Consider the following 57,671-nt stretch of genomic DNA (forward strand, 5'->3'; position numbering starts at 1 on the left):
AAGTAAAATCAAGAGTCTTCCGGATGATCAGCAGGAATTAATTAAGATAAAAAGAAAATATGATTTGAATGATAATATCTATAGTACTTTTTTACAAAAAAGAAGTGAAGCAGATATTGTTAAAGCTGCGAATTTATCAGACATTCATTTTATCGATCCTGCAAAAGATGTTGGAGGAGGACTAATAGGTCCAAAAACAGGAGTGAATTACATTTTGGCATTATTTATGGGATTACTGTTGCCGTTACTGGTAATTACAATTCTTTTTTTTGTCAATAATACTATTTATAATCCTGAGGATGTAAGTAAATTGACATCTATTCCGTTAATTGGTATTGTTGGGGTTGATCCGGATAAAAATAATTTAGCTGTTTTTGACAAACCAAAATCACCATTATCGGAATCCTTTAGGGCCATTCGGTCATCTCTTCAGTTTTTGTACAAAAAAAATAATGTAGAAGGAGCAAAAACTCTCATGATTACATCATCAATTAGTGGTGAAGGAAAAACTTTTTGTTCTATAAATATTGCAACAGTATTTGCTTTAAGTGAAAAAAAGACTGTAATTGTTGGGATGGATTTGAGAAAACCAAAGCTGTTTGATGAATTTAGTTTAGATAATTCTGTGGGTGTTGTGAATTATTTAATTAAAGATAAAACTTTGAGTGAAATTATATATCCAACTTCAGTTCCATTTCTAGATGTGATATTGTCTGGGCCAATTCCTCCTAATCCGTCTGAGTTAATTTTGAATGATGGGATGAAAGAATTAATGGACGAGCTTAAAAGCAAGTATGATTACATTATTCTTGATACACCTCCAATTGGTTTGGTGGCCGATTCACTTGAGCTGACACAGTATTGTGATGTTACCTTGTATATTGTAAGGCAGAATTTCACAAAAAAAGAGATGATAACATTACTGAATAATAGAATAAGCCGTGGAGAACTCCATAATACGAGCATCATTTTGAATGGATTTGAAAATAAAGCTAAGTATGGAGGAGGGTATGGTTACGGCTATGGCTACGGCAATAGTAGCTATTCAAGTGGATATCATGAAGTTGAGAAGAAAAAAAGTTTAATGGAGAAAATTGTAATTAAGAAAAAGAAATAGCCTACAATTAAAATATTATGTGATGACTGGAAATAGTAGAAAAACAATTCTAATTACTGGAGGAGCAGGATTTATTGGGTCTAATCTATGCGAATATTTTTTGGACAAAAAATATAATGTAGTCTGTTTAGATAATTTTGCTACAGGTCATCAATATAATTTGACAGCTTTTCTTAATAATGAAAACTTCTCTTTAATAGAAGGAGATATACGGAATTTAGATACATGCCATAAAGCAGTGCAAGGGGCTGATTATGTATTGCATCAGGCGGCTTTAGGCTCCGTTCCAAGATCAATAAATGATCCGATAACAACAAATGATGTTAATGTTTCTGGTTTTTTGAATATGTTAGTTGCCGCAAGAGATGCAAATGTTAAACGATTTGTTTATGCAGCAAGTTCTTCAACATATGGAGATTCTATAGGTTTGCCAAAAGTAGAAGAGGTAATAGGGAAGCCTCTTTCTCCATACGCTATAACAAAATATGTAAACGAGCTGTATGCTGAAATTTTTAGCAGAACTTATGGATTAGAAACTATTGGCTTGCGTTATTTTAATGTATTTGGAAGAAAACAAGATCCTAATGGGGCTTATGCAGCAGTAATTCCAAAATTTGTTATGCAATTGATGAATCATGAAAGTCCCAAAATAAATGGTGACGGAAATTATTCACGGGATTTTACTTATATTGATAATGTGATTCAAATGAATGAGCTGGCTATGACTACAGAGAATCCAGAAGCGATAAATACTGTCTATAATACGGCTTATGGTGATCGCAATACTTTGAATGATTTGGTTGGTTATTTAAAATTTTTTTTAGCGGAGTATGATTCTGAGATTGCAAAAATAGAAATTGAATACGGTCCTAATAGAGCTGGAGACATTCCGCATTCATTAGCAAGTATTGATAAAGCTAAATCAATTTTAGGATATAATCCTAAATTTTCTCTGCAGGAAGGATTGAAGGAATCGGTAAGCTGGTATTGGGAGAATCTTAGTAGAAATAAAGAATAGAAGATAAAGATTGACAATATGAAAATTACAAAAATTTGCTGCATTGGAGCTGGATATGTTGGTGGTCCAACTATGGCTGTTATTGCGCAAAAATGTCCTCACATCCAAGTGACAGTGGTGGATTTGAATTTGGAAAGGATTGCTGCATGGAATGATGAAAACACAGATAATATTCCGATTTATGAACCTGGTTTGGATGCTATTGTTGCTGAAGCCAGAGGAAGAAATCTGTTTTTTTCAACGGAAGTTGATAAAGCAATAGATGAAGCTCAAATCATTTTTATATCCGTGAATACACCTACAAAAACGTATGGTAAAGGAAAAGGAATGGCGGCTGATTTGAAATATATTGAATTGTGCGCAAGACAAATTGCAAAAGTAGCTAAAGACAATAAAATAGTAGTTGAAAAATCAACTTTGCCAGTACGCACTGCCGAGGCTATTAAAAGTATTCTTGATACAACAGGCAATGGAGTTCAGTTTCAAATACTTTCTAATCCTGAGTTTTTGGCAGAGGGAACAGCTGTTGAGGATTTGTTGAATCCTGACAGGATATTAATAGGTGGAGATGTTTCGGCTGAGGGAGAAGAAGCGATTCAAGCTTTGGTTGATGTTTATTTGAATTGGGTAGATCCTGAAAAAATATTGACTACAAATGTTTGGTCTTCAGAATTGTCAAAATTGACAGCTAATGCTTTTTTAGCTCAAAGAATATCGTCTATTAATGCAATGTCAGAGCTATGTGAAAAAACTGGAGCCGATGTTAATGAAGTTGCTAAAGCAATTGGAATGGATAGCCGTATTGGTCCTAAATTCTTGAAAGCCTCTGTTGGATTTGGTGGTTCTTGTTTTCAGAAAGACATATTGAATTTAGTTTATATAGCAAAATCATACGGATTAAATGAAGTAGCTGATTATTGGGAGCAGGTCATTATTATAAATGATCATCAAAAGCGTCGTTTTTCAAATAATATAGTACAGACGCTTTATAATACAGTTGCTGATAAAAAAATCACATTTTTAGGCTGGGCGTTTAAAAAGGATACTAATGATACTAGAGAATCTGCGGCAATATACATAGCTGATGATTTGATTAATGAAAAAGCCAAAATCACTGTTTATGATCCTAAGGTCAAAATAGATAAGGTATTAGCTGATTTAAATTATTTGGAAACTAGGAGTTCAGAAGAAAATATAAGGAGTGTTGTTACTTATGATAACCCGTATGAATCTTGTGAAAATGCTCATGCTATTGCTGTACTTACAGAATGGGATGAATTTATTAAGTACGACTGGCAAAAAATTTATGACAATATGCAAAAGCCAGCTTTCATTTTCGATGGGAGAAATATATTGGATAAAGTGTTATTAGAAAAAATTGGGTTCGTGTATCAAACTATCGGTTCATAATTTTTTATCATTTGTAGTATAAAGCATCTAAAAAAAATCAATATTACTATAATTTAAGTCACTAAAAACAGTGATTTTTTACTTTTATTTATAATTTTAAAAAATAGATTTTTGCTGATTATTAGATGCTTATGCTTTTAGTCGGTGGAAATCCTTATTTTGGTTTTAAAGCTGTTTTTTTGGCAAAATTGCTTGTTTATTTTTAGTATCTTTGCCGACCCGATATAGAGTAGGATTGCATTTTTATTGTTAAAAATGTTATTCTTTGAATTTTATAATTGGAATTTAAAAGCCAACAATATATTAAGAAGTTGAATAAAGACATAAAAATTGCAGTAATAGGTTTGGGTTATGTTGGTTTGCCTTTGGCTCGATTGTTTGCTACACAATTTTCAGTTGTAGGTTTTGATATTAACGTTTCAAGAGTTAAAGCATTACAATCGGGAGTAGATAATACTCTAGAGGTTGATAGTGAAACGTTACAAAGTGTGTTAGTTCACAATAGGGATCATAAAACTGGACTATTTTGTTCTTCTGAAGTAAAAGATATTGCTGACTGTAATTATTTTATTGTTACAGTGCCTACGCCAGTTGATAAAAATAATCGCCCTGATTTAACCCCTTTGTATAAGTCAAGTGAAACAGTTGGTTCTGTTTTAAAAAAAGGAGATATTGTTATTTATGAATCTACTGTATATCCGGGTGTTACTGAAGAGGAATGTGTTCCGGTTTTAGAGAAAATTTCAGGATTACAATTTAATGTTGATTTTTTTGCGGGATATTCTCCAGAGCGGATTAATCCAGGAGATAAAGAGCATACTGTTGATAAAATATTAAAAATTACTTCAGGTTCTACACCAGAAATTGGATTAAAAGTAGATCAATTATATAAATCAGTAATCATTGCCGGAACTCATCTTGCTCCTTCAATAAAAGTTGCAGAAGCCGCTAAGGTAATTGAGAATTCACAAAGAGACATTAACATCGCTTTTGTCAATGAATTGGCAAAAATATTCAATCTTTTGAATATCGATACTGCAGCTGTACTTAAAGCTGCTGGTACAAAATGGAATTTTTTACCTTTTAAACCAGGTTTAGTTGGAGGGCATTGTATTGGTGTAGATCCATATTATTTAGCACAAAAAGCCCAAGAAAAAGGGTATCATCCTGAAATTATATTGGCAGGCCGTCGTTTGAATGACAGTATGGGCGAATATGTTGCTTCGCAGGTTGTAAAACTAATGATTAAAAGTGGTATTTCAATCAATGGTGCCAGTTTACTGATGTTAGGTATTACATTCAAAGAAAATTGTCCAGATGTTAGGAATACTAAGATTGTAGATGTGATAAAAGCATTAGAAGATTATGGAATTCAAGTTACTATTTTTGATCCTTGGGCAAATCCAGATGAAGTGAATCACGAATATGGACTAAAGACTATAAATGAAAAGCCTGATGCAGTTTTTGATGCTATAGTTTTAGGTGTTGCTCATAAAGAGTTTCTCAATTTAGACATTAATTCATTTAGAAAAAAATGTAGTGTACTTTATGATGTTAAGGGGGTTTTGGCTGATGATGTTGATGGTAGATTATGATAAGCTAAAAAAGGAATAAATTATAAATTAAAAACATAAAATGATGAAAAAGATACTTATTACAGGAGGTGCTGGTTTTATTGGTTCACATGTCGTAAGACGTTTTGTGAATAACTATCCAAATTATCAAATTTTTAATTTGGACGCTTTAACCTATGCTGGAAATTTAGAAAATATCAAGGATATCGAAAATGAATCTAATTACACTTTTGTAAAAGGCGATATTACCGATGAAAATTTTATTTTTAATTTGTTTCAGGAACAATTGTTTGACGGAGTGATTCATCTGGCAGCAGAGTCACATGTTGATCGTTCTATAGAAGATCCTTTGGCTTTTGTAAAAACCAATGTGATTGGAACTATGAATTTATTAAATGCAGCCAAAAAAATATGGTTAGGAAATTCCGAAGGAAAACGTTTTTACCATGTAAGTACCGATGAAGTTTATGGCTCGCTTGGTGCTGAAGGATTGTTTACTGAAACTACTCCCTACGACCCTAATTCGCCTTATTCTGCATCTAAGGCAAGTTCAGATCATTTCGTCCGTGCCTACGGTGAGACTTATGGTTTACCTTATGTAATTACAAATTGTTCTAATAATTATGGACCTTATCATTTTCCAGAAAAATTAATTCCATTGTTTATTAATAATATTATCAATAATAAGCCATTACCTGTTTATGGAGATGGAAATTATACAAGAGACTGGCTGTTTGTAAAAGATCATGCTGTAGCCATCGATTTAGTGTTTCATGATGGAAAAAATCATGAAACTTATAATATTGGAGGGTTTAATGAATGGAAGAATATCGATTTAGTAAAAGTTTTGTGCCAGATTATGGATCAAAAATTAGGAAGAGCAGATGGGGAATCTGCTCAATTAATTACATATGTGAAAGACAGACCAGGACATGATTTACGTTACGCTATTGATGCTTCAAAAATAAACACTCAATTAGGATGGAAGCCATCTGTGACATTTGAACAAGGATTAGAAAATACAATTGACTGGTATTTGAATAACCAAGATTGGCTAAATAATGTAACCTCTGGAGCTTATGCTTCGTATTATGAAAAACAATATTCATAATAGTTTTAAATTTAAGGAACTTAATTTTTGTATTAAAATAGAAAAAAATGAACTGGTACGTAGTTTATACCAAACCCAAGTGGGAAAGAAAAGTTGCGGAACGTTTAAATGAAATTGGGATTACTGCCTATTGTCCTTTAATTACTAAAATAAGCCAATGGTCGGATCGTAAAAAGAAAATACAAGTACCACTGTTTAATTCGTATATTTTTGTACAAGTTGATGAAAAGAATCGGAATGTTATTTTTGAAATTTCAGGTGCTGTTCGGTATTTATTTTGGCTTGGGAAGCCAGCAGTCGTAAAGGAAAAAGAAATTCAAATTATTCAAGATTGGTTGAATGTGCCTGATACATTCGAATTAGTGGTTGATAAATGGCAAAAGGGAGATAGTATTGTATTAGAATCAGGTCCTTTTTTGGCACAATCAGCAATTGTTCAAGAGGTAAAACAGAATCATTATATACTTATTTTAGAATCTTTAGGATGTATTCTTAAAGTTGAAAAAAAATAGTTTATCTGTTTTTTTGTTTTAAAACACTTATTTAAAACAGATTGTAAATTATGTAATTTAATTTATTATTAATAAGATTAAAGTTTCAAAACAATAATTAAAAGATGAGATAAATCTTTTTTTTTACTATAAATTTGCAAAATTCTTCTGAAATGTTAATGTGGATCTATAAAATGGGATTCACAATGGCGAAGCCATAAAAAAAACGTTTGCGAATAAGATAAAATAATTTTTTGATAATTTTTTTTTGAAATTATAATAGATATTATAAAACTACAAGAAGTATAAATAATGTAATTTGAATGAGATTAATAATTTCATTTAATTAATTTAATAGCAGCAATGAAAAAACTAATTACCGTAATTCTCTTTCTTATAGCTCTTTTTCAGACTAACACTATATTAGCTCAGGATATTCTAAAAGGAAGCGACTTGAGTACAGTAAAGGTTGATTACTTATCGGATAGTGATATTGCAAAAATAAAATCACAATTGCAAACAAATAATCTAACTATAGATCAAGTAGAATCGATGGCTTTGTCCAAAGGAATGGATCCTGCAGAATTTGCCAAATTAAAAAAGCGTTTAGCTTTTCCCGAAACTTCTAAAAGTGCAGTTGATAAAAAAACAACGACTAAGAAAAAATCAAAAGATTCAGATCTGGAAGATGAAGAGGATAATAGCGAAGTTATTGAACGGAAACAAGAAAAAATTGAAAATAAAAAGGTTAAGGATAGTTTGAATTCGTTAGTGTTTGGATCTGAATTATTTGATAACCCTACATTGAATTTCCAGCCTAATTTGAAATTGGCCACACCTATCAATTATAGTTTAGGTCCTGGAGATGAACTGCAAATTAGCGTAAATGGAGTTCAGGAGTTTAACGATAATGTTCCAGTATCTGTTGAGGGTAAAGTTACTATTCAATACGTCGGCCAGATTTCGGTATCGGGAATGACTATTGAAGCCGCAACTCAAAAAATTAAAGGAGCTATTTCAAGAGTATATAGTACTGTTCGTTCTGGTCAATCGCAGGTAGAAGTGAGTTTAAGCCGTATCCGTACTATAAAAATTACTATTATTGGAAGCAAACAGCCAGGGAATTATTCGGTTTCATCTTTAGCAACGGTATATAATGCTTTATTTTTAGGCGGAGGTCCAGGTAAAAATGGAAGTTACAGAAATATTGAGCTGATCCGTAATAATAAAATTTTCAGAAACATCGATATTTATCGTTTTTTGGTAAATGGAAACCAATCGGATAATGTTGGTTTAAAAGATAATGATGTTATTCGTATTCCGGCTTATACTAATCGGGTTATTATTGAGGGAGAAGCAAAGCGTCCGGGTATTTTTGAAATGAAAAAGGGTGAGCATTTTTCAGATCTTTTGAATTTTGCATCCGGATTCAATGAATTTGCTTATACAGCTTCGGTAAATGTTTTGCAAAAAACCGGAAAAGAATTTAAAGTAGCTGATATACAAGCTGCTCAATATGGCAGTTATCTGCCTTTAAATGGAGATGTGTTTCGTATCTCCAAAATTTTAAATCGTTTTGAAAACCGTATCATTATTAATGGTGCAGTATTCAGACCAGATACCTATTCTTTTTATCAAGGAATGAGAGTTTCAGATTTGATTCGTCAGGCTGAAGGATTGAAAGAAGATGCTTATCTTAAAAGAGCTAGAATCATTCGTTTAAAAGAAGATTTGACGACTGAGATTGTTAATGTTGATTTATCTAAAGCAATTGTAGGGGATTTGAATGCTGATGTTGCTTTAAAAAAAGAAGATGTGGTAACTGTGTATTCTATTTTAGATTTTAAGGAAGAATATAAAGTGACGATTGATGGTGAAGTAAAGAAACCAGATGTTTATGATTATCAGGATAATTTAACTTTGAATGATTTAATTATTGTTGCGGGCGGTTTGACGGGTTCAGCATCCAAGCGTGTTGAAATAGCGAGAATGATTAAGGCTGAAGATATAGATGATTCTAATCCGAACAAAGTTGAATTGTTTAATATTGAAATCACTCCGAATTCGAATGAACAATCGATTAATTTTGTACTGGAACCTTTTGATGTCATTAATATCAGGCGAATGGCAGTTGTTGAGAAACCAGAGATGGTAACTATATCCGGGTCGGTTTCCTATCCTGGGAAATATGTTTTGGCTAATAAAAAAGAGAAGATTTATAATGTTATTCAAAGAGCAGGCGGTCTTACATCATTGGCAAGTTTGAATGGGGTAAAAATAAAAAGGCCTATTAAAAAAGCTCAAATTGAAGAATTGGAAAATGTAAATTTAAATTTGGGTAAAAAAGATAGTATTCAAAATAAATTGAAAAAGAAATTAAAAGAAGACTTGAAATATGCCACTATTCCTGTTGCTTGGGAAAAAGTTGTCAGAAATCAAAATGGAAATGCAAATATAACTTTACAGCCTGGAGATGAAATCGAGGTTTCGGCTTTCAACGAGACTGTAAAAGTTGCTGGAAATGTTCTTTTGACATCAGAGATTTCTTATAAAAAAGGCAGAGGATTTAATTATTACCTTGATGCTGTTGGAGGTTTGGATGCCAAAGGATGGAGAAATAAAGCATATGTTATTTATCCAAATGGAGAGGCCGCAGTAACTCGCAGGTTTTTATTGATTAGGTCTAGTCCAAAAGTTGAACCTGGTTCCCAAATTGTGGTTCCAGAAAAACCTGAGACAAAGAAAATGACTACTGGTGAATGGGTAAGTATTGGAAGTGTGATTACCAGTTTGGCATTGTTGATTGTTACTTCGTTTAAATAGTTTTTCGATTAAAATAAAATTTTAAAGAGATAAACGAATAGAAATTAAAAAGTAAAAGTTAGACAGTTATTCAGAAATGAAACTTATATAAAAAGTATGAACGAACAAAATCGTAACGACGAAATATCCTTAAAAGAGCTATTGGAAAAAGTAAAGGAGTGGTACAACTATTTACTGAGTCAATGGAAAATTATTGTATTGGCGGGAGTGATAGGGTCAGCATTGGGATTGACTTATTCCTTTATTAAAAAACCCGTGTATACAGCTACTTTAACATTCGCATTGGAAGATGAGAAGTCTGGAGGAGGATTAGGTGGTGCACTTGGATTAGCCAGTTCGTTTGGAATCGACCTTGGAGGCGGAGGAGGAAGCATATTTTCCGGTTCGAATTTGACCGAATTATTCAAGTCCCGTACGATGGTGGAACAAACTTTGTTGACACCGGTTACTCTAAACGGGAAAGTAATTTCGTTGGCAGAAATGTACATACAGAATAATGAATGGCGGGACAAATGGGATGAAAATCCTAAATTCAAGAACATACAGTTTTTGCCAGAGATCAAGCGCAAGTATTTTACAAGAGTTCATGATAGTATATTAGGCGAGATTTATAAAGGTTTGTCCAAAAGTTCTTTGTCTGTTGCGCAGAAAGATAAAAAAATAACGATAATATCCATGGATGTTTCTTCTAATAATGAATTATTTTCTCTTTGGTTTTGTGAAGCTTTAGCAAAACAAGTTGGTAAATTTTATGTAGATACCAAAAGTAAAAAAGCTCGTACAAATATGAATATCTTAGAACATCAGGTTGATTCGGTTCGAGCTGAATTGAACGGTGCAATTACTGGTGTGGCTGTTGCCAATGATAATACTTTTAATCTGAATCCAGCTTTGAATGTGCGTCGTACCCCATCTGCTCGCCGACAAGTAGATGTTCAGGCTAATACCGCAATACTTACTGAATTGGTTAAACAATGTGAATTAGCGAAAGTAACCCTGCGTAAAGAAACTCCTTTAATTCAGGTTATTGATCGACCGATTTTGCCTTTGTCTAAAGAACGTTTTGGTAAAGCTAAAGGACTAGTTTTAGGTGGTCTCTTGGCTGGTTTTTTAGGGGTATTCTTTTTGATTATAAGGAGATTGTTTAAAGAATTATTTAAATAATCTCATACAAAATGAATAGTTATACTATTAGGGTTGTGGAGGTTAGGAAAGAAACTGAAGACACGGTGACTTTATGTTTCAAGTAGCCTGGGTTGAAGAGAATTAAATATCTAGCAGGTCAGTATCTTACACTTCAATTTAGAATTAACGGAAGAAGATTGTGAGACCTTATTCTTTTTCTTCAACACCTTTGATAGATCCATATTGAATGTGACAATAAAGCGAGTTCCTGGTGGTATAGTTTCTAACGATATTAATGATTATGTTAAAGTTGACGATGTAATAGAAGTTCAGGAGCCTTTAGGTGATTTTATTTTCGAATCAGATGAATCAATTAAATCTGTTGTTTTTTGGGGAGTTGGAAGTGGTATTACGCCTCTTTTTTCAATGATAAAGTATTTATTAGCTTGAGAACCATTGCTAAATATACATTTGGTTTACGACAACAGATTTAAGAACTCTATAATTTTTCATGATGAATTAGAACAGCTTAAATTAACTCATACTGACCGTTTTAAAATCTATTATTTTTATTTGAAAGAGTATTTTTTGATAATGAGTCACATAATTTTAAAGAAAGAATTAATTCTAGTTTTGTTAATGATTTGCTACAAAAGATTAGCCATCCAATAAGACATTATGTATGTGGTCCTGTCGGACTTAAGAATGTAATTAAAGAATCATTGTTAGCTCATGAGGGGCATTTAGATAACTTTTTTTCAGAAGATTTTGAAATAGTTAAAAATTCTGAAGATTTTAAAGATATGTTAATCAGGGAATTGTATTGCGTTTTCAAGGTATTGGGAACAAAATTACTGTAAATAAAGGGAATTCTGTTCTTGAGGAAGCTTTAGAAATGGGTATAGAATTACCTTATTCATGTCAAACAGGAAATTGTAGTACTTGTAAAGGAATTGTAGTTTCAGGAGAAATGAAAATGATAGGATTGGATAAACCCAGGATGGATTTAGCTGAGAACGAATATTTACTTTGCTGCAGTTATCCTTTAACCGATAATGTTATTGTTAAAATATAATAACTCTAATAATCATAAAGAAAACAATGAAAGTAGTCATTTTTGCAGGTGGTTTTGGAACACGCCTGATGGAAGAAACAGAAGCTAGGCCGAAACCGATGGTGGAAATAGGTGGAAAACCAATTTTATGGCATATTTTAAAAATGTACGAACAACATGATTACAATGAGTTCGTTATTTGTTTGGGATATAAAGCTACTTATATTAAAGAATATTTTTATAATTATTATTTGCATAATTCAGATGTAACCATTGAATTAGCAAATAATAACATTAATGTTCATTATTCAGAGACTGAATCTTTCAAAGTAACTTTGATTGATACCGGTTTGCACACCAATACAGCAGGAAGATTAAAGCGCATCCAAAAATATGTAAAAGATGAAACTTTTATGTTAACTTATGGAGATGGTGTTGCAGATGTAAATTTATCAGAGTTGCTTAAATTTCATAAATTGCATGGAAGGTTGGCAACTTTAACAAGTGTTCAAGTACCTGGACGTTTTGGGAATTTAGAAATTAATCAACATGGTGAAGTAGATAATTTTGTTGAGAAACCTTTGGGAGACGGGATGTGGATTAATGGGGGGTTTTTTGTGTTAGAACCTGGTATTTTTGAATATCTTAAAGATGATGTTGAAGACGTTCAATGGGAAAAAGAGCCATTAGGAGCTATAGCTAGAGACCAACAATTAGCAGCATACAAGCATCATGGGTTTTGGAAATGTATGGATGCATTACGAGATAGACAAGAACTGGAAGAAATGTGGAATTCAGGAAATGCAAAATGGAAGACATGGTAGAATCATTATTTCAAAAATTGCAGCAAGCTTATAAAGGCAAAAAGATATTTTTAACAGGACATACTGGTTTTAAAGGGGCTTGGATGTTGAAAACATTATCGTTATTAGGGGCAGATGTTAAAGGTTATGCATTGGAGCCACAAACGAAAGATGATTTGTTTTATTTGATTAAAGGTGAACAAATTTGTGATTCGGTTATTGCTGACTTGCGTGATAAAAAAAGATTAGAAAAAGAAATAATTGATTTTCAACCTGATTTTATATTTCATCTAGCAGCACAGCCTTTAGTACGATTGTCTTACGAAATTCCTGCAGAAACTTTCGAAGTAAATGTTGTAGGAACGGCTAATGTTTTAGATGCAGTTCGTTTGTTGGATAAAAAATGTGATGTAGTATTAGTTACTACTGATAAAGTATACCATAATAATGAGTGGATTTATCCATATCGTGAAAATGACAGACTAGGGGGATATGATCCTTATAGTGCCAGCAAAGCTTGTACTGAATTGGTAATTGATTCCTATCGTAATTCTTTTTTTAATAGCAAGAAATACAATACGCACAAAAAAGGTATTGCAGTGGCAAGAGCGGGAAATGTTATAGGAGGAGGCGATTGGTCAAAAGATCGTTTAATTCCTGATATTGCCAAAGCATTTGCTAATGATAAAGCAGTAGTAATTAGAAATCCTAAATCAGTTAGGCCCTGGCAGCACGTTTTGGAGCCTCTAATGGGGTATTTATTATTAGGAGCTAATTTAGCTGAAGAACCATTACAATTTAATCAGGCCTATAATTTTGGTCCTCAATTATCGGATGCGCTTCCGGTAGAAGATATGCTTGAATTGGCTATTCAAAGTTGGAGTAAAGGGGAATATAAAGTAGAATCTGATGGACATCAGCCTCATGAGGCGGGATTATTGAAACTGGATATTAACAAGGCAATAGCAGAATTAAAGTGGTTCCCAAAAATGAATGCAGAACAAGCAGTATCCAAAACAATGGATTGGTATAGAGAATTTAGTAATGATGGAAGTGATATGAAAAAATTTACAACTAATCAAATATTATGTTTTTTAAATGTTGAAAATTTGATTGGAAAATATAATTAGGATTTGAAAAGATAAATAAAGTGGTTATATCTATTATAGGAACGAATGGTCTTTTGGCAACAGAACTAGGTCTTTTTTGCAATCAAAATCAGATTTCAATTAAAGCATTTGGAAGGAATAAACCGATTACGTATTCGTATAACGAATTTGAGATGGTAGATTTGCTACATGAACAAATCAATATTGATAAAATTTTAGATAGTAATATTATTTTTTATACAGCAGGTGCAGGTATACAATCTAATCTAGACGACTCTGAAGTATCAATTTATCAGTTAAATACTTTTATTCCCATACATTTATGTAAAGAATTAAGTAAAAAAGGCTTTAATGGTACTTTTGTAACTTTTGGGTCATGCTTTGAAATAGGTAATAATGATAAATCTGTTCTTTTTTCTGAAAAGGAAGTGGTTTGTGCATCGCTCGATGTTCCAAATGATTATTGTATCTCTAAACGTTTATTAACGCGATATGTTACATCTGATAAAAAAGTATTTAAACATCTTCATATAGTACTACCTACAATTTATGGTGAAAAAGAAGCACCTCATCGTTTAATACCTTATGTGGTCACATCTATAAAAAATAATAAGCCTATGCAGTTTACGCAAGGTTTGCAGGTGAGACAATATTTATATGTCGGTGATATTCCAGCAATAGTTTTTGATTTGATATCGCTTAGTAAAGAGGGTGTTTTTAATATATCCGGAACTGAAACTTTTTCTGTACGACAGATTATTGAGATGATATATAAATTTTATGGACTGGAAATTTCAGAGGAACTGTTTGGTAAAGCAGAAAGAGCTGATGTAGGGATGTTAAATTTGCAATTAGACGATTCTGAATTAAAAAAAATATTGCGAGAAGTAAAGTATACTAGATTCATTGATTCACTAAAAATATATGACAAATGTCTTTAAATGAAAAAATAAAAATAATTCCACGTAAACTTATTACAGATAATAGAGGGTGGTTCCTTAAAGTAATTGATGGATTAGAAGAAAATATACCTTCTCATACTGGTGAAGTTTATTTAACCAATGCTGTTCCAGGAGAGGCAAAAGGTGGGCATTATCATGAAAAAGCAAATGAATGGTTTACTTTAATTGTAGGTGAATGTAAATTAAAAACAGTGGATATTCTTACAGGTGAAAAGCAGTCATTGTGTTTGTCTTCAGCTAAATCCGAAACAATTTATATTCCCAATCATATTGCACACATTTTTATAAATAATTCTTCTGAAGATTTTATATTATTAGCTTATTCAGATCAATTATATTTGCCAGAAGATACAATATCATTTTCAAATTTTTAGGTATTATTTAAAATGATAAACAATATTTTTTAATCTAGTTTGGATTGACATTTTCTCGTTTGAGAATTATTAAAAAATAAAATAACATATGGGAATATCTGCATTTTTACCAGTTTACAATGAAGAAAATCGTATAAAATATGCGATTGAATCTCTTTTATGGTGTGATGAAATTATTTTGATAGATAAAAATAGTACAGATAAAACAGTAGAAATAGCATTAAGCTACGGAGAAAAAGTAAAAGTTCATTATATGCAAAATACTGAAGCATATCAGTCTTCTGAATGGGATTTTTTTTTAAATCATTGTTCAAATGAATGGATTATTCCTTTTACTGCAAGTAATGTAATACATCCAAAATTAGCTGAAAAAATTATTGAAATTATAAGAGACAAAGATTCAATTTACGACATTATAAATATTCCATTTAGGAGATATGTTTTAGGATTAGAGTCTAAAAGGTCTCCTTGGTATTCTAAACTTAGTCCAAAAATAGTAAGAAAAGGTGCTGTCGTTATTAATAAAAATGGAGTACATGATGCTGCTAATTTTATTGGGAATCAGTTAGATATGGAAAATGATGAAGTGTGCTGTATGTATCATTTGACACATGAAACTGTAGATAAAATGATGAGTAATCATATTAGATATTGGAAGGGAGAAATGAATTCACCTAATTTAACTCTAAATAAATCGATTCTTAATATTATAAAAGGAATTTTAAAAATTTTCTTTATAAGAAAAACTTTTTTAATGGGTAAAGATGGTCTTATGTTAATGTTTGCCTATTTAACATATTTTATGATGTCTTATGTTTATAAATGGGAGAAAGAAAAAGGAAATGCTGTTAATGAATATTTTGATATTAGAAATAATATTTTAAATTCTTGGAAAAAGACTAATGAAATATAATCATTTTAAAGAGAGGACTTTTAATATAAAATTTTAAAAAATTTTTACTTGAAACAAACTATTTTTAATCTTTTAGATAGATTTTTTAAGCTAGGTATGCTTTTTTTGTTGTCTATTTTTATAGGTAGATTTTTAGGTCCTGAAAGTCTTGGTAAATATTCGTTAATTACAAGTGTTATATTAGTGTTTTCAACTTTTATTACTGGAGGCTCAGATATCTTGATTTTTAGAGATTTTTCACTAAAGAATATTTTAACAAAGAGTATTATTTATTCTTTTTATGCAAGGATATTCTTTTTAGTATTATCAATTTTATTTTTATTGGTTTTTAGGCGATTTTACTTTCAAAATATAACTGATGAAATTTTTTATATAATATGTGGATTTCTATTGTTATTTTTATTTAATGCTAATGAACAGTATTTTATTTCGAGAGGTAATACGGACTTTTTTTTTAAGCTTACAGTTATTATATGTGTTCCTTTTTTTTTTATTAAAATATTTTTTATTCATTTCTATTCTGAAGTAATTTTTAAGTTTTATATTGATATTGTTGAGCAATTTTTTCTTGTCCTAGTTTTTATCTATTTTCTATGTAAATTTTTTGTATTTAAAAAAGAGAATTTTTCAATTTCTAAAAAATTTTTTTATAAGTGGGTATTGAATTTTATTCCTTTATGGTTAAATGCAATAATAGTAATTTTATATACTAAAGCTGATCAGTTTATTTTATCTGAATACTTGGGGATGTCTGAGCTTGGAAAATATATGGCATCAATACAAATTTCCTCAATAATACTTATACCTGTTTCAGCTTTACTATCTAGTAAATTGGGATTGCTTTTAAATCTAAAAATAAATAATCCTACTCTTTTTGAAGATAAAGTGAAACAATATACATTATTTGTTTTTCGAATTGCAATTTTATGGTGTGTGTTTTTGTATTTTTTTTCTGGAATTATTTTAAACTTAATATTTGGAGATAAATTTTCAGGTACAAGTATTTATATGGTTCTTTATTCTTTTGCGATGATTTTTAATTGTACTGGTATGGTTGCTGGACAGTGGATTATTGTTGAGAAATTGTATTGGATACCTACTTTTAGAAGTGTTATAGGTTTAATACTGAATGTCTTTTTAAATTTTATTTTAATTCCAAAATGTGGGGTTTTAGGAGCCTGCTATTCTGCAATATTTACTTCTTTTATCACTAATTTTATTCTGTACTTTTTTTCTAGTAACGGTAAGACTGTTTTTTTTTTACAATTAGCAGCTTTGGGACAAACTTTTAATTTGAAAAAGCTATTATGAATATTTTAAATACAACTTCTAGTGGTTATTTTTTTTCTAGAACCTTAAACCTTATTTTTTCTACTATATTTAATACTAAAAAGCCAATCAAGTTTGTCGTTTGGGATATTGGATTAAATAAAGTAGAGAGATTTTTGTTAAAATATTATGATGTTACTATAATAAAAGTTCCTGAATTTTGTGAATTTTGGAGAGATTGTTATACATGGAAAACATATATCTATAAAAAATCTAAGGAGAGATTTTTTTTGCATCTAGATTCCGGGAATACAGTTCTGTGTGATATTGATGTTATTTTTGAAAGGATAAAGGAAAAAGGTTATTTTTTTGTTGATCAGGGACAATTGTTGTCTCAAATTACCCCTGCAGATTATTATGAATACTATGGATTAAATAAAATTCAAGATCATAGTGTTTTTGCTGCTGGAAATATAGGTTTTGATAAAAATAATAAAGGCTTTTTGAAAATTATAGACACATCATATGATTCGGCTCTTAAAGGAATGTGTTTAGGATATTCTTATGGAGAAAGAAATAGAGTAATGAAATCTAATTTTATAATTCGAGATTGTGAAGTGTTTAGGCATGATCAAACTGTTTTGAATTGTTGTTTAAGAGCAACGGATGTAGATATTGATATTTTACCTTATTCAATATATTCTGCTGTACGCCGGACAGATGATGTTAAAATACTGAATCAAAGAAAAATATCGTATGAGTTTTTTTTTAAAAAAGTCAATGTCTTCATAATAATTACCTTTTTGTATTGTATATTCAATGACAGTTTTTTTTATTTAAAAATAATGTTTGATAAAATAGTAAAGAAAATTTTAAATTAATGATATCAATAATAATTGCCACTTATAATTCAGGCAAAACTATTCAAAGATGTTTAGATTCTATCTATAATCAAAATTTTGCTTCTTATGAGATTTTGGTAAAGGATGGTGCAAGCACAGATAATACTGTTGAAATATTAAATAGCAATGTTGAAAAGATTTATTATTTAAATACTAGTAATGACAATGGAGTTTATGATGCTTGGAATCATTGTTTAAAAAGGATTAATGGTGATTGGTTTTTATTTCTTGGTTCGGATGATTATTTTGAAGATTGCAATTTTTTATTTAAAATGAATGAATATTTCGTTAAAGCTGATGAATCAACAAGAATTATTTATGGTAAAAATAAAATAATAAATGATGAAGGGGATTTTATTAGCGTTGTCGGAGATGAATGGGATATTGCGAAACAGAAAATAAATTCTGTAATGACAATTAGACATCCAGGATGTTTTCATCATAAAAGTCTTTTGGAATTGGCTGGTCTTTTTGATGATAAATTTAAAATAGTTGGAGATCATCACTATATTTTGCGCTCTTTAAAATTTGGTGACCCAATTTTTTATCCTTTTGTAGGTGTAGTACACTCTTTAGGGGGGATTAGTACAAATCCGAATTTAGTTAATAGGGTTATTAAAGAAACTTATAAATTAAGACGGGATTTAAATCTAAAGCCATTTGTAAAAATTGATACACATTTTGTAAAAAGAGTTGTTATTTCAGGTATAATTTTTTTATTTGGAAAAAAATATGGATCTCAGGTCGTAAATTACATTGTGTTAAAAAAGAAATAATGACTGAAATAAGAGAAGCCATAAAATTTTCAAATGCCGCTTTATTATTTAATTCTGCAAAATATTTAACTATTTTTTTTTATTTTGTATACTCAGTTCTACCATCCATATATGTTTTGATTTCAATTAAATTAGAAGAACCAGTTTTTTTTTGGTTGCATCTTGAAACTCCTCTTCAAACAAATCTTGCAATTTTTCAAATACTAGGTTTTTTCGTTTTATTGGCTACTGTTCCGAAATCTCCAAAAAGCATTGTAGAAGGTAATTTGAATGTTCATGTTCCTATTATTATTATTAAGACAATAACGATTTTATTATTCATTATCACGCTTCCGGCTTTTTTTGAAATGCTGATTAAATCAAGATCTGTTGCTGGAAGGGTTGATTTGTTTGCTTTATCGGCTGTTATAGCTGATAAGTATAAATTAAAGGTAGTTTTTTTACTATTAAGTATTTTTGTAGTGTATTTAGTTTTTATTAGAAAGAAATTAATTTATCTATTATATATGGTTCCGATTGTTTCCATTGAATTTATTTCTATGGGAAGGGTTTGGCCATTTGCTTTTTTTAGTATTTTTTTAATAGGCTACTTACATGTTAAAAATAAATTCTTTTCTAGAAAAGGTTTAATATTATGTTGCATTTTTTTTGGATTATATTCAATGCTTAGACTGTTGGGGCAAGGAGCTGATTTAAATTTTCTTGATTCTGCCATTTTTTTGTTCGGTGAATCTTTTAATACACAGCAGTCAATAGAGATTGCTCTAAGTGCATCTAATAAATTGACTGTTTTTGATGGGTTTGCAAATGTTTTGTCTGAATTTTTGCCATTTGGAATTAAGTATCTAATTATTGATCCCGATACAACAGCAGTCAATATTATTGATAACTCAAAAGAAGCATTATATGGGTTTACTGATATGGGATTTGGCAGCTCATGGGTGTCACAATTTGTACTATATTTTGGTAATAATTTTCTTTTTGCATTTTACCCTATAATGTTATCATTAAGTTTGCGTTTATATTTAGCTTTATATAGAAAATCGGGGTTGTTTAGTTTCTTTTATTTATACTTTTATATAAGTGGTCTTTTTATGTTTTTTAGATATGGTCTAAACCTTTCAATAACTTATCCATTACTAAATTGCTTTTATTGCTTATTAATTTTCCTTATACTAAAAGCTTTTTTTGAGATTTCATCAAAAAGTAGTACTAGTTTGTAGGCTCTAGTTGTTTTTTGATTTTTAAAATTTAGATTGAATTAATAAAAAGTTAGGAATTAATTAATAATAAATTTCACTTTCTTTTCAATGTAAATGAATTATACAATTTTATTATTTAAGATTAACATATAGATGAGAATAGCATATATCTTGCCATCACTTATAAATAAGGGTCCTGTAATTGTTGCAAACACCATTATAAAAAATATAGTTCAAAAAGTTGAAAAAATTGATGTTTATTATTTTGATGATGATATAGTACTAGAATTTCCTTGTGCTACACAAAAAATATACATGAATGTTCCTATAAATTTTGATTATTATGATGTAATCCATACACATGGATTTCGTCCAGATCGATATATTAAAAAATGGAGATCAAGGATTTTGAAAGCGAAAACTGTTTGTACTATACATGCTGATATTGCTGAAGATTTTAAATATGGTTACAATAAATTGTTTTCAATGATTTTCACTCCAATATGGTTGAATATGATGAAGAAACATGATGCTGTTGTGGTTATCTCTGACAAATTGAAGTTATTGTATAATGATAAGTTCGAGAATCTTTTTAGAGTTTATAATGGAGTAGATATTGATTTAGATGTATTATGTGTTGAGGAAGAATATGTAGAGAAAATTAATGAGTTTAAGAAGAGAAATTTAAAGATTATTGGTTCTTATGCTGCTCTGAATAAAAGAAAAGGTATAGATCAGGTTGTTAGACTTTTAAATAAAAGAAAAGATCTTGCCTTGGTTTTTATCGGTGAGGGAAATGAGATCGAAAAATTGAAAAATCTTGCTCAAAAACTAAATGTGCATGAACAAATTATTTTCTTTCCTTATCTGAAACGACCTTATAACTATCTTCATCTATTTGATGTTTACATTATGCCGTCAAGAAGTGAAGGTTTTGGTTTAGCAATGGTTGAAGCTGCTCTTACTAGAACCGCAATAGTCTGTTCAGATATTGAAGTATTTCGTGAAATTTTTACTGAAGACGAAGCCACTTTTTTTACCTTAGAAGATATTAAATCTTTAGATTACGCAATAACTGAATCTTTAGAAACAAAAAATATGAAATCTAATAATGCTTTACTGAAAGCAAAGAATAATTTTAGTGGAGAAAAGATGGGAGAGAATTATTTAAAATTTTATTCGCAAATTGTAAAATAAATATGTAATTTAATTAAACTATTTGCTCTAAAAATATGAATATTAAAATAACATCGTGTATTGTTTTATATAACAATGATCTCTCAATGTTGCAAGAAGCAATTAATTCTTTTTTAAACACAGATTTGAATGTTAAATTGCTTTTAATTGATAATTCACCTACAGAAGAATTACGGTTGTTAGCTACAGATTCTAGGGTAGAATATATACATAATCCTACTAATCCGGGTTTTGGAGCTTCTCATAATTTAGCAATTCAAAAAGCTTTTGAATTGGATTCTGATTACCATTTAGTTCTAAATCCAGATATTTATTTTGAGAAAGGGAATTTAGAAAAACTTTGTGGATTTATGGATTTAAATTTAGATATTGGACATATAATGCCTAAAGTTACGTACCCCAATGGTGAATTTCAATATTTATGTAAAACTAATCCAACTTTTTTTGATTTGTTTGCGAGAGGTTTTATGCCTTCCTTTCTGAAGAAAATATTTCAAAAAAGGATGAATAAATATGAGTATAAGAATAAGGACTATAATGAAATTATCTATGACATCCCTTATTTGTCGGGTTGTTTTATGTTTTTGAGAACCTCTGTACTTAAAAAAGTAGGTTTTTTTGATGATAGAATTTTTATGTATTTAGAAGACGCGGATTTGACAAGGCGTTTTTTAGAAGTTTCCAAAACAGCATATTATCCTGAAGCCCATGTATATCATCATTTTGCAAAACTTACCCACAAAAGGTTAAAATTCAAATGGATAACAGTTGAAAGTGCAATTATCTATTTTAATAAATGGGGTTGGCTAAAAAGTTTTTATTAAATATGAGTATTCTGATTACTGGTTCTAGTGGTTTTTTAGGAGGTATTCTAAAAAAAAGTTTTAAGGATGAAAAGGTTTTTGAATTAAACCGAAAAAGTGGGGATTATCATTGTTCTTTAGCTATAGCAATTCCAAATTTTAATGAAAGATTTTATTTGGTTATTCATTCTGCAGGTAAAGCACACAGTGTCCCAAAAACGGCAGAAGACAAAAAGCAATTTGTGGATGTAAATGTTACAGGCACATTAAATTTATTGCAAGGGTTGGAGAAAACAGGAATTCCTAAACAATTTGTTTATATAAGTTCAGTTTCAGTTTACGGTCAGGAATTTGGGAATAATATAGATGAAAAATTTCCAGTAGTAGCTAAAGATCCTTATGGATCAAGTAAAATTGAAGCAGAGACTTTAGTTAAAAATTGGTGTGATAAATATAATATAGTTTGTACAATCTTACGTTTGCCTTTGTTAGTTGGTGAAAATCCTCCGGGAAATTTAGGCGCAATGTTAAAAGCTATTGATAAAGGTTTTTATTTTAATATAGCTGGTGGAAAAGCGAGAAAGAGTATGGTTTTGGCAGAAGATGTGGCTGCTTTTATCCCTAAAGTGGCTACTGTAGGGGGAACGTATAATTTAACCGATGGAGTCCATCCTGATTTTAATGAGTTGAGCACTATTATTTCAGAACGTAAGAATAAGAAAACACCTTTTAATCTACCTTTGTCTATTGCAAAGTTAGTGGGGTATGTTGGGGATTTGTTGGGAAATAAAGCACCAATTAATTCAATGAAACTTAAAAAAATTACTTCCGATTTGACTTTTGATGATTCAAAAGCCAGAGAATTGGGCTGGAATCCGCAGTCAGTATTAGACTATTTAAAATATAATGATTTGTAATAACTACGAGTCTAGAAAAAAATAATTATTTTATAAAATTACAAAGATGAAAATAGCCCTTATAACAGGAATTACAGGACAAGACGGGTCGTATTTAGCCGAATTATTATTAGAAAAAGGATATAAGGTGCATGGGGTAAAAAGAAGAGCATCTTCTTTTAATACCCAACGTATTGACCATATTTATCAAGATCAACATGAAGCACATGTGAATTTTAAACTGCATTATGGCGATTTGACTGATTCTACCAATATTATTCGAATAATTCAGGAAGTACAACCAGATGAGATTTATAATTTGGGAGCGATGAGCCATGTTAAAGTGTCTTTTGATTCGCCAGAATATGTGGCTAACGTTGATGGTATTGGTACACTACGAATTTTGGAAGCAGTTCGTATTTTAGGTTTGGAAAAGAAAACCCGAATTTATCAGGCTTCTACTTCTGAATTGTATGGAGGTTTGGCCGAAAATAAAAATGCAAAAGGATTGTATGATGAACACTCGCCTTTTTATCCGCGTTCACCTTATGGAGCAGCAAAAATTTATGGTTTTTGGATTACCAAAAATTATCGTGAAGCTTATAATATGTTTGCCTGCAATGGAATTTTATTTAATCATGAATCACCTCGTCGAGGAGAAACTTTTGTAACACGTAAAATAACTATGGCTACCGCCGCTATTGCTTTAGGGGAGCAAGATTGTTTGTATTTAGGAAATCTAGATGCACAACGTGACTGGGGGCATGCCAAAGATTATGTAGAGGCTATGTGGCGTATATTGCAGCAAGATGTTGCGGAGGATTATGTAATCGCCATGGGAGAAACCACTTATGTACGGGATTTTGTAAGAATGGCATTTGAAGAAGTAGGAATAGATATCGAATTTAGAGATGAAGGAGTAAATGAAAAAGGATATGTTATTTCTTGTAGTAATCCAAGTTATCAAATTGAAATTGGCAAGCAAGTTATTGCTGTTGACCCTCAATATTTCCGTCCTACAGAAGTAGACTTATTAATTGGAGATCCTACGAAATCTAAAACAAAACTAGGCTGGGTGCCGAAGTATGATTTGGCTGGATTGGTAAATGAAATGATGGCATCTGATCTTGAGTATGTTCAAAGAGAAAAGATGTTAAAAGAAGTGAGATCGTCCATTAGATATTAATTTAGATCAATCAGAATAGTTTGTATTCTTGATTTAGAAAGAATCATTATGAATTTACAAGATAAAATATACATTGCAGGTCATAGAGGAATGGTGGGTTCGGCTATTTTACGCCAATTAAAAGCTAAAGGATTTACAAATTTTGTTTTGCGTACTTCATCTGAGTTGGATCTCAGAAATCAGCAAGCTGTTGCAGATTTTTTTGCGAAAGAAAAGCCGGATTATGTTTTTTTGGCAGCGGCTAAAGTCGGAGGTATTGTAGCGAATAACACTTTTAGGGGAGATTTTATATATGAGAATTTAATGATTCAGAATAATGTAATTCATCAGGCCTATATAAATAAGGTGAAAAAATTAATGTTCTTGGGGTCTTCTTGTATTTATCCTAAAATGGCACCGCAGCCTTTGAAAGAAGATTATTTACTGACAGGTCTTTTGGAACCAACTAATGAACCTTATGCAATAGCTAAAATTGCAGGTATCAAGATGTGTGATGGCTATAGAAATCAATATGGATGTAATTTTATTTCGGTGATGCCAACTAATTTATATGGCCCAAATGATAATTACGATTTGAATAATTCCCATGTACTTCCTGCTATGCTACGTAAGTTTATTACCGCCAAGCGAAATGGTTACGCTTCAGTTGTAATTTGGGGTACGGGAAGTCCTAAAAGAGAGTTTTTGCATGCAGATGATTTAGCGGAAGCCTGTTTGTTTTTAATGGGAAGTTATAATGAAGAAGGGCTAGTAAATATTGGTGTTGGAGAAGATATTTCCATTTTGGATTTAGCTCATTTGATAAAAAAAACAGTTGGATTTAAAGGCCAGATTTTAATGGATACAACTAAGCCGGATGGGACACCCAGAAAATTGATGGATGTTTCTAAATTGAATGATTTGGGATGGAAGGCTTCAATAACTTTGGAGGAAGGAATCCAGAAAGTGTATGAAGAAATAAAAAATTATGAATGGAATTAGACTTTAGTCTACTTTTATTAAGCTATTTTGTATCAATGATAAAGAAGAATTATTATAGTTTAAAATATTAAATTAATAAATTGTAAAATAATTATGAATATAGAAAAGACTGCCATTCAAGATTTAGTAATCATTAACCCAACTGTTTTTCCAGATGATAGAGGGTATTTTTTTGAAGCCTACAATAAGGCAAAGTTCAACGAAAACGGAATAACCTACAATTTTATCCAAGACAATCAGTCTTTTTCTAAACGAGGAGTAATCAGAGGATTGCATTTGCAGATTAAGCCTTTTGCACAGGCAAAATTGGTTAGAGTTCTTGAAGGAGAAATACTTGATGTTGCAGTAGATCTGCGTAAAAATTCGCCTACTTACGGACAGCACGTGAGTGTTGTTTTAAGTGCAGCTAATAAAAAACAATTGATGGTTCCTCACGGTTTTGCACATGGATTTTCGGTTTTGAGTGAAACGGCGTCTGTGCTTTATAAAGTAGACCAGGTTTATAACAGAGATAGTGAAAGAGGGATTCGTTATGATGATCCTACTTTGGCAATTGATTGGCAATTAAATAGAGAAGAAATTATTGTTTCGGAAAAAGATGTTATTTTACCGAGTTTTGATGCAGTTGATTGGGAATTTTAGTTTTGAAATTCGTTTTTTTTTAATTTAGAAAAAGTAAAGAAGTTTAGCCTAAAAAACTGGCTGAGTATTGAAAAAATAAATGTGGGAAAAATATTAGTTACAGGTGCCAATGGACAGCTTGGTTCAGAGTTAAGAAAATTATCTAATCAGCTGAATAAATATGAATGGATTTTTACCGATTACCAAGAATTGGATTTGTGTGATTTGAAAAATTTAGAAATTTCAATTGCGAAAATCAATCCTCAAATCATTATCAACTGTGCAGCACACACAGCGGTTGATAAAGCTGAATCAGAGGTTGAATTGTCTGATGTGTTAAATCATCAGTCAGTTGCTGTTATGGCAAAATGGAGCCATTCTAATGACTGCAAACTAATACATATTTCTACGGATTATGTTTTTGACGGTACAGCTTCTACAGCATTAACAGAATCTGCTTTAACGGGACCGATTAATGTTTATGGAGTGACTAAATTGGCAGGAGAAAAAGCCTGTATGGAAGAAAATCCTTATGCAATAATCATAAGAACTTCATGGGTATACTCCAGTTTTGGAAATAATTTTGTGAAAACAATGTCACGTTTGATGCAGGAAAGAGATAGTCTTAGTGTGGTTAATGACCAAATTGGAAGTCCTACATATGCTGCCGATTTGGCTCAAGCCATTGTTACGATATTAACTCACGAAACATGGCAGGCTGGGATTTATCATTTTTCAAATGAAGGAGAAGTGAGCTGGTATGAATTTGCTTTAGCAATTCAGGAAAATGGAGGTTTTGATTGTTTGGTTTCCGGTATCCCAAGCAGTGCATATCCTACACCTGCAAGGCGTCCGCAATATTCATTATTAGATAAGACTAAAATAAAAAATACATTTGGAGTTGTTGTTCCTGATTATAAAGTGAGTTTAGCCCGATGTATGGAATTATTGAAAGAAGCATAATCTTGCTTAACTCCTTAGATATTAACGTTACATAAAAAGCAAAAAAATGAAAGGAATAATACTTGCTGGAGGATCCGGAACACGTTTGCATCCCTTAACGCTTGCGATGAGCAAGCAGATGATGCCAGTTTATGATAAGCCAATGATTTATTATCCATTATCAACTTTAATGATGGCAGGTATTAATGAAATATTAATTATTTCAACTCCGCATGATTTACCTAATTTCAAAAAATTATTGGGAGATGGATCTGCAATCGGATGTAAATTCAGTTATGCTGAGCAAGCTATTCCAAATGGTTTAGCACAGGCTTTTGTGATTGGCGAGGAGTTTATAGGTAATGATGATGTTGCTTTAGTTCTGGGAGACAATATTTTTTTTGGTGCTAATATGCATGAACTTTTACAATCGAATACAAAACCTGATGGAGGAGTTGTTTTTGCTTACCATGTTTCAGATCCTGAAAGATATGGTGTAGTGGAATTTGATAAAAACTTAAAAGCGCTTTCTATAGAGGAAAAACCTTTGGAACCAAAATCTAATTATGCGGTTCCTGGGCTTTATTTTTATGATAATTCTGTGGTAGAAATTGCAAAAAACATTAAGCCAAGTGCCAGAGGTGAATATGAGATTACCGATGTAAATAAAGTATATTTAGAGAATGGTAAATTAAAAGTTGGAATTTTAAGTAGAGGCACTGCTTGGCTGGATACCGGAACTTTTAATAGTTTAATGCAGGCTGGGCAGTTTGTTCAGGTTCTAGAAGAACGTCAAGGATTAAAAGTAGGCTGTATTGAGGAAATTGCATGGAGACAGGGATTTATAACTGAGCAGCAATTGAGAGATTTGGCAGAGCCTTTAAAAAAATCAGGTTATGGTGAATATTTGTTAGGCCTTTTAAAACACAAATTATAATTAATAGATTATTGGACTTTTAAGAATTGTAAAAATAAGCCAACTAACAGATACTATATTCATGATTTATATTGCACTATTATTTTTGTTTATTGGAATTGAATTGATTTATTTTAAAGCCGCTGATTATTTCAATATAATAGATAAACCTAATAGCCGTTCTTCGCACACTTCAATTACTTTGAGAGGAGGAGGGATTATTTTTCCTATAGCTGTTTTGACTGCTTATTTACTAGAATATGTTTCTCTGTCTATAACATTAGCTGTAGTTTTGGTTGCCATTGTTAGTTTTATTGACGACATAAAACCTTTATCTCAATTACCTCGATTCGTATCTCATGCAGTGGCAATGAGTTTGGTTTTTTATGATTTAGGATTATTTACTCAGCCGATTTGGATTTTACCTATAATTTTTATTTTGTTAATAGGCTGGGTAAATGCTTTTAACTTTATGGATGGTATTAATGGAATTACTGTTTTATATGCACTTGTTGCTATTCTAAGTTTTTCTTTTTTAGAAGTTAATAAGGGTAGTTTACCATTATTGATAACTATGGCATTGTCCTGTTTTGTATTTGGGTTTTTTAATGTTAGAAAAAAAGCCAGGACATTTGCCGGTGATGTAGGAAGTATTAGCATGGCTCTTTTTTTGGGTTATTTTATGCTGAAAACAGTTTTAGACTCTGGTCAAATTGGGTATGTTTTGTTTTTATCTGTATATGGTATTGATGCAATGATTACCATTTTTATACGCTTAAAAAAGAAAGAAAATATTTTTCAGCCTCACAGATCCCATCTGTATCAATATCTGGCTAATGAATTAGAGTATTCTCATATTACGGTATCTATATTGTATTCAGGAATACAGTTGTTAATAAACATATTATTGTTCTATCTTCAGCAAATTGGAGAATTGTCGCTTCCAATTATTATTTCTTTTTTATTGTTTCAAACTTTGTTTTATCTATGGATTAGAAATAGAGTTATTCGAAAAATTACTTTAGGAATAATTTAATGATTACCGTAATTATAAAAGAGTGTTCATTCACTAAATTAGTTTCTATCTGCAGCCAATGATAAAGCGGTTATTTGATGTTTTATTTGCCGCATTGGCTTTTTTTATTTTTTTTTGGTTACTGCTTCTAGCTTGGTTTGCAGCAATTATTGATACTAGAACTAATGGGATTTTCACTCAAGTTCGTATTGGCCAATATGGGAAACGATTCACAATTTATAAATTAAGGACTATACAATTAGATCAAAATTTAAAAGGGTTGAAGATATCTAAACTTGGTCAATTCCTTAGGGATTTTAAATTAGATGAACTGCCCCAGCTTATTAATGTATTGAAAGGCGAAATGAGTATTGTTGGCCCAAGACCAGATGTCGAGGGCTATTATGATTTGCTGGAAGGAGAAAACCGGAAAATTCTCGAATTAAAACCAGGATTAACTAGTTTGGCTTCTCTGAAATATTATGATGAACAGACATTGTTAAAAAAACAGGCTGATTCTTTAGCTTATAATGATATTGTTATTTTTCCAGATAAAGTAAGAATGAATTTGGACTATTATAAACAACAAAGTCTTTATAACGATTTAAAAATTATTACTGCCACTTTGGTATTTATTTTTAAAAGAGTATGTTTTTTAATAATCAATTTTGTTTTTCGAAAGGTTAGATAATGAAACGTGGTGTTAGTTGATTTTCAACACGCTGTTATTACTTATCATGTTAATTGTTTACGAAGAGTTATTTAGTTTCTTATCTAAGAATAATAAATTGTATTTTTGTTTTTGTCTATAGTTATTTTATAAAATTAAAAAGCATATCATATGTCGAAAAATTCCATGGATACTGGATTTTTTTCTAGGGATAATTTGAAATTAAGTATACGTAATTTGAGTTATTTACCTAGGTGGATAATTGTGTTGATTGATGTTTCAGTTTTGACAATAACCTTCTTCTTTACTTTGCTTATTTTTAGAGGAACTGGTTTGAAATATATCAATACAGTTCATGATGTGTTTTTTACAGCTTGTTTTTTTGCATGTAATATTTTCTTTTTCTGGCTGTTTAGAACTTATTCGGGAATTATTAGACACTCATCTTATAACGATGCAGTGAAGCTGTTGTTTTCTCAAATGTCAGTTTTGGTTGTGTTCCTGTTTTTTAATTTTACTTATGAATTATTATATGACGAAAAAGTTTTTTTAACAACAGCTCTTTTTATCAATGTTCTGCTCTCATTTTGTGGTTTGTTTTTATATCGTGTAGTGGTTAAACAAACATTTGAATTGTATTTATCTGATAAAAATGCAACTAAGTTAATAAGAACAGTTATTTATGGAACAGATGCTAATGCAATATCTGTAGCTAATGCTTTGAAGTTTGAAACCCCAAGCCGTTTCAAAATAGTTGGTTTTGTTGACAGAAACAATCAAAATGCTTCCAAAAGGATGATGGATCTGCCAATATTGATTCAAAGAAAAAAATTGCCCTCTTTAATGCGGTCAGTTGGTGCTGAAGCTGTTATTATGGCTGATAAAGGTATCAGTAAAGATGAACAGTTGATTATTGTGGATCAATGTTTAGAATTTAATTACAGAGTTTATACTGTCCCTTTGATTTCGGATTGGGAAAATCAAAAAGAAATTTCTCAAAAAGTAAAAAATATTCAGATTGAAGACTTATTAGAGAGAAAAGCGATTGTCTTAGATAAAAAATCTATTTCAAGACAGTTAAAGGATAAGACAGTTTTAATTACTGGAGCAGCTGGCTCTATTGGAAGTGAAATTGTTAGACAAGTATTATTGTTTAATCCTCATAGAGTGGTTGTTTTAGATCAAGCCGAAACGCCTTTGCATCATTTGAGTCTTGAACTGGAACAAACAAATTCGAAATCAAAAGTTGAATATATTATTGCTGATGTTCGGGATAAAGAAGCTATTGATAAGGTTTTTAAAAGATATAAGCCTCAAGTAGTGTATCATGCTGCGGCTTATAAACATGTGCCTTTAATGGAGGAGAATCCATCGCAAGCAATTTTAACTAACATATTAGGAACTAGGAATTTGGCTGATTTGTCTTGTGCATATCATGTTAAAAAATTTGTAATGGTATCAACTGACAAAGCTGTAAATCCAAGCAATGTTATGGGAGCCAGTAAAAGGATTGCAGAAAAATATGTACAGTCATTACAAATAAAGCATCAGAAAGAGAATAAGGAAAATGCTACTAAATTTATAACTACCCGCTTCGGAAATGTTTTGGGGTCAAATGGATCAGTAGTACCATTATTTACAAAACAAATTGCCAGCGGTGGTCCTGTTACAATTACTCATCCGGATATTATTCGATATTTTATGACTATTCCCGAAGCCTGTCAGTTAGTTCTTGAAGCTGGAGCAATGGGGAATGGTGGTGAAATTTATATTTTTGATATGGGTAAGCCTGTACGTATTTTAGATTTGGCCAAAAAAATGATTAAATTGGCAGGTTTTATCCCCGATCGAGAAATAAAAATTGAAGTAGTTGGTTTACGGCCAGGTGAAAAGTTATATGAAGAACTGCTTAACGATACAGCTAAAACGATTCCCACATATCATGAAAAAATAATGATTGCCCAAGAAATTCAAGATGAATTTGAAAATCTTCATGCTGACATTAATGAACTTATCGGGATTGCAAATTTCTTTGACAATGATGATATAGTTACAAAAATGAAAGTTATCGTTCCTGAGTTTAAGAGTATGAATTCAACTTTTGAGGTTTTGGATAAATAAGACTTAAAAAGAATATTAAAAGAAAAGGTTTACAGGGGTGTTCTTGTAAACCTTTTTTATTTAGAGAAAACATGATTTTTTATTTTGTCATTTCTAGGTTGGTTATTGTTAATGTCTAAGTTTTACTTTTTTTACTCACTTCTCTTTTATTGATGTTTGCTGAATGTTCAATTTGATCAAAAAACAACAAAAAACATCTCTAATTTATTGCTTTTTGTATCTGTAGAAATTTATAAATTGCATTATCATAATTATTTTAACTGCTATTTTACTGGATTTGACAACGTATAAGATATTTATCTGTACTTAGTTTATTGTCTCCTTTTCGTACACAAAAAACCTGTAAATAGGGTTTTTTTATAAGTAGACTCATAAGTTAATTTAAGTATATTTGCCGATAAAATTTCATGTGAATTCAACTGACTATGTGAGTATGAATTGCGAAGCGGTGCCTTCTAATTATGGAACATGTTTGAAAAATGAATTCAAAAAAAATCAGTTGTTTTTTCTGATTTGCAATAAGAAGATCAGAAAACGGATTATAGAATTTGTTCCATACACTAATTACACGCTACAGTTCTCACCTCTCTTTTAAAATTGCACTTTTATATATTAATGATTAATATTATACATATTGTTTTTTGCCTCAAATACTAATGAATACTAATTCTCCTCAAAATACCAATTGGCTGTTTGAAATAACACCGAAAAATAAATTCTTTACATTAAATCTTAAAGAGGTTTGGCAATATAGAGATTTGCTGATGCTTTTTGTAAAACGTGATGTAATAACTGTTTATAAACAAACTGTTCTAGGTCCTTTATGGTACTTGATTCAACCTCTATTTACTTCTGTTACTTTTACTATAATTTTTAATAATGTAGCTGGAATTAATACGGGGACTGTTCCTCCATTTTTGTTTAATTTGGCAGGAATTACCGTTTGGAACTATTTTACCGCTTGCCTCAATGGTACCTCAAATACGTTTGCCAGTAATGCAGGAATTTTTGGGAAAGTATATTTCCCTAGAATTATTACTCCCATGTCGATTATCATTTCAAATTTAATAAAGTTTGGAATTCAGTTTTTTATTTTTGTTGCTTTCTATATCTATTTTTATGTTCAGGGGACAAATTTAAGTGTCAACGGGCTAGTTTTATTTTTTCCTATATTGATTGTAATCATGGGGATTTTGGGATTAGGTTTGGGAATGTTTATTTCTTCATTGGTAACCAAATATCGTGATTTCAGTAATTTAATTACTTTCGGAGTACAATTGCTAATGTATTTATCAGCGGTGATGTATCCAATGGAATTAATTAAACAGAGAATACCCGAGTATGGCTGGCTGGTACAGTATAATCCATTAGCCTATTTAATAGAAACTGCCCGCTATATGTTATTGAATGTCGGGGCTATTTCATTTGGAGGATTGTTATACACTTTTTCAGTGACAGTAATTGTTTTTTTTGTTGGACTTTTAATTTTTAACAAGACGGAGAAGACTTTTATAGATACAGTGTAAAAAAAGCAATGATAATTTCAACAGCAAATTTTAATTTTAAAATCGTTAACTTTTAATCTCTAACTTTGAAAGACATTATATTAAAAGCCGAAAATATTTCTAAACAGTATCGTTTGGGAAATGTAGGGACAGGGACTTTGAGTCACGATTTGAATCGATGGTGGCATAGTATTCGAGGTAAAGAAGATCCCTATCTGAAAATAGGGGAGATTAATGATCGTTCTACGAAAGGGACATCAGACTATGTTTGGGCTTTACAAGGTATTAATTTTGAAGTAGAGCGTGGTGAAGTTCTCGGTATTATTGGCAAGAATGGTGCAGGTAAATCTACGTTACTTAAAATTTTATCAAGAGTTACAGCACCTACGACAGGAAATATAAAATTTGGCGGGCGTGTAGCTTCGCTTCTGGAAGTAGGGACAGGGTTTCATGGTGAAATGACTGGTCGTGAAAATATTTTTTTGAATGGTGCTATTTTGGGTATGACCAAAAAAGAAATAGCTTCAAAACTCGATGAAATTATTGAATTCTCAGGATGTCAAAGATATATAGATACACCGGTGAAACGCTACAGTAGCGGAATGACAGTACGATTGGCTTTTGCTGTGGCCGCATTTCTTGATCCGGAAATTTTGGTTATCGATGAGGTACTCGCCGTGGGCGATGCTGAATTTCAGAAAAAAGCGATTGGCAAAATGCAGGATATTGCTAAGGGACAAGGAAGGACGGTTTTGTTCGTGAGTCATAATATGGCGGCGGTAAAACAGTTGTGTACTAGAGGTATTGTGATGGAAAATGGAAAAGTGAAATACGATGGTAATATTGATGATGCCTTGTCAAAATATTTACAAATAAATTCGGATGATGAAAATGTCTCTAAAATAATTTATGAAGATGATGCTGATAAGGCAACTCAGATTTTAAAAGTAGAATTACAGGATGAAAATGAAAATAATGTAATAGAGTATTTCACCGATCAGGATATATATATTCATATTACATTAAGAAATAATTTTTATCAGGAAAAAGCACGTTTGAACTTCTCTATATTAGATAAATATGAAAATTTATTTTTTATCAACCGCAGAGAATTAGATTTTAGAGGTGTAAAAACATGGGTTGTTAGAGTTCCTAAAAATGTTTTGATAGCAAACTCATATATTATTGGCTTCGCATTAGATATACCAAAAGTCAAACTATTAGATTTACCTCAAAGGAAATTGAATTTAAATATAATCAATTTAGCTCAAGAAGAGTTTAAAGAAGGTGATGTAGAAAACGGAATTTTCAAGATACCATTGGAATGGAAAATATAAAAAAGAAAATTTTATTACTCTCTACAGGAGATATAAATGGTGCTTATGAAGCAATTTATAAGTTAGCTTATTTTTTTATTGAGCAAGGCCATACAGTGAGCATGCTGGTTAAGCATAAAACAAAAAAAAATGGATTTATTGTTCAATATTTAAATGAACCAAAATCGTTAAAAAGAAAATCTCTCTTAAAAAGGATATTTATAAAGGTCAAAAATAAAATAATACACAAATTCAAAGATAAGACAGAGCCTATTCATTTTGATGGAAAATATTCTTTCATTAGTAAAGACGAAGCTAGTGAAAATATTTCAACTAAGAGAATCGTGTCTCAAATAGGTTTTATACCAGATTTTATTATAACAGGTATGACAGATGGGTTTATAAATAGTACGGATTTATTAAATTTACATAAATTAACGAACGCTAAAGTGTATAATATTACAGTTGATATGAATCACTTTACAGGAGGGTGTCATTATGCTTGGGATTGTGAGGGATATATAAAAGGATGTGATGAAAAATGTCCTGCAATTATTGGTAAAAATGGCAGGGATCTGGCAAAAATAAATTTTGAAACAAAACTTAAAAATGTTCGAGAAGGAAGGTTTGAGATAATTTCAGGTTCAGGATGGACTTTAAAACAAGCCCAAGAATCAAAAATTTATAAAGAACAAAAGGTATTTCATAATATTAATAGTCTAATTGATACTAAGCTATTTAATGCCAAAAATAGAGATATAGCAAAAAGAGTTTTTGGATTCGAAAGCTCAAAGTTTTATATATTGGCAGGCAGCCAGAATGCTAATGATCCAAGAAAAGGATTTCCATATTTTATAGAAGCATTAAAAATTTTGGAAGCTCAATTAACTGTTCATCAAAAAAATAAAATTGTTATACTTGTAGTTTCACGTGATGTGCCTCAAGAATTTGAATATTTAAATTTTGAAAAACAAAAACTAGACTACATTACTGATTATAGGCTGTTAGTATTACTTTATCAAGCTATAGATTTATTTGTAAATTCATCTATTGAAGATTCTGGGCCCATGATGGTCTCAGAAGCTATGGCATGTGGTACTCCAGTAGTTGGTTTCGATATGGGAGTGGTTAATAATATTGTAATTAATGATTACAATGGCTATAAGGCTATATTAAAAGACAGCAATGATTTGGCTAGTGGTATAAAGAAAATGATCAATTTAACTACGCAAGAATATACTCAATATTCTAAAAGTGCGAATACACAAATTCAACAGTATTCTTCTTTTGAGTTTGCTACTAAAATATTTAATGAAATAATTAATACTTAAAAATAGATATAATGAATATAGAAATTTCAAAATTTGTTAAAGATTTCGAATTATTGTTAGATGAGGTTGAAGCAGGTAGCATTAGTCCGGAAACAAAATTTAGAGATTTAGAGGAATGGAGTTCTTTAATTGCATTGACAGTTATAGCAATGGTAGATGAAGAATATGATGTAAAACTTTCAGGAGATGATATCAGAACATCTGTAACAGTAAAAGATCTTTTTGATAAAATAAGTATGAAATAAATGAACCTTTCTGAGTTTACTAAATTTGGAATTACTTTTAAAGCTTTATCAGAAGAGCATTTAGAAATGGTGAGAATTTGGAGAAATTCTGATGATGTTCGTCTTTTTATGCAATATCAGGAAATTATAAATCCGGAGCAACAAAAAACTTGGTTTAAACAATTAGATAAATATACCAATTATTATTATATCGCATATCAAAATGAAATTCCTTTTGGTGTTTATAATATTAAAGATATAGATTTTGAGATAGGAATTGGGGAACCGGGAGCTTACCAGAAAAGTAAATATTTTTGGGAAGGTGATATATCTATGCGAGCTTCTTTATCTATAATTATATTTGCTTTTGAAACATTAAAATTAAATACTTTGATAAGTCACGTGTTAAAAAACAATAAAAGGGTTTTAGCATATAATCAACAAATGGGTTTTCAAATTAAAGATACTGATAATGATTTTATTAGTTTTGAATTGATTTTAAAAAAAGAAGATTTTTACGCTAATAAAAAGATAGTTAGACTTATAAAATATTTAGAAAGTAATTAGGATAATTGTATGGCTAATTTTAAAATTAAAAATGTAGTTTTATCAGGACTTGCTGTTGCTGTACCCAAAACAAGAAAAGTGAATTTAGAGAATCTTTTTTTTTCTAAAGAGGATATCGGAAAATTTACCACAACAACAGGTGTTTCAGAATTTAGGATTGCTGATAAATCTACAACAAGTTCTGATTTAGGATTTGAAGCTGCGCAAAAATTAATTTTAGAAATGGATATTGACAAGAAAGATATTGATGTTTTAATTTTTGTTTCTCAAACCCCTGATTATTTAAATATTCCTAATACAGCTCCTCAATTACAAAATAAACTAGGATTGTCAAAGAACTGTATAGCATTTGATTTGTCTTTAGGTTGCTCGGGGTTTATATATGGATTAAGTACTTTAGCTTCTTTTATGCAAAATCCAGCTTTTAAAAAAGGTTTACTTATTTGTGGAGATACAATAAGTAAAATTGTTAATCCGGAAGATAAAAGCACAGCATTACTTTTTGGAGATGCAGCATCTGCAGTAGTTTTAAAAAGAAAAGAAAATGATTCAGAAATGCAATTTAACTTAGGATGTGATGGCTCAGGTTATAAAGCTATAATTGTTAATGATGGAGGTTCTAGAAATCCATTCAATGCAAACTCTTTGCATGTTGTCGATCACGGCGATGGAATTAAAAGAAATCAGTGCGAGCTAGTTCTAGACGGAATGGATGTTTTTGGTTTTGGAATAAATCAGGCGCCGAAAACCTTTAGAGAATTATGTGATTTTGCAAAAATTTCAAATAAAGAAATTGATTTTGCCATTTTTCATCAAGCTAATAAAATGATGAATGAAATGATTCGCAAAAAATTGAAATTAGAAAAGGAGAAGGTACCTTATTCGTTAGATAAATTTGGAAATACTAGTTCTGCGTCAATTCCAGTTACAATGGTAACGGAACTGAAAAATCAATTGAGAAATGGTAAAAATAAACTTTTGCTGTGTGGTTTTGGTGTAGGTTTGTCATGGGGGAGTTGTTATTTCACAACAGAAAAATTAACAGTACTTGATTTAATAGAAATTTAAAGATGAACAATCCATTTTCTCTCGAAAATAAAACAATTTTAATTACTGGAGCATCTTCTGGAATAGGAAAAGCGAGTGCTGTAGAGTGCTCTAAAATGGGGGCAAAAATTATTATTACAGGACGTAATTTAGAGCGATTAACTTTGACTTTTAATGAGCTGGAAAAAGGAGATCATATAATGATTCAAGCTGATTTAACCAATGAAAATGATTTTGAAAATTTTTTAAATCGTATAGATGTAATAGACGGTATTGTACATTCTGCAGGGATTTCTGGTCATGTATTATTTAATTTTCTCAAAGAAGAACAATTAAATCATATGATGGACATTAATTTTAAGATTCCAACTTTATTAACACAACGATTATTAAAGCAAAAAAAAATTAATAAAGAAGGATCTATTGTTTTTATTAATTCGACTTCAGGTATTATTTCTTCGTATGTTGGAGGCTCAATTTATTCTGCTTCAAAAGCTGCATTAAATGGTTTGATTAAAGGACTTGCCTTAGAGTATGCTTCCAAAAAAATAAGATTTAATGGAGTCATGGCTGCAATGGTTGAAACTTCAATTATGGAAAAAAGTGATGTTACACAAGAACAATTAGATTTGGATAGACAAAAATATCCTCTTAAAAGGTATGGTACCCCAGAAGAAATAGCTTATGCAGTGATTTACTTATTGTCAGATGCTTCCTCTTGGACTACTGGAAGTAATATTCTATTAGATGGAGGAAAGACAATATCGTATTAATATGAAATCATATATAAAAGCTATTTCTTATTATTTGCCTCAATTTGAGTTAAATAATTTTATTATAGAAAAAAGTTTCCCTGAATGGAGTATTGATAAAATTGCAAAAAAAACAGGAATTAGTTCTAGATATATTGCTGCAACGGATGAAACTTCTGGTGATATGGCAATAAAAGCTGCTGAAAAACTATTTGAAGAGCACAATATTGATAAATTATCTATAGATTACCTGATTTTATGTACTCAAAGTCCAGATTATTTTTTGCCAACTACTGCTTGTGTTATACAAGAAAAATTAGGTTTAAAAACTAGTATTGGTGCTTTTGATATGAACTTGGGGTGTTCTGGTTATATGTATGGTTTAGGATTAGCAAAAGGTCTTATTTTTTCTGGTCAAGCCAATAATATTCTTTTTATAACTTCAGAGACTTACAGTAAATTTATTCATCCACAGGATAAAAGTAATAAAACTATTTTTGGAGATGCTGCAGCTGCTACTTTAATTTCTTCAGAAGATGGTTTTGCAGAAATTGGTAATTTTGAATATGGAACAGACGGAAAAGGAGCAAATAATCTTATTGTAAAAAATGGAGCAATGAGAAATTTGAAAAACAACAATGAAGCTATTCAAGACGAATTTGGGAATTATCTTTCTGATGACTATTTATTTATGAATGGTTCAGAAATTTTTTCATTTACATTAGCTTCAGTACCTAAATTAATAGATAATACTATTCAGAAAAACAATCTGTTAAAAGAAAATATTAATTTATTTGTTTTACATCAAGCCAACATGTTTATGCTAGAAAGTTTAAGAAAAAAATGTAAAATTGAAAACGAAAAATTTTACATACATATTGATAATTGTGGAAACACAGTTTCTTCTACCATTCCTATAGCTTTATATCATGCACAAAATGAAAAATTATTGAAGAAAAGTAGTAATATTTTGTTGGCTGGATTTGGTGTGGGATATTCTTGGGGAGGAACAATAATAAAAGTAATTTAATAAATGATTCCATTTAATAAACCATTTTTAATTGGCAGCGAATTAAAGTATATTGAAGAAGCAGTGAAATCTGGTAAAATATCAGGTAATGGTAAATATACCCAATTGTGCCATCAGTTTTTTGAACAAAAATATGGTTTTGGAAGATGTTTGCTTACAACGTCTTGCACAGATGCGTTAGAAATGGCAGCAATACTTGCAGATATTAAAGAAGGCGATGAGGTAATCATACCTAGTTATACATTTGTTTCTACGGCATTGGCTTTTGTTAGACAAGGAGCAAAAATTGTTTTTGCTGATTCTTATTCGGACAATCCTAATATAGATTTAGATAGTATAGAAGTATTGATTACTTCAAAAACTAAAGCAATAGTACCAGTACATTATGCGGGAGTTGCCTGTGATATGGATAAAATAATGGAATTAGCGAATAAATACCATCTTTTGGTAATTGAAGATGCGGCACAAGCTATTGATAGTTTTTATATTGGTAAAGATGGAATAAAAAAAGCTTTAGGTTCTATCGGACATTTAGCAGCTTTCTCTTTTCACGAAACTAAAAATATAATTTCCGGAGAAGGCGGCATGATTGTTATTAATGATGAACGATTTACAGACAGAGCGGAAATTATTTGGGAAAAAGGTACTAATCGGACACAATTTTTCAGAGGTGAAATCGACAAGTATGGCTGGGTGGATATTGGTTCTAGTTTTCTACCTTCTGAGGTTATTGCTGCATTTCTTTGGGGTCAACTTGAAAATTTAGATATTATACAAAAAAAGCGTAAGTTACTCTGGGAATATTATTACCAACAATTAAATCCTTTAGCGAATTTATGTGGCATAAAAATGCCTCAAATTCCTGATTATGCGACTAATAATGGGCATATGTTTTATATCCAATTTGCTACTTTGGAGGAGAGAACAAAATATATTGAAAGATTTAAAAAGCAAGATATTTTATCTGTTTTTCATTATATTTCATTGCATTCAAGTCCATATTATTCTTTAAAACATGATGGTAGGGTATTACCAAATTCAGATAAATTTACTGATACCTTATTACGTTTGCCAATGTATTATGAGCTGAGTGAAACGGAGATTGATGCTATTGTCAATTGTTTTTTGGAAAAATAGTAATCAATTACACAAGGATGAACAAAGTCATAATAAATGTATATTTCCCGAACTTAAACGGGATTCGATTTTTAGCGGCTCTCTTGGTTATTATTCACCATACAGAACAAATTAAAAATTTATTAGGATTAAATAGTAAATGGGACAATCCATTCGTTAAGCTAATCGGTCCATTGGGAGTAATATTGTTTTTTGTTCTAAGTGGATTCTTGATAACGTATCTTTTATTGGTTGAAGAAAATCAAACTAAAACCATTAGAGTCAAATCATTTTATATGCGGAGAATTTTACGCATATGGCCTTTATATTATTTAATTGTTGGATTAAGTTTTTTTTTATTTTCTCGAGTTTCATTTTTTAATATAGAGGAATTGTCTGGACATATATTTGACAACGTAGCTCTGAAATTAATTATGTTTATTCTCTTTCTTCCTAATTTAGCCTTGATTTTATTCAGTCCTGTACCATATGCAAGTCAAACGTGGTCAGTAGGTGTTGAAGAACAATTTTATTTGATTTGGCCAATTTTAATGAAAAATGTAAAAAACAAAAAAATACTCCTGTACACAATTGTCTTTGGTTACTTAGTTATTAAATGGTTTGGTTTTAGATTCATTCAAAAGTTTATATTTTGGAATGCTTATATGGAAACTGTTAAATCATTTTTCAATAGTTTTAGTATTGATTGTATGGCAATAGGAGGATTATTTGCTGTTTATTTATTTAACAAAGATAAAATGCTCAAGATTTTGTTTTCAAAATATACACAAATCATTACATATATTTTATTAGCTGTTTTAATTACAAAAGGGATTCAAATTCCTTATATACATTTTGAATTTTATGCTATATTCTTTGGTGTTATGATACTCAATTTGGCATCTAATGAACATTCTCTTTTAAAATTAGAAAACAAACTATTTCATTACTTAGGTAAAATATCTTATGGATTATATATGTACCATCCAATAGCCATCGTGCTTACATTAAAAATCCTTGAAACATTGAGAATCGTAAATTTTGAAATTCAATATATTTTAATAGCACTTGTTACAATTGTAATAGCTGGATTTTCGTATAAATATTTTGAAAGTTATTTTATTGGAAAAAAAATAAAGTTTTCAAAAATAATAAGTGGTGATAATGCCAATCTTTAATATTGTTTTTTTTAAAGATAAAGAATAGTAATAAGTGGCTAGGTTATGTAAATAAGTATCTATGAAAGTTTATAGATTTACGGATTGATAGATTTTATTACTAGATGTTTATATATGGCTAAAATATGTTGATTGATTATTTTCTAAATTAAAACGATGTTAAGAAAAATAAAGAATAAAGTTTTGAATTATCTTTTTAAACAATTTGAATTGTATCAAAAAAAGAAGGAGCATCAAAGGGATCAAAATATTATTTCTCAATTCAAAAAAACGGGAAAAGGGTTTACTATTGGTAAAGATTATACAATTATGAATCCTCAATATATAGAAATAGGAGATAATTTTATTGCAGGCGAAAGATTTAGAATAGAAGCTTGGGAGAATTATGGGGACGATAATTTCACACCAAGTATCAAAATTGGTAAGAATGTTATATTTAATACAGATATCCATATTGGCTGTATAAATTATATAGAGATTGGTGATAATTGTTTATTTGCCAGTAGAATTTATATTACAGATCATCATCATGGAGAACCTACAATTGAAATGTTGAAATTAGCACCAAAGGATAGACCTTTAATTTCAAAAGGGTCTGTTATTATAGAAGAAAATGTATGGATTGGTGAAGGTGTAGCTATAATGCCTAATGTTACTATTGGTAAAAATAGTATAATAGCAACTAATGCTGTAGTCACCAAAGATATCCCTCCCAATTGTGTTGTGGCTGGAGTTCCTGCTACAGTAATTAAGATTATTAAATAAAATGAAAATAGCATTTACTATTTGCTCTAATAATTATTTAGCTCATGCTAAAACATTAGGAGATTCTTTTTTGGAGTACCATCCAGATACAAAATTCATTATTGGGTTAGTCGATAAAATTGATGCCACTTTTGATTATAGTATGTTTTCTAACTTTTTAATGATTCCCGTTGAAGAATTAGAAATCTCATGCTTTGAAGAATTAAATGAAAAATATAACATTGTAGAACTAAATACAGCCGTTAAGCCATTTTATTTTCATTACATCTTTAAAAAATTTGAAGTAGCAAAATTATTATATATTGATCCAGATATCCTAATTACGAGTCATTTTGATGAGGTTTTTGATATTTTGGATAAAAAAAATATTGTAATAACACCTCATATCTGCGAACCTATTGATGATGAATATGCTCCTACAGATTATCATACACTAAGAGGTGGAGTTTTTAACTTGGGATTTATAGCATTAAGTGATTATGAAAGAGTCAAAGATTTTCTAGATTGGTGGGGTGCAAGAGTAGTAAAATATGGTTTTTGTAATTTTTCAAAAAGTATGTTTTACGATCAAGTATGGATTAATTATGTGCCTGCCTTTTATGATAATTATTTTATTTTGAAGCATCCAGGGTACAACATGGCTAACTGGAATCTACATGAAAGAAAACTTTCAATAAAAAAAGAAAAATACTTTGTAAATGAAGAATATTTTCTTCGTTTTTTTCATTTCAGTAGTTATAAATTTAATAAACCTGAACAAATATGTTCCTATCAAACGAGATTTGATTTTAAAAGCAGACCAGACTTGGTATCTTTATTTGAGGACTATAGACAAAAGCTTCTAAATAATAATGTGATTACAATAGCTGAGTTAAATGTTTTTTATTATCCTAAATCAATAGTTTCTGTAGAGGTAAAAAAGAAAAGCAAAAAAACATTATTATTAAAAATAAATCGTAGAATTAAAAAAGCTATAAAAGTTTTAATGTATGGCTAAGTCTCATAATAAAGTTGTAGTTGTAATCCCAATACATACAGAAAATCCAAGTAAATTGGAATTAATTTCATTTCAGCAATGTTTTAAAATATTGGGGGGGCATGATATTAGAATACTATCCCCACGTGGATTAAATTTAGAAAAATATAATACAGTAATTCCAATTTTTGAGGCTATCTTTATTGATCCTATTTGGCAGTCATCTATCGAAAAATATAATAAACTTAAACTGAGCCAATTTTTTTATAAATTGTTTGATGACTATCAGTTCCTTCTTACCTATGAATTAGATGCTTTTGTTTTTAAGGATGAGCTTATATTTTGGTGTGATAAAGGCTATGATTATATTGGCTCACCTTGGTTTGTAGGTTATGACAAACCTACAGACGAATTTCTAGGAGTAGGAAATTCGGGTTTTTCACTACGAAATATAAAATCAATGCAAAGAGCTGTTAAAAAAGTTTATATACACGAAGCAGCATATCACCCTTTTGGTACGAAAAATAAAATAGTATATAAATTGTTTACACTATTTAATTATTTAAAAATTTATTTTGGAGAAAACCATACTATTCAACGCTCAGTCCATAGAAATGAAGATGGATTCATTAGTCACATTATTGCCAAGAAAATAAAAACCTTTAAAATAGCATCTATTGAAGAGGCGATACCATTTGGTTTTGAAGTTAAGCCTAAATATTTATATCAAATAAATAAAAACGCCTTACCGATGGGGTGTCATGCTTGGTGGAGATATGATTTTGAATTTTGGAAACCTTTTATCGAAAATTTTGGTTATAAAATTAATGCTTAGCTAAAAGAATAATTTAAAATTTATATTTAAAAATAAACAAGTGCAAAAGTTATCTATTATAACCATCAATTACAACAACCTCGAAGGCTTGAAAAGAACCATAGAGAGTGTTGTAAATCAAACTTGGAAAAAATTTGAATATATTATTATTGATGGAGGGTCTACTGATGGTAGTGCTGAATATTTAGAAAAACATAAAGATAATTTTGATTATTGCGTTAGTGAGAAAGATTTAGGGATTTATAATGCGATGAACAAAGGTATTAAAAAATCAACTGGAGACTATTTGTTGTTTTTGAATAGTGGAGATCACTTATATGATGAAATTGTTTTAGAAAACAGTAATTCTTATTTGGATCAATATGATTTGGTTTGTTTTGATATGCAGGTTATTGGTGAAAAAGAATCTAGAATATTTTCAATGTCTGACAAATTACGATTTTCAGATTTGTATTTTGAATCCTTACCACATCCTGCTACTTTTATAAAAAAGCAATTGTTTGATATTGTTGGTTTCTACGATGAAAATTTAAAAATTGTTTCCGATTGGAAATTTTTTATCTTGGCATTGTACAAACACAATTGCAGTTATATGAAAATAAACCAACTTATTTCGACTTTTTATCTCGACGGAATTAGCTCGTATACCAATTATTATCCAGAAAGAAACCAAGTATTGCAAGACTACTTCGGCGGCTTTGTGCTTGATTATAAAGAGTTGCAAAACCATCGAAAAATACTCAAAACTAACCGCATTAAAATGTTGTTTGAAATAGAAAAAACAACAATAGGAAAAAAAATAGTATCTATTTTTTTTAGAATTTATATTAGCTTGTTCTCCAAAAAGAAACTAAAAGACATCATCGATTAAATGATTTTACACGGCAAAAAAATCTTGTTAATCCTTCATGCTGGTGCTCTTGGCGGAGCCGAGCGGCAAGCTATGGGGCTGGCAAAATATAACAGACTATAATTGCAAAGTAGATTTGTTATTAACTTTTTCAGATGAAACAACCGCAGAATTTAATACGTTTGCAGCAAGCTGTGGCATTGATAAAATATTGTTTTTTGGTACATTTTATATTTATTTCCCCAAAGAATTTTCGATAAAAACCTAAAAAGATTAAAATTTCTATTAAAAAGACTTTGATATATTAATGGAGTTAAAAAACAAAAATATTTTATTGGTTTTTCAAGGAGGTAACTTGGGAGGAGCAGAGCGACAAGCGTTTGGGTTAGCTAAATTTCTTACTGAAAAAAGAAACTGTACATTTGATATTCTTTTTGTTTCTTCTAATGTACAGTCAGAAGAGTTTAAGGTTGAATTAGCACTATCAAGTATTAATAAAATTTACTTTTTTGGCACCCCATATATTTTTTTAAAACGAGAATTTACAATAAAAAATCTCAAAAGACTAAAGTGGTCTTTGCAGTATTTATTAAAGCTAAGAAAAGGATTGATTAAATGTAAATATGATGCCATTATACCGTTTCAAAATACACCATCTAAAGTAGCCTATTATTTATATAAAGTATTACCAACAGCTAAATATACATTTTGGCATCAGCTTGGTTTGGACATACTAAAATATGATGTTTTTGAGAGTATTGCAGTTAATAATGTGCCATGTATTATTGGAAATGCCAGTAATTGTCTGGATATGTTTAAAAATGATTACAAAGTAAAAAATCACAAGTTAAATCTATTACCTCAATATTTAAGTTTAGAAAAAGAACATAGAGATAAAAGTACTATTATAAAAAGATTCAGTATACAATCTGACAAGTTTGTTTTTGGCATGATTGCACACTTTAAAAGCTTTAAATATCATGGTCTTTTATTAAAAGTATTTGAAAAATTTAATAAAAAATATCCACTAACTCATCTCATTCTTATCGGAAATAAAGATAATGATGAAAATACTTTGAGTATTTATAATGATTTGAAAAAAGATATTATTGAAACAGATTTAGAATCAAATGTCACTTTACTAAGTAATGAAGATATTACAGATGTTTTGAATATTCTTGATGTTGGTGTTTTACTGTCTTTAATTGAGGGAACACCTAATGTTGTTATGGAATATATGTTATATGGCTTACCTGTAATTTGTTCTAATCACCCTGGCTGTGTTGATTTATTAAAAGATTCTACACTATTAGTTAATAATAATGAAGAAGAAATTTATGAGGCTATGGAAAAAATATTAACTTCAAAACTTTTATACGTTAGAGAGTCTAATAATAATTTGGAGCGAATAAAGAGATACAATGTTGAAAGTTATGTGGAAAATCTTCAACTTATTTTAAATAAAATTTTTCAGTAATGGAGCTCAATTCGCTAGTATCTATAATAATCCCATGCTACAATGATTGGCAATACGTTGAACAAGCAGTCGATTCTGCTTTAAATCAAACGTATGCTTATAAAGAAGTTATAATTGTTGATGATGGGTCAAATAGTAAGACTAAAGAAGTTTTAAAAAGAATTGAACCTAAAATCACGAAGGTGGTTACGCAAGAAAATAAAGGACAAAGTACTGCCAGGAATGTTGGTATTCGAGAGGCTAGTGGAGAGTATATTTTAGTCTTGGATAGTGATGATTTTTTTGAACCAACTTTTTGCGAAAAGGCTGTAGCATTATTTTCAAGCAATGATTTGATTAAAATAATAACCTGTTTTACAAATAGAATTTTTGATAAAAAAAAGATGGATGTATTCAAACCCAAAGGAGGAAGTATAGACGCTTTTTTAATAACTAATTGTGCAATGGGAAGTGCAATGTTTCGAAAATCTGATTGGCAAAAAGTTTTCGGTTATGAAGAGAAAATGACGAATGGTTTTGAAGATTGGGAGTTTTATATTCGTTTATTAAAAGAAAAGGGCACTGCTTATGTAATACCAGAGGTGCTCTTTAATTATCGAATAAAAACAAATTCAACTACAACAAAAGCAAATAAAGTTAAATATACTTTATTGAAAGGCATTTATTTAAAACATAAAGACTTATATATAGATCATTACGAAAACTTTATATTTCATTTATTAGCTCGGATTGAAAGAGAAGAAAAAGAAAAGATTAAGAATGCCTTGCGGCTTGAGTTTAGAATTGGAAAAGCAATTTTAAATCCAATTCGTTTTATAAAATCTCTATTTATATGAATCCTATGGTATCAATAATCATGGCAACCTATAATAGAGCCCACTTTATTAAGGAAACCTTAAATTCTATTTCAGCCCAAACATATTCCAATTGGGAATGTCTAATTATTGATGATGGCGGAACAGATAATACAAAATGTGTTATAGCTCCAATTTTAGAAAAAGAAAGTCGTTTTCAATTTTTAAAACGTCCTAATGACTATGCAAAAGGATTACCAGGTTGCCGTAATTTCGGTTTGGATCTAGCCAAAGGAAATTATATTATTTTTTTTGATGATGATGATATTGTGCATCCACAAAATTTAGAATTATGTGTACAAGAGTTGGAGGATACTGATGTTTATTTTTGCCGTTATATAAGAAATGTTTTTTTTGAAAATTTCGACTATAATTTTGATTTTTCGAAAGAATATAGCTCTTTTTATATAGATGAAAAAGATATTGATAGAATGTTAAAAAATGAACTTCCTTTTAATTCTTGTGCTGTAATGTGGAAGTCAGCGTGCCTTAAAGAAAATCGATTTAGCGAAAATTTAATGTATGCTGAAGAGTGGGAATTGTATTCTAGAATATTGTCTGCGGGTTTTAAAGGAGTATCTATAGAAAAGTGTCTGTTTTTTGGACGTAAACATCCTAACTCAAATACAGGAGAGTTTTACAGCAATAATTCGATTAGAAAAGATTCATATGTAGAAGCTATTTTATTGGTAGTGCAAAATCTAAAAGAGAAACAATTGCTTTCGACTTCATTAAAACGTTATTTTGTAACTCTTTCAAGAGGTTTTAAAGAGTATAATTTATTTGAAAATATTTTAAAAATTTTCGATTTGCCTACTTCTGAAAAATTAAAGTGGCAACTCTTTTACACAACTTTACCTTTGCGACTTTTTGTTTATAGAATTAAGAAAAAAGTATTGAAAAAAATATAATGAAAATCCTCCTTTGTTTTGGAACCCGTCCAGAAGCTATAAAAATGGCAGTACTTTATCACGAATTGCAACAAAACGATTTTGAAGCAAAAATATGTGTGACGGCACAGCACCGTGAAATGCTGGATCAGGTTTTAGATTTCTTCGAAATAGTTCCAGATTATGACCTCGATTTGATGCAACCCAATCAAACCTTAAATGGGTTAAGTGCCAAAATTCTGTCGAATATGGATGCGGTTTTAACACAAGAGAAGCCGGATTTGGTTTTGGTACATGGTGATACAACCACTTCCTCTATGGCGGCTTTGGCCACATTTCATTTGGGTATAAAAGTGGGTCATGTTGAAGCAGGTTTGAGAACCTATAATAAAGAAGCTCCATTTCCAGAAGAAGTCAATCGCCAAATTTCCAGCCGAATTGCCGATATTCATTTTACACCAACAAAGCAAGCTACAAAAAACTTATTAAACGAGGGAATATCTCAAAGTGAAATTATAGAAACAGGAAACACGGTGATCGATGCTTTGTTTTGGACAATTAACAAAATTGGGAATGGACATTACAAACATCCTGAAATAACAGCATTAAAAAATACCATTCCAATAGATAAAAAGATTGTATTAGTAACAGGACATCGTCGGGAAAATTTTGGGCAAGGCATAAAAAACCTTTGTGACGCATTATTAGAAATTGCCCAACGGGATGATGTTACTATAGTCTATCCAGTGCATTTGAATCCAAATGTAAAAGATGTAGTTTATGATTTGTTATCTGCGCATCAAAATATTTACTTGATCCCGCCAGTCTCTTATCCTGCCTTTGTTTGGCTGATGCTGCAATCTTTCATGATTATTACAGATTCTGGTGGTATTCAGGAAGAAGCACCATCACTAGGAAAACCGGTTGTGGTTACCCGTACGGTTTCTGAAAGACCAGAGGGAGTAGATGCAGGATTTTCAATTTTAGCAGGGACAGATAAAAATAAAATTATTGCTGCTATGCGAGATATTCTGGATAATTTTGCTGGCTTTGAAAATTCTAAAAACCCCTATGGGGATGGAGATGCATCAAAAATTATTATTGATTATTTAAAAACAATTAATCAAAACTATTTTAGATGAGGGCAAAATCGATAGGTTTAAGAATAATAAAACACATACCTATTAATTTATTTAGGATTTTTTTGCTAAAAAAAATCTTTAATTATTCTATTGGGAAAAATGTAAAAATCGGGAAAACTACAATTAATTGTGCTAAAGTAACAATTGGAGACAATGTTTATATTGCCAGCAAAAATGTAATAGTCTGCAATGAATTATCTATTGGGGATAACACATCTATACATTCTGGAAACGTGATTCAAGGAAACGCCAATTTTTCTATCGGAAATAATTCTAGAATTATAAACAACCATCATTTTGATTTATGGAATGATATCCAAATAGGTAATAATTCATGGATTGCTGGCAAAAACAGCCATTTTTGGACACACGGTTCTATTCATACAAAAACTAGAAATAAAAACTTATCTATTGTAATAAAAGATAATGTTTATGTCGGTTCAGCTTGTAGTTTTGCGCCAGGAGTAGTCATTGAAAGTGTAAATTTAATAGGTTTGGGAAGTGTAGTCACACGAAGCTTTACAGCAAATGAAACTATTATTGCAGGTAATCCTGCTTTGATTGTAAAGGAGGCTATAGATTGGAGAATTAATTGGTAAAAATGATAAAAAAAGTACTAGTCGTTGTAGATTCTATCAATATAGAGGATAGTAGTGGCTCAAAAGTAAATGTCGCATTGATTCAGAATTTAGCAACTGCTGGTTTTGAGGTTTTAGTATATCATTATACCAGAAAAAATATTCAATTAGAAGGAGTAGATTGTTATTCTATTCCCGAAATTAAGTATTGTCCTTTGTATTTCCTAAGTCGATTGCAACGTGTTTTACAGCGAAATATGAAGGTGAATCTTGCTCCATTCTTAGAAAGTTTATTTGGTTTTTCATTTACTTTTTTTAATGATGCTAATAGTATTGCAAGAGCTTTAAAAAAATGTGATTTTCAATCTAATCTGGTATTAACTTTAAGTAAAGGAGCGAGTTTCAGGCCTCATTATGCTGTTTTGAAACTACCTGAATTACATAGTAAATGGATGGCGTATGTCCATGATCCGTATCCATTTCATTATTATCCTAGACCCTATAATTGGGTAGAGCCGGGCTATCAATTTAAAGAAGATTTCTTTAGGAAGGTGTCAGAAAAAGCTAAATATAGTGCTTTTCCAAGTTTGTTATTAAACGAATGGATGGGAAGTTATTTGCCTAATTTTTTAAAAACTGGCATTGTCATACCACATCAAAATTCAAAATATGAAATTCAAAATACTGATTTTCCTGATTATTTTGATAGTTTAAAATTTAATATTCTGCATGCTGGAAATCTCATGAAACAACGTTCTCCTGAGGGGTTAATTGAAGGTTTTAAGTTGTTCTTAAATCAAAATCCAGAAGCACGAAAAGAGTCTAAATTAATTTTATTAGGGAATGCGTCGTATCACTCTTCCATGCTAAAGGAATATGAAATTGATAATCCTGAAATTTATATTTATAATGGGAATATTCCTTTCGATACAGTATATAATCTTCAAAAAAATGCATCTGTGAATGTAATTTTGGAATCAAAATCAGAGATTAGCCCATTTCTTCCTGGGAAATTCCCACATTGTATTGAGGCAAATAAAATAATATTTTCTTTGGCTCCCTATTATAGTGAAACTAGAAGATTATTAGGAAATAATTATCCGTATTGGGCAGAGGTAGATGAGGTTGGTAAAATAGCTATTGTTATTACTGCGTTGTATCAATTATGGAAACAAGACCCAGATAGTTTACTGTTGAATAGAAAGGATTTAGTCGAATATTTGTCTGCTGATTATTTGAGTGAAATAATTAAAGGTTTGGAAATAATCAATTAAAATAAATTTTATAAAAAAAGTGATATAAAATTTATTAGTTTAAAAATACAAAAAATGCAAGCCTCAATTCTCATTGTATCAAAAAACAGAAAACAAGATTTAGTCAAGACTTTAGGTATCATTGACTCTTTAATTGATAGAACCCAAGTTGAGGTTCTTGTTTTTTTAGATGGCTGTATAGATAGTTCTAAAAATCTTATTGACGAATTAAAATGGGTTAGGTTTTTTGTTTCTGAAAAGTCTATCGGAGCGTCGGCAGCTAGGCATAAAATTTATCCGCTTGCCAAATCGGAAATCTTAATTGGTTTAGATGATGATGCACATCCATTAAACATAGATTTTATTTCTAAAATTGAAAATCTGTTTAAGGAAAATCCTAATGTTGGTATTTTTGCTTTCGAGGAAATTAAAGGTATTTTTGCTTCAGATGAAGAAGCATTATCACAAGCTGAAGGGACTAAGAATGAGTTTTTATGTTCCGAATTTATTGGCTGTGGATTTGCTATTCGAAAGGCAGTGTATGGTATAACAAATGGATTTCCAGTTTGGATTGATATTTATGGAGAAGAATCATGCCTTTCGATAGAAGTGATGAGTAAAGGATATGATATTTTGTATACTAATGAAATCAAAATAAATCATAGGGTAAATAAAGTACAACGAAAATTGAATAAACAGAATTATTTTAGATTTGGCAAACAGCTAAAAAATTCCACTTATTATTTTTTGGTTTATTATCCGTCTCCACTTTTGAATATTTTAAAATTGTATTGGCATAATTTTAAAAAGTATGCTTTGACTGATTGGGTGTGTTTTAGAATATATTTTAAATCGGTATTAATTGTACTAGTTAATATTCCTAGAGTTCTGCAACATCGCAATCCTATTGATAAAGCTGTGATAACTAAAATGAGAAGTTTGTCGTCTTTAAAATTTTAATATGAAATCAAACCCTTATATCATAGCCGAAATAGGCCAAGCCCACGAAGGTAGTTTAGGAATTTTATATTCCTACATCGATGCTATTGCTCAAACAGGCGTTGATGCGATCAAGTTTCAAATGCACATTGCTGAAGCCGAAAGTAGCGAACATGAACCTTTTCGTGTAAAGTTTTCACTAGAAGACAAAACCAGATTCGATTATTGGAATCGTATGGGTTTTTCTTTAGAACAATGGAAAGGGATTAAACAACATTGTGAAAGTTTAGGTCTCGATTTTATTTGTTCTCCTTTTAGCAATTTGGCTGTAGATTGGCTGGAAGAAATAGGAGTAACGCGATACAAAATAGGTTCTGGTGAAGTAAATAATTTTTTGATTTTAGAAAAAATTGCTCAGACTAAAAAGCCAGTAATTCTGTCTTCAGGAATGAGTTCTTATAAAGAATTAGACCAGACAGTAGCTTTTTTGAAAGAAAGGAATGTTGATTTTTCTATTTTGCAATGTACGACTGCTTATCCTACTCAACCAGAACAATACGGTTTGAATGTGATTCAAGAACTAAAAGAAAGGTATAATGTTCCGATAGGATTTTCGGATCATTCAGCACGAATAGAAACTTGTATTGCTGCGACTGCCTTGGGAGCAGTAATATTGGAGTTTCATGTTGTCTTTGATAGACAAATTTTTGGACCTGATTCTAAATCTTCAATTACGATTTCTGAAACTAGAGATTTAGTTATTGCTGTTCGCAATATTAAGAACGCAATACAACATCCTATAGATAAAAATTCAAACAAAAGTTTTGTGGAACTCAAACAAATATTCGAAAAGTCACTAGCTGTCAATAAAGATTTACCCAAAAATCACACTATCACTTTTGATGATTTAGAAGCAAAAAAACCAAAAGGATTTGGAATTGAGGCATCAAAATTTAAAGCAGTTATTGGCAAAAAGCTTACTTTTGGCAAAAATAAATGGGATTTTCTAAAGGAAGAAGATATACAATGAGCAAACGAAAAATAGCAGTAGTAATTACAGCGCGCCCCTCATACAGCCGCGTAAAAACGGTTTTGTCCGCAATTGATCAGCATCCTGATTTAGAATTGCAATTAATCATTGCAGCATCTGCCTTACTAGATCGATACGGATCAGCCGTGAATTACATTGAGAAAGATGGTTTCGTTATTGCTGCTAAGGTATTTAATGTCTTGGAGGGGGAAAATTTGACAGCTGCTGCCAAAACAACCGGAATCGGTATTTTAGAATTATCTACAGTATTTGATAACCTAAAACCTGATATTGTAGTTACCGTTGCTGATCGGTTTGAAACTATGGCAACCGCTATTGCGGCTTCATACATGAACATTCCTTTAGCACATATTCAAGGTGGAGAAGTTACCGGAAATATTGATGAAAAAGTGCGTCATGCCATTACTAAGCTGGCTGATTATCATTTTACAGCTTCAGAAAATGCCAGGGAAAGAGTTATTAGATTGGGAGAAAATCCTGATTTTGTTTTTAATACAGGATGTCCGTCTATAGATATTGCTTTAGAAATCAGTAAAATTAAAGGATTGAATTTTAATCCGTATCAAAAATATGGAGGGGTTGGCGCAGCACCTGATTTGTCTAGTGGCTATTTGGTTGTTATGCAGCATCCCGTTACCACCGAATATCAAGATTCAAGAAAACATATCGAAGAAACACTTGAAGCGGTAAAAGAATTGAATATGCCTACCTTATGGTTTTGGCCCAATGTTGATGCGGGTGCAGATGGAACTTCAACTGGAATAAGGGCTTTTCGGGAGCATCACAAATTGGAAAATGTGCATTTTTTCAAAAATATGGAAGGAGATGATTTTCTAGTTTTATTGCATAATGCTAAAGCACTAATAGGAAATTCAAGTGTAGGCATCAGAGAATGTGCCTATCTGGGTGTTCCGGTTGTTAATATTGGTTCAAGACAAAATAAACGGGATCGAGGAAATAATGTAGTGGATGTAGATTACAATAAAGATGAAATAATTGAAGCGATTAATAGTATTATAAAAAACGGGAAATCTGAAACTTCGGCTGTATATGGAGGTGGCAATGCAGGAGCAACTATAGCAGATTTATTAAATAAAATACCTTTGCAGTTTCATAAAACGATAATGTATTAATGAGAGTTTTAGCAATTATTCCAGCCCGTGGGGGTAGTAAAGGAGTTCCTGGTAAAAATAGCAAGTTATTAGGCGGTAAACCTTTAATCGCTTATTCTATAGAACAAGCGATTGCTAGTAACTCATTTGCAAAGATTATTGTTTCTACAGACGATGAAGCCATTGCCCAAATAGCAATAGATTTTGGTGCTGAAGTTCCATTTATTAGACCCTCTGAATTGGCAAATGATACAGCTTCGAGTATTGATGTTGTTCAGCATACCATAGGTTTTTTAGCATCTAAAAATGAATTTTTTGATGCTGTTTGTTTACTACAGCCTACCTCACCATTTCGTGAAAAGGGATTTATAACTAAAGCAATTTCAAAGTTTTCTTCTACTGATTCAGATGCCTTGGTTTCCGTTTTGCCAGTTCCCCATGAATACAATCCACATTGGATTTTTCAAGCGGATACAAGTGGAATGTTACAAATTGCTACTGGAGATAAAGAAATTATTAAGAGAAGACAAGAATTGCCTCAAGCTTTTTTTAGAGATGGCGCTATTTATTTAACCAAATTAGCATCCATAAAAAAAGGAACTTTCTATGGCGAAAAATTAAGTTATATAGAAAGTAATCCCTATTTATACGTCAATATTGATACGATGGAAGATTGGATACAGGCGGAACAAAAATTACCAACCATTTTATCTTTAATCTAGATGTGTGGTATTGCAGGTATTTTAGGAGCCAATCCTAAAAATGTTTCAACTATTCAATTGATGCTCGAAGCGCAAAAACATCGAGGCCCTGATGCCATGAGTTTTTGGAATAATGACAAAGTAGTTTTTGGTCACAATCGATTGAGCATTATTGATTTGTCCGAAAGTGCTAACCAGCCGATGATAAGTAATTGTGGAAATTATATCATTGTTTTTAATGGCGAAATCTATAATTATGTAGAGCTCAAAAAAGAATTGACATCTTATTTTTTTTCAACGACTTCTGATACTGAGGTTTTATTGGCAGCGTATATTCAATGGAATTCTAAAATGTTAGAGAAACTAAATGGAATGTTCAGTTTTGCCATTTGGAATAAAAAAGAAAATACTCTTTTTGCCGCCCGAGACCGATTTGGCGTAAAGCCATTTTATTATACTTTTTTTGAAAAGCAGTTTTATTTTTCGAGTGAAATAAAAACACTTTTTGAAGCAGGAATTCCAAAAAATAAAAATCAAAAAGTTTGGGCCAATTATTTTAGTTTTGGTACCTATGGATTGCCAGATGAAACTTTTTATGAGGATATTCACCAATTAAAAGCGGGGCATTTTTTTGAAATAAAATTTTCTGATAACCTCAATTGCAATAATCTTCAACCTCAGATGTGGTATGATTTCCCGGAACGGATCTCAAAGATGCAGCAACTGCCAAAGTCAGCCTTAAAAGAACGTTATGAAGGTTTGTTGGAAGAAGCAATTCAACTCCGTTTTAGGGCAGATGTTCCTTTGGGAATGAATGTCAGCGGTGGTTTGGATTCTTCCACTTTAATAAATTTAGTTCATCGGAATCTGCCTTCTCAAAAAAATATTGAAGCCTTTACGTTTTATTCTAATAATAAAAATTATGATGAATTGCCTTGGGTAAATGAGTTGATGCAATCAACACCTTATGTACTTCATAAAGTACTTTTAAATCATGCGGACATTCCTGAATTGATTAAAAAAGTGAGCTATTATCAAGATGAGCCTTTCGGCGGATTTCCAACATTGGCCTACAGTTTATTATTTCAATCGGCAAGGCAAAAAGGGATTAAGGTAATCCTTGATGGACAGGGGATGGATGAGGCTTGGGCTGGATATGATTATTACCACAATAAAAGTAATAGTGTCATTCAGGGAGTTACAGCAAGTCCAGTGCGACCAGAAGTGTTATTGCCTGAATTTAGAGATTTGGCTGATAAAGAAGTGTACAGAAGACCTTTTGACAATGATTTGCAAAATCTACAATATCGCGATTTGTTTTATACAAAAATCCCAAGAGCGTTACGATTTAATGATAGAATCAGTATGATGCATAGCACAGAGCTGCGCGAACCTTTTTTAGATTATCGATTAGTAGAATTAGCTTTTGCTCTAAGTGCTGCAATGAAAATACATAATGGACAAACTAAATGGCTATTGCGAAATTTAGTAAAAGAGCATTTAGGAGATACTGTTGCACTGGCTCCTAAAAGAGCATTGCAAACGCCACAAAGAGAATGGATTGCGCAAGAATTGAGACCTTATTTTTCTGAAAAAATAGAGCAGTTTTCTAAAATTGATTTTGTAGATGGGAAGCAGGTGAGTGCTATTTGGAAAGCATATTGTAATGGGAATCAAGATAATAGTTTTTACCTTTGGCAGTGGGTAAACAGTGTAGTATTATAATGGAATTATATAAATGAAAAAACTAGGAATAGTAATAACAGATGGCGTTGGATTCAAGAATTTTATTTTAAGTGATTTCTTATCAGAGGCAGAACAGCAATTTGATGAGGTAGTTATTTTATCCTGCCTTCCAGCATCTGTTTATGAAGGTTTTCTGCAAAAATCAAAAGTCATTGAACTAGCCGTTTTTCAGGAAAAGTTCCCAACTTGGTTTTTTAGAAAAGCAAAAGAAATAGCTCATCTGCAATTGCATAAAAACAATAATTTTGGAATAACAGATAATTTGAACACTAATAAATCCAAAGCTAAAACTCCCAGAGGTTTTGCTACCAGATTCATTTTTAAATGGACCTCGGTGTTTTATTCCGAGAGCCATATCCAGTTTTATAATAAATTGCAACAGCTTTCTTTTAAGAATAATTCAATCGTAAAAAACTATAGAAGCATTTTAAAAAAGCAAAGATTTGACATATTGTTTTTTACGCATCAAAGACCACCATTTATTGCACCATTGGGTTATTGGGCTGAGAAGCTGAAAGTCAAAACAGCTTCTTTTATTTTTAGCTGGGACAATTTAGCATCTAAGGGAAGAATGGCAGCTAACTTTGATTATTACTTGGTCTGGAGTGATTTAATGAAAGAAGAATTACTGCATTTTTATAAAAAAGTAAAATCGCAAAATATTGCAGCCGTGGGTACTCCTCAGTTTGAACCTTACGTTTTAGAAAGATATCAAATTGCGAAAAATGATTTCTATACCAGATTCCATTTAGAACCTTCCAAAAAAACGATTTGTTTTAGCTGTGGTGATATTTCAACGAGTAAAAATGATGAATTGTATATCACTACAATTGCTGAGGCGATTCAGGACAATAAGATTCAGAATGTTAATCTTATCGTCCGCACATCGCCGGCAGAAGACCCAATTAGATTTGAACTTTTTGTAAAAAAATATCCTTTTATACAATGGAATTATCCCAAATGGCATTTAGCTAGAAAAGGACATCAGGAAGAATGGTCACAGCGAATTCCTTCAAAAGAGGATGTTACAGATTTGCGAAGTATTTTAGAATATT

General features: G+C 30.8%; 56 protein-coding genes (2 of these 56 running past the window's edge). All 56 read left to right on the forward strand.

Annotated elements, in window-relative coordinates:
- A protein-coding gene (locus IRZ80_RS02515; protein ID WP_194639960.1) for a polysaccharide biosynthesis tyrosine autokinase crosses the window boundary here: on the forward strand, positions 1 to 1,117 show its 3' portion. It extends 1,337 nt beyond the left edge of the window; only the last 1,117 of its 2,454 coding nucleotides appear in the window; its start codon lies off the left edge, out of view; it ends in the stop codon at positions 1,115 to 1,117.
- Between the two features lie 22 nt (positions 1,118 to 1,139).
- Positions 1,140 to 2,135: an SDR family oxidoreductase gene (locus IRZ80_RS02520; protein WP_194639963.1), complete on the forward strand. Its 996-nt coding sequence runs from the start codon at positions 1,140 to 1,142 to the stop codon at positions 2,133 to 2,135.
- 18 nt (positions 2,136 to 2,153) lie between these two features.
- Complete coding sequence (locus IRZ80_RS02525) at positions 2,154 to 3,545, forward strand: UDP-glucose 6-dehydrogenase (protein WP_194639965.1); 1,392 nt, start codon at positions 2,154 to 2,156, stop codon at positions 3,543 to 3,545.
- A gap of 311 nt (positions 3,546 to 3,856) precedes the next feature.
- Entirely contained in the window at positions 3,857 to 5,140 is a 1,284-nt protein-coding gene (locus IRZ80_RS02530) for a nucleotide sugar dehydrogenase (protein ID WP_194639976.1), read from the forward strand.
- Between the two features lie 43 nt (positions 5,141 to 5,183).
- Positions 5,184 to 6,230, forward strand: a complete 1,047-nt coding sequence (rfbB, locus tag IRZ80_RS02535; protein ID WP_194639978.1) for a dTDP-glucose 4,6-dehydratase — start codon at positions 5,184 to 5,186, stop codon at positions 6,228 to 6,230.
- 47 nt (positions 6,231 to 6,277) lie between these two features.
- On the forward strand, positions 6,278 to 6,742 hold the full coding sequence (locus IRZ80_RS02540) for a UpxY family transcription antiterminator (RefSeq protein ID WP_194639980.1): 465 nt from the start codon (positions 6,278 to 6,280) through the stop codon (positions 6,740 to 6,742).
- Positions 6,743 to 7,084: 342 nt separating this feature from the next.
- A complete protein-coding gene (locus tag IRZ80_RS02545; RefSeq protein ID WP_194639982.1) occupies positions 7,085 to 9,544 on the forward strand; it encodes an SLBB domain-containing protein in 2,460 nt (819 codons plus the stop codon).
- A gap of 96 nt (positions 9,545 to 9,640) precedes the next feature.
- Positions 9,641 to 10,708: a Wzz/FepE/Etk N-terminal domain-containing protein gene (locus IRZ80_RS02550; protein WP_194639984.1), complete on the forward strand. Its 1,068-nt coding sequence runs from the start codon at positions 9,641 to 9,643 to the stop codon at positions 10,706 to 10,708.
- Between the two features lie 204 nt (positions 10,709 to 10,912).
- Positions 10,913 to 11,119 (forward strand): hypothetical protein, encoded by a 207-nt coding sequence (locus IRZ80_RS02555; protein WP_194639986.1) that lies wholly within the window; start codon positions 10,913 to 10,915, stop codon positions 11,117 to 11,119.
- Between the two features lie 373 nt (positions 11,120 to 11,492).
- Complete coding sequence (locus tag IRZ80_RS02560; protein WP_228520779.1) at positions 11,493 to 11,744, forward strand: 2Fe-2S iron-sulfur cluster-binding protein; 252 nt, start codon at positions 11,493 to 11,495, stop codon at positions 11,742 to 11,744.
- A gap of 26 nt (positions 11,745 to 11,770) precedes the next feature.
- Positions 11,771 to 12,547 carry a glucose-1-phosphate cytidylyltransferase gene (gene rfbF, locus IRZ80_RS02565; RefSeq protein ID WP_194639988.1) on the forward strand — a complete coding sequence of 259 codons (777 nt, stop codon included), beginning with the start codon at positions 11,771 to 11,773 and terminating at the stop codon, positions 12,545 to 12,547.
- Positions 12,541 to 13,656: a CDP-glucose 4,6-dehydratase gene (gene rfbG / locus IRZ80_RS02570; RefSeq protein WP_194639990.1), complete on the forward strand. Its 1,116-nt coding sequence runs from the start codon at positions 12,541 to 12,543 to the stop codon at positions 13,654 to 13,656. The genes rfbF and rfbG overlap by 7 nt, the downstream gene beginning before the upstream one ends.
- 20 nt (positions 13,657 to 13,676) lie before the next feature.
- A complete protein-coding gene (locus IRZ80_RS02575) occupies positions 13,677 to 14,576 on the forward strand; it encodes an NAD-dependent epimerase/dehydratase family protein (RefSeq protein ID WP_194639992.1) in 900 nt (299 codons plus the stop codon).
- Positions 14,567 to 14,971, forward strand: a complete 405-nt coding sequence (locus IRZ80_RS02580; RefSeq protein ID WP_194639994.1) for a WxcM-like domain-containing protein — start codon at positions 14,567 to 14,569, stop codon at positions 14,969 to 14,971. Before IRZ80_RS02575 ends, IRZ80_RS02580 begins: the two co-directional genes overlap by 10 nt.
- A gap of 88 nt (positions 14,972 to 15,059) precedes the next feature.
- Positions 15,060 to 15,884 (forward strand): glycosyltransferase, encoded by an 825-nt coding sequence (locus IRZ80_RS02585; protein WP_194639996.1) that lies wholly within the window; start codon positions 15,060 to 15,062, stop codon positions 15,882 to 15,884.
- Between the two features lie 48 nt (positions 15,885 to 15,932).
- Complete coding sequence (locus IRZ80_RS02590; RefSeq protein ID WP_194639997.1) at positions 15,933 to 17,195, forward strand: polysaccharide biosynthesis C-terminal domain-containing protein; 1,263 nt, start codon at positions 15,933 to 15,935, stop codon at positions 17,193 to 17,195.
- Complete coding sequence (locus IRZ80_RS02595; RefSeq protein ID WP_194639998.1) at positions 17,192 to 18,034, forward strand: hypothetical protein; 843 nt, start codon at positions 17,192 to 17,194, stop codon at positions 18,032 to 18,034. The genes IRZ80_RS02590 and IRZ80_RS02595 overlap by 4 nt, the downstream gene beginning before the upstream one ends.
- Positions 18,034 to 18,831 (forward strand): glycosyltransferase, encoded by a 798-nt coding sequence (locus tag IRZ80_RS02600; protein WP_194639999.1) that lies wholly within the window; start codon positions 18,034 to 18,036, stop codon positions 18,829 to 18,831. The genes IRZ80_RS02595 and IRZ80_RS02600 overlap by 1 nt, the downstream gene beginning before the upstream one ends.
- The gene (locus tag IRZ80_RS02605; RefSeq protein WP_194640000.1) at positions 18,831 to 20,054 is read left to right on the forward strand and encodes a hypothetical protein; all 1,224 of its coding nucleotides are present in this window, start codon (positions 18,831 to 18,833) and stop codon (positions 20,052 to 20,054) included. Before IRZ80_RS02600 ends, IRZ80_RS02605 begins: the two co-directional genes overlap by 1 nt.
- 132 nt (positions 20,055 to 20,186) lie before the next feature.
- Positions 20,187 to 21,230: a glycosyltransferase family 4 protein gene (locus IRZ80_RS02610; RefSeq protein ID WP_194640001.1), complete on the forward strand. Its 1,044-nt coding sequence runs from the start codon at positions 20,187 to 20,189 to the stop codon at positions 21,228 to 21,230.
- Between the two features lie 35 nt (positions 21,231 to 21,265).
- Positions 21,266 to 22,054, forward strand: coding sequence for a glycosyltransferase (locus IRZ80_RS02615; RefSeq protein ID WP_194640002.1), 789 nt, complete (start codon positions 21,266 to 21,268; stop codon positions 22,052 to 22,054).
- Positions 22,027 to 22,950 carry an NAD-dependent epimerase/dehydratase family protein gene (locus IRZ80_RS02620; protein ID WP_228520780.1) on the forward strand — a complete coding sequence of 308 codons (924 nt, stop codon included), beginning with the start codon at positions 22,027 to 22,029 and terminating at the stop codon, positions 22,948 to 22,950. Before IRZ80_RS02615 ends, IRZ80_RS02620 begins: the two co-directional genes overlap by 28 nt.
- Positions 22,951 to 22,996: 46 nt before the next feature.
- Entirely contained in the window at positions 22,997 to 24,115 is a 1,119-nt protein-coding gene (gene gmd, locus IRZ80_RS02625; protein WP_194640003.1) for a GDP-mannose 4,6-dehydratase, read from the forward strand.
- Between the two features lie 48 nt (positions 24,116 to 24,163).
- Positions 24,164 to 25,096, forward strand: a complete 933-nt coding sequence (locus IRZ80_RS02630; RefSeq protein ID WP_194640004.1) for a GDP-L-fucose synthase family protein — start codon at positions 24,164 to 24,166, stop codon at positions 25,094 to 25,096.
- A 93-nt stretch (positions 25,097 to 25,189) separates the two neighbouring features.
- Positions 25,190 to 25,738: a dTDP-4-dehydrorhamnose 3,5-epimerase gene (rfbC, locus tag IRZ80_RS02635; protein ID WP_194640005.1), complete on the forward strand. Its 549-nt coding sequence runs from the start codon at positions 25,190 to 25,192 to the stop codon at positions 25,736 to 25,738.
- A gap of 81 nt (positions 25,739 to 25,819) precedes the next feature.
- Positions 25,820 to 26,680: a dTDP-4-dehydrorhamnose reductase gene (gene rfbD / locus IRZ80_RS02640; RefSeq protein WP_194640006.1), complete on the forward strand. Its 861-nt coding sequence runs from the start codon at positions 25,820 to 25,822 to the stop codon at positions 26,678 to 26,680.
- 46 nt (positions 26,681 to 26,726) lie between these two features.
- On the forward strand, positions 26,727 to 27,596 hold the full coding sequence (gene rfbA, locus IRZ80_RS02645; RefSeq protein ID WP_194640007.1) for a glucose-1-phosphate thymidylyltransferase RfbA: 870 nt from the start codon (positions 26,727 to 26,729) through the stop codon (positions 27,594 to 27,596).
- A 61-nt stretch (positions 27,597 to 27,657) separates the two neighbouring features.
- Positions 27,658 to 28,611, forward strand: coding sequence for a UDP-GlcNAc--UDP-phosphate GlcNAc-1-phosphate transferase (locus IRZ80_RS02650; protein WP_194640008.1), 954 nt, complete (start codon positions 27,658 to 27,660; stop codon positions 28,609 to 28,611).
- Positions 28,612 to 28,669: 58 nt separating this feature from the next.
- Positions 28,670 to 29,281 (forward strand): sugar transferase, encoded by a 612-nt coding sequence (locus IRZ80_RS02655; RefSeq protein WP_194640009.1) that lies wholly within the window; start codon positions 28,670 to 28,672, stop codon positions 29,279 to 29,281.
- Positions 29,282 to 29,431: 150 nt separating this feature from the next.
- Entirely contained in the window at positions 29,432 to 31,381 is a 1,950-nt protein-coding gene (locus IRZ80_RS02660; RefSeq protein ID WP_194640010.1) for a polysaccharide biosynthesis protein, read from the forward strand.
- Between the two features lie 656 nt (positions 31,382 to 32,037).
- Positions 32,038 to 32,907, forward strand: a complete 870-nt coding sequence (locus tag IRZ80_RS02665; RefSeq protein ID WP_194640011.1) for an ABC transporter permease — start codon at positions 32,038 to 32,040, stop codon at positions 32,905 to 32,907.
- A 65-nt stretch (positions 32,908 to 32,972) separates the two neighbouring features.
- Positions 32,973 to 34,223: a polysaccharide ABC transporter ATP-binding protein gene (locus tag IRZ80_RS02670; RefSeq protein WP_194640012.1), complete on the forward strand. Its 1,251-nt coding sequence runs from the start codon at positions 32,973 to 32,975 to the stop codon at positions 34,221 to 34,223.
- Complete coding sequence (locus IRZ80_RS02675) at positions 34,211 to 35,533, forward strand: glycosyltransferase (RefSeq protein WP_194640013.1); 1,323 nt, start codon at positions 34,211 to 34,213, stop codon at positions 35,531 to 35,533. The genes IRZ80_RS02670 and IRZ80_RS02675 overlap by 13 nt, the downstream gene beginning before the upstream one ends.
- Before the next feature lie 11 nt (positions 35,534 to 35,544).
- Positions 35,545 to 35,778, forward strand: coding sequence for an acyl carrier protein (locus IRZ80_RS02680; RefSeq protein WP_194640014.1), 234 nt, complete (start codon positions 35,545 to 35,547; stop codon positions 35,776 to 35,778).
- Complete coding sequence (locus IRZ80_RS02685) at positions 35,779 to 36,324, forward strand: GNAT family N-acetyltransferase (protein ID WP_194640015.1); 546 nt, start codon at positions 35,779 to 35,781, stop codon at positions 36,322 to 36,324.
- A 9-nt stretch (positions 36,325 to 36,333) separates the two neighbouring features.
- Complete coding sequence (locus IRZ80_RS02690; protein WP_194640016.1) at positions 36,334 to 37,392, forward strand: 3-oxoacyl-ACP synthase III family protein; 1,059 nt, start codon at positions 36,334 to 36,336, stop codon at positions 37,390 to 37,392.
- Positions 37,393 to 37,394: 2 nt separating this feature from the next.
- Positions 37,395 to 38,144, forward strand: coding sequence for an SDR family NAD(P)-dependent oxidoreductase (locus IRZ80_RS02695; protein WP_194640017.1), 750 nt, complete (start codon positions 37,395 to 37,397; stop codon positions 38,142 to 38,144).
- A gap of 1 nt (position 38,145) precedes the next feature.
- Complete coding sequence (locus IRZ80_RS02700) at positions 38,146 to 39,153, forward strand: ketoacyl-ACP synthase III (protein ID WP_194640018.1); 1,008 nt, start codon at positions 38,146 to 38,148, stop codon at positions 39,151 to 39,153.
- Positions 39,154 to 39,156: 3 nt separating this feature from the next.
- On the forward strand, positions 39,157 to 40,290 hold the full coding sequence (rffA, locus tag IRZ80_RS02705) for a dTDP-4-amino-4,6-dideoxygalactose transaminase (RefSeq protein WP_194640019.1): 1,134 nt from the start codon (positions 39,157 to 39,159) through the stop codon (positions 40,288 to 40,290).
- Positions 40,291 to 40,307: 17 nt separating this feature from the next.
- Positions 40,308 to 41,447, forward strand: coding sequence for an acyltransferase family protein (locus tag IRZ80_RS02710; protein WP_194640020.1), 1,140 nt, complete (start codon positions 40,308 to 40,310; stop codon positions 41,445 to 41,447).
- 156 nt (positions 41,448 to 41,603) lie between these two features.
- Positions 41,604 to 42,212 carry an acyltransferase gene (locus IRZ80_RS02715; RefSeq protein ID WP_194640021.1) on the forward strand — a complete coding sequence of 203 codons (609 nt, stop codon included), beginning with the start codon at positions 41,604 to 41,606 and terminating at the stop codon, positions 42,210 to 42,212.
- Between the two features lies 1 nt (position 42,213).
- Complete coding sequence (locus tag IRZ80_RS02720; protein WP_194640022.1) at positions 42,214 to 43,209, forward strand: glycosyl transferase; 996 nt, start codon at positions 42,214 to 42,216, stop codon at positions 43,207 to 43,209.
- Complete coding sequence (locus IRZ80_RS02725; protein WP_194640023.1) at positions 43,202 to 44,023, forward strand: DUF5672 family protein; 822 nt, start codon at positions 43,202 to 43,204, stop codon at positions 44,021 to 44,023. The genes IRZ80_RS02720 and IRZ80_RS02725 overlap by 8 nt, the downstream gene beginning before the upstream one ends.
- A gap of 40 nt (positions 44,024 to 44,063) precedes the next feature.
- Complete coding sequence (locus IRZ80_RS02730; protein WP_194640024.1) at positions 44,064 to 44,894, forward strand: glycosyltransferase family 2 protein; 831 nt, start codon at positions 44,064 to 44,066, stop codon at positions 44,892 to 44,894.
- A gap of 286 nt (positions 44,895 to 45,180) precedes the next feature.
- Positions 45,181 to 46,350: a glycosyltransferase gene (locus IRZ80_RS02735; RefSeq protein ID WP_194640025.1), complete on the forward strand. Its 1,170-nt coding sequence runs from the start codon at positions 45,181 to 45,183 to the stop codon at positions 46,348 to 46,350.
- Positions 46,350 to 47,186 carry a glycosyltransferase family 2 protein gene (locus IRZ80_RS02740; protein ID WP_194640026.1) on the forward strand — a complete coding sequence of 279 codons (837 nt, stop codon included), beginning with the start codon at positions 46,350 to 46,352 and terminating at the stop codon, positions 47,184 to 47,186. The genes IRZ80_RS02735 and IRZ80_RS02740 overlap by 1 nt, the downstream gene beginning before the upstream one ends.
- Positions 47,183 to 48,115 (forward strand): glycosyltransferase family 2 protein, encoded by a 933-nt coding sequence (locus IRZ80_RS02745; RefSeq protein WP_194640027.1) that lies wholly within the window; start codon positions 47,183 to 47,185, stop codon positions 48,113 to 48,115. The genes IRZ80_RS02740 and IRZ80_RS02745 overlap by 4 nt, the downstream gene beginning before the upstream one ends.
- Positions 48,115 to 49,236 (forward strand): non-hydrolyzing UDP-N-acetylglucosamine 2-epimerase, encoded by a 1,122-nt coding sequence (wecB, locus tag IRZ80_RS02750; protein WP_194640028.1) that lies wholly within the window; start codon positions 48,115 to 48,117, stop codon positions 49,234 to 49,236. The genes IRZ80_RS02745 and wecB overlap by 1 nt, the downstream gene beginning before the upstream one ends.
- A complete protein-coding gene (locus IRZ80_RS02755) occupies positions 49,233 to 49,835 on the forward strand; it encodes an acyltransferase (RefSeq protein WP_194640029.1) in 603 nt (200 codons plus the stop codon). Before wecB ends, IRZ80_RS02755 begins: the two co-directional genes overlap by 4 nt.
- 2 nt (positions 49,836 to 49,837) lie before the next feature.
- Positions 49,838 to 51,088: a UDP-glycosyltransferase gene (locus IRZ80_RS02760; RefSeq protein ID WP_194640030.1), complete on the forward strand. Its 1,251-nt coding sequence runs from the start codon at positions 49,838 to 49,840 to the stop codon at positions 51,086 to 51,088.
- A 54-nt stretch (positions 51,089 to 51,142) separates the two neighbouring features.
- Positions 51,143 to 52,027: a glycosyltransferase family 2 protein gene (locus IRZ80_RS02765; protein WP_194640031.1), complete on the forward strand. Its 885-nt coding sequence runs from the start codon at positions 51,143 to 51,145 to the stop codon at positions 52,025 to 52,027.
- Between the two features lies 1 nt (position 52,028).
- Positions 52,029 to 53,036: an N-acetylneuraminate synthase family protein gene (locus IRZ80_RS02770; RefSeq protein ID WP_194640032.1), complete on the forward strand. Its 1,008-nt coding sequence runs from the start codon at positions 52,029 to 52,031 to the stop codon at positions 53,034 to 53,036.
- Positions 53,033 to 54,190: a UDP-N-acetylglucosamine 2-epimerase gene (gene neuC, locus IRZ80_RS02775; RefSeq protein WP_194640175.1), complete on the forward strand. Its 1,158-nt coding sequence runs from the start codon at positions 53,033 to 53,035 to the stop codon at positions 54,188 to 54,190. The genes IRZ80_RS02770 and neuC overlap by 4 nt, the downstream gene beginning before the upstream one ends.
- A complete protein-coding gene (locus IRZ80_RS02780; RefSeq protein ID WP_194640033.1) occupies positions 54,190 to 54,891 on the forward strand; it encodes a cytidylyltransferase domain-containing protein in 702 nt (233 codons plus the stop codon). The genes neuC and IRZ80_RS02780 overlap by 1 nt, the downstream gene beginning before the upstream one ends.
- Positions 54,892 to 56,595, forward strand: coding sequence for an asparagine synthase (glutamine-hydrolyzing) (gene asnB / locus IRZ80_RS02785; RefSeq protein WP_194640034.1), 1,704 nt, complete (start codon positions 54,892 to 54,894; stop codon positions 56,593 to 56,595).
- Between the two features lie 13 nt (positions 56,596 to 56,608).
- A protein-coding gene (locus IRZ80_RS02790) for a hypothetical protein (RefSeq protein WP_194640035.1) crosses the window boundary here: on the forward strand, positions 56,609 to 57,671 show its 5' portion. It continues 338 nt past the right edge of the window; 1,063 of the gene's 1,401 nt are visible here — the first part of the coding sequence; it begins with the start codon at positions 56,609 to 56,611; the stop codon falls past the right edge of the window.

Source organism: Flavobacterium sp. HJJ, from assembly GCF_015351475.1.
GTDB lineage: Bacteria > Bacteroidota > Bacteroidia > Flavobacteriales > Flavobacteriaceae > Flavobacterium > Flavobacterium marginilacus.

Bases quoted from the DNA above. Each gene is read 5' to 3' on its own strand.
- rfbC (WP_194640005.1), top strand. From the start codon at position 25,190: ATGAATATAGAAAAGACTGCCATTCAAGATTTAGTAATCATTAACCCA.
- IRZ80_RS02715 (WP_194640021.1), top strand. From the start codon at position 41,604: ATGTTAAGAAAAATAAAGAATAAAGTTTTGAATTATCTTTTTAAACAA.
- IRZ80_RS02545 (WP_194639982.1), top strand. From the start codon at position 7,085: ATGAAAAAACTAATTACCGTAATTCTCTTTCTTATAGCTCTTTTTCAG.
- IRZ80_RS02610 (WP_194640001.1), top strand. From the start codon at position 20,187: ATGAGAATAGCATATATCTTGCCATCACTTATAAATAAGGGTCCTGTA.
- IRZ80_RS02600 (WP_194639999.1), top strand. From the start codon at position 18,034: ATGATATCAATAATAATTGCCACTTATAATTCAGGCAAAACTATTCAA.
- IRZ80_RS02580 (WP_194639994.1), top strand. From the start codon at position 14,567: ATGTCTTTAAATGAAAAAATAAAAATAATTCCACGTAAACTTATTACA.
- IRZ80_RS02680 (WP_194640014.1), top strand. From the start codon at position 35,545: ATGAATATAGAAATTTCAAAATTTGTTAAAGATTTCGAATTATTGTTA.
- IRZ80_RS02605 (WP_194640000.1), top strand. From the start codon at position 18,831: ATGACTGAAATAAGAGAAGCCATAAAATTTTCAAATGCCGCTTTATTA.
- IRZ80_RS02525 (WP_194639965.1), top strand. From the start codon at position 2,154: ATGAAAATTACAAAAATTTGCTGCATTGGAGCTGGATATGTTGGTGGT.
- IRZ80_RS02650 (WP_194640008.1), top strand. From the start codon at position 27,658: ATGATTTATATTGCACTATTATTTTTGTTTATTGGAATTGAATTGATT.
- IRZ80_RS02630 (WP_194640004.1), top strand. From the start codon at position 24,164: ATGAATTTACAAGATAAAATATACATTGCAGGTCATAGAGGAATGGTG.
- gmd (WP_194640003.1), top strand. From the start codon at position 22,997: ATGAAAATAGCCCTTATAACAGGAATTACAGGACAAGACGGGTCGTAT.
- IRZ80_RS02770 (WP_194640032.1), top strand. From the start codon at position 52,029: ATGAAATCAAACCCTTATATCATAGCCGAAATAGGCCAAGCCCACGAA.
- IRZ80_RS02765 (WP_194640031.1), top strand. From the start codon at position 51,143: ATGCAAGCCTCAATTCTCATTGTATCAAAAAACAGAAAACAAGATTTA.
- IRZ80_RS02660 (WP_194640010.1), top strand. From the start codon at position 29,432: ATGTCGAAAAATTCCATGGATACTGGATTTTTTTCTAGGGATAATTTG.
- IRZ80_RS02720 (WP_194640022.1), top strand. From the start codon at position 42,214: ATGAAAATAGCATTTACTATTTGCTCTAATAATTATTTAGCTCATGCT.
- IRZ80_RS02725 (WP_194640023.1), top strand. From the start codon at position 43,202: ATGGCTAAGTCTCATAATAAAGTTGTAGTTGTAATCCCAATACATACA.
- neuC (WP_194640175.1), top strand. From the start codon at position 53,033: ATGAGCAAACGAAAAATAGCAGTAGTAATTACAGCGCGCCCCTCATAC.
- wecB (WP_194640028.1), top strand. From the start codon at position 48,115: ATGAAAATCCTCCTTTGTTTTGGAACCCGTCCAGAAGCTATAAAAATG.
- IRZ80_RS02760 (WP_194640030.1), top strand. From the start codon at position 49,838: ATGATAAAAAAAGTACTAGTCGTTGTAGATTCTATCAATATAGAGGAT.
- IRZ80_RS02745 (WP_194640027.1), top strand. From the start codon at position 47,183: ATGAATCCTATGGTATCAATAATCATGGCAACCTATAATAGAGCCCAC.
- IRZ80_RS02675 (WP_194640013.1), top strand. From the start codon at position 34,211: ATGGAAAATATAAAAAAGAAAATTTTATTACTCTCTACAGGAGATATA.
- IRZ80_RS02550 (WP_194639984.1), top strand. From the start codon at position 9,641: ATGAACGAACAAAATCGTAACGACGAAATATCCTTAAAAGAGCTATTG.
- IRZ80_RS02755 (WP_194640029.1), top strand. From the start codon at position 49,233: ATGAGGGCAAAATCGATAGGTTTAAGAATAATAAAACACATACCTATT.
- IRZ80_RS02620 (WP_228520780.1), top strand. From the start codon at position 22,027: ATGGGGTTGGCTAAAAAGTTTTTATTAAATATGAGTATTCTGATTACT.
- IRZ80_RS02780 (WP_194640033.1), top strand. From the start codon at position 54,190: ATGAGAGTTTTAGCAATTATTCCAGCCCGTGGGGGTAGTAAAGGAGTT.
- rfbA (WP_194640007.1), top strand. From the start codon at position 26,727: ATGAAAGGAATAATACTTGCTGGAGGATCCGGAACACGTTTGCATCCC.
- IRZ80_RS02615 (WP_194640002.1), top strand. From the start codon at position 21,266: ATGAATATTAAAATAACATCGTGTATTGTTTTATATAACAATGATCTC.
- IRZ80_RS02695 (WP_194640017.1), top strand. From the start codon at position 37,395: ATGAACAATCCATTTTCTCTCGAAAATAAAACAATTTTAATTACTGGA.
- IRZ80_RS02710 (WP_194640020.1), top strand. From the start codon at position 40,308: ATGAACAAAGTCATAATAAATGTATATTTCCCGAACTTAAACGGGATT.
- rfbB (WP_194639978.1), top strand. From the start codon at position 5,184: ATGAAAAAGATACTTATTACAGGAGGTGCTGGTTTTATTGGTTCACAT.
- IRZ80_RS02585 (WP_194639996.1), top strand. From the start codon at position 15,060: ATGGGAATATCTGCATTTTTACCAGTTTACAATGAAGAAAATCGTATA.
- IRZ80_RS02740 (WP_194640026.1), top strand. From the start codon at position 46,350: ATGGAGCTCAATTCGCTAGTATCTATAATAATCCCATGCTACAATGAT.
- IRZ80_RS02690 (WP_194640016.1), top strand. From the start codon at position 36,334: ATGGCTAATTTTAAAATTAAAAATGTAGTTTTATCAGGACTTGCTGTT.
- rfbG (WP_194639990.1), top strand. From the start codon at position 12,541: ATGGTAGAATCATTATTTCAAAAATTGCAGCAAGCTTATAAAGGCAAA.
- IRZ80_RS02700 (WP_194640018.1), top strand. From the start codon at position 38,146: ATGAAATCATATATAAAAGCTATTTCTTATTATTTGCCTCAATTTGAG.
- IRZ80_RS02595 (WP_194639998.1), top strand. From the start codon at position 17,192: ATGAATATTTTAAATACAACTTCTAGTGGTTATTTTTTTTCTAGAACC.
- IRZ80_RS02685 (WP_194640015.1), top strand. From the start codon at position 35,779: ATGAACCTTTCTGAGTTTACTAAATTTGGAATTACTTTTAAAGCTTTA.
- asnB (WP_194640034.1), top strand. From the start codon at position 54,892: ATGTGTGGTATTGCAGGTATTTTAGGAGCCAATCCTAAAAATGTTTCA.
- IRZ80_RS02655 (WP_194640009.1), top strand. From the start codon at position 28,670: ATGATAAAGCGGTTATTTGATGTTTTATTTGCCGCATTGGCTTTTTTT.
- rffA (WP_194640019.1), top strand. From the start codon at position 39,157: ATGATTCCATTTAATAAACCATTTTTAATTGGCAGCGAATTAAAGTAT.
- IRZ80_RS02665 (WP_194640011.1), top strand. From the start codon at position 32,038: ATGAATACTAATTCTCCTCAAAATACCAATTGGCTGTTTGAAATAACA.
- IRZ80_RS02540 (WP_194639980.1), top strand. From the start codon at position 6,278: ATGAACTGGTACGTAGTTTATACCAAACCCAAGTGGGAAAGAAAAGTT.
- IRZ80_RS02735 (WP_194640025.1), top strand. From the start codon at position 45,181: ATGGAGTTAAAAAACAAAAATATTTTATTGGTTTTTCAAGGAGGTAAC.
- rfbF (WP_194639988.1), top strand. From the start codon at position 11,771: ATGAAAGTAGTCATTTTTGCAGGTGGTTTTGGAACACGCCTGATGGAA.
- IRZ80_RS02520 (WP_194639963.1), top strand. From the start codon at position 1,140: ATGACTGGAAATAGTAGAAAAACAATTCTAATTACTGGAGGAGCAGGA.